The sequence below is a fragment of the Rhodococcus sp. NPDC055024 genome (genome assembly GCF_053608585.1).
This window is the reverse complement of sequence record NZ_JBSGVT010000008.1, coordinates 1-55,498: the sequence shown is the minus strand read 5'-3', so window position 1 is coordinate 55,498 and position 55,498 is coordinate 1. Positions and strand designations below refer to the sequence as shown.

Annotated in this window: 60 protein-coding genes (1 of these 60 cut by a window edge); 26 read left to right on the top strand and 34 right to left on the bottom strand. The window is 62.5% G+C overall.

Annotated elements, in window-relative coordinates; all coding sequences use genetic code 11:
- From ACWF6P_RS17820 to ACWF6P_RS17810, 3 genes are all read left to right on the top strand, one after another.
- On the top strand, positions 1-178 hold the end of the coding sequence (locus ACWF6P_RS17820) for a mycofactocin-coupled SDR family oxidoreductase (protein ID WP_452621871.1). 653 nt of this gene lie to the left of the window's left edge; 178 of the gene's 831 nt are visible here — the last part of the coding sequence; the start codon falls outside the window, past its left edge; the stop codon is at positions 176-178.
- Between the two features lie 67 nt (positions 179-245).
- A complete protein-coding gene (locus ACWF6P_RS17815) occupies positions 246-548 on the top strand; it encodes a hypothetical protein (RefSeq protein WP_452621870.1) in 303 nt (100 codons plus the stop codon).
- Between the two features lie 53 nt (positions 549-601).
- On the top strand, positions 602-829 hold the full coding sequence (locus ACWF6P_RS17810; RefSeq protein ID WP_452621869.1) for a hypothetical protein: 228 nt from the start codon (positions 602-604) through the stop codon (positions 827-829).
- On the opposite strand, the gene ACWF6P_RS17805 is transcribed toward ACWF6P_RS17810, so the two are convergent.
- Positions 809-2,065 carry a COG4705 family protein gene (locus ACWF6P_RS17805; RefSeq protein ID WP_452621868.1) on the bottom strand — a complete coding sequence of 419 codons (1,257 nt, stop codon included), beginning with the start codon at positions 2,063-2,065 and terminating at the stop codon, positions 809-811. The two genes, ACWF6P_RS17810 and ACWF6P_RS17805, sit on opposite strands and share 21 nt — an antisense overlap.
- 439 nt (positions 2,066-2,504) lie before the next feature.
- Between ACWF6P_RS17805 and ACWF6P_RS17800 the strand changes: the two genes are divergently transcribed.
- Together ACWF6P_RS17800 and ACWF6P_RS17795 are read left to right on the top strand one after the other, a co-directional pair.
- Positions 2,505-3,230, top strand: a complete 726-nt coding sequence (locus ACWF6P_RS17800; protein WP_378548467.1) for an anti-sigma factor — start codon at positions 2,505-2,507, stop codon at positions 3,228-3,230.
- Positions 3,230-3,703: a GtrA family protein gene (locus ACWF6P_RS17795; RefSeq protein ID WP_452621867.1), complete on the top strand. Its 474-nt coding sequence runs from the start codon at positions 3,230-3,232 to the stop codon at positions 3,701-3,703. Before ACWF6P_RS17800 ends, ACWF6P_RS17795 begins: the two co-directional genes overlap by 1 nt.
- Positions 3,704-3,706: 3 nt before the next feature.
- Here ACWF6P_RS17795 and ACWF6P_RS17790 read toward each other — a convergent pair whose 3' ends face one another.
- The 13 genes from ACWF6P_RS17790 to ACWF6P_RS17730 all read right to left on the bottom strand — a co-directional run bounded on the left by ACWF6P_RS17790 (position 3,707) and on the right by ACWF6P_RS17730 (position 15,378).
- On the bottom strand, positions 3,707-4,219 hold the full coding sequence (locus ACWF6P_RS17790; RefSeq protein ID WP_378548473.1) for an SRPBCC family protein: 513 nt from the start codon (positions 4,217-4,219) through the stop codon (positions 3,707-3,709).
- Between the two features lie 24 nt (positions 4,220-4,243).
- Positions 4,244-4,942: a TIGR04282 family arsenosugar biosynthesis glycosyltransferase gene (locus ACWF6P_RS17785; RefSeq protein ID WP_378548476.1), complete on the bottom strand. Its 699-nt coding sequence runs from the start codon at positions 4,940-4,942 to the stop codon at positions 4,244-4,246.
- On the bottom strand, positions 4,939-5,610 hold the full coding sequence (locus tag ACWF6P_RS17780; protein WP_452621866.1) for a glycosyltransferase family 2 protein: 672 nt from the start codon (positions 5,608-5,610) through the stop codon (positions 4,939-4,941). Before ACWF6P_RS17780 ends, ACWF6P_RS17785 begins: the two co-directional genes overlap by 4 nt.
- Entirely contained in the window at positions 5,603-6,661 is a 1,059-nt protein-coding gene (locus ACWF6P_RS17775) for an NAD-dependent epimerase/dehydratase family protein (protein ID WP_452621865.1), read from the bottom strand. Before ACWF6P_RS17775 ends, ACWF6P_RS17780 begins: the two co-directional genes overlap by 8 nt.
- Positions 6,658-7,470: an S-methyl-5'-thioadenosine phosphorylase gene (locus tag ACWF6P_RS17770; RefSeq protein ID WP_452621864.1), complete on the bottom strand. Its 813-nt coding sequence runs from the start codon at positions 7,468-7,470 to the stop codon at positions 6,658-6,660. Before ACWF6P_RS17770 ends, ACWF6P_RS17775 begins: the two co-directional genes overlap by 4 nt.
- Before the next feature lie 50 nt (positions 7,471-7,520).
- Entirely contained in the window at positions 7,521-8,819 is a 1,299-nt protein-coding gene (locus ACWF6P_RS17765) for a hypothetical protein (protein WP_452622083.1), read from the bottom strand.
- A gap of 62 nt (positions 8,820-8,881) precedes the next feature.
- Positions 8,882-9,487: a methyltransferase domain-containing protein gene (locus tag ACWF6P_RS17760; RefSeq protein WP_452621863.1), complete on the bottom strand. Its 606-nt coding sequence runs from the start codon at positions 9,485-9,487 to the stop codon at positions 8,882-8,884.
- Positions 9,488-9,567: 80 nt separating this feature from the next.
- Positions 9,568-10,080 carry a hypothetical protein gene (locus ACWF6P_RS17755; protein ID WP_452621862.1) on the bottom strand — a complete coding sequence of 171 codons (513 nt, stop codon included), beginning with the start codon at positions 10,078-10,080 and terminating at the stop codon, positions 9,568-9,570.
- Position 10,081: 1 nt separating this feature from the next.
- Positions 10,082-11,368: a molybdopterin-dependent oxidoreductase gene (locus tag ACWF6P_RS17750; protein WP_452621861.1), complete on the bottom strand. Its 1,287-nt coding sequence runs from the start codon at positions 11,366-11,368 to the stop codon at positions 10,082-10,084.
- 4 nt (positions 11,369-11,372) lie between these two features.
- Positions 11,373-12,050, bottom strand: coding sequence for a hypothetical protein (locus ACWF6P_RS17745; RefSeq protein ID WP_452621860.1), 678 nt, complete (start codon positions 12,048-12,050; stop codon positions 11,373-11,375).
- Positions 12,051-12,775: 725 nt separating this feature from the next.
- Entirely contained in the window at positions 12,776-14,209 is a 1,434-nt protein-coding gene (locus ACWF6P_RS17740; protein ID WP_452621859.1) for an FAD-dependent oxidoreductase, read from the bottom strand.
- 99 nt (positions 14,210-14,308) lie between these two features.
- Positions 14,309-14,947 carry a uridine kinase gene (locus tag ACWF6P_RS17735; RefSeq protein ID WP_452621858.1) on the bottom strand — a complete coding sequence of 213 codons (639 nt, stop codon included), beginning with the start codon at positions 14,945-14,947 and terminating at the stop codon, positions 14,309-14,311.
- Complete coding sequence (locus ACWF6P_RS17730; RefSeq protein WP_452621857.1) at positions 14,944-15,378, bottom strand: nucleotidyltransferase domain-containing protein; 435 nt, start codon at positions 15,376-15,378, stop codon at positions 14,944-14,946. Before ACWF6P_RS17730 ends, ACWF6P_RS17735 begins: the two co-directional genes overlap by 4 nt.
- 119 nt (positions 15,379-15,497) lie before the next feature.
- Here ACWF6P_RS17730 and ACWF6P_RS17725 point away from each other — a divergent pair, with 119 nt between their 5' ends.
- Complete coding sequence (locus ACWF6P_RS17725; RefSeq protein WP_452621856.1) at positions 15,498-15,983, top strand: flavodoxin family protein; 486 nt, start codon at positions 15,498-15,500, stop codon at positions 15,981-15,983.
- On the opposite strand, the gene ACWF6P_RS17720 is transcribed toward ACWF6P_RS17725, so the two are convergent.
- From ACWF6P_RS17720 to ACWF6P_RS17710, 3 genes are all read right to left on the bottom strand, one after another.
- Positions 15,956-16,201, bottom strand: coding sequence for a hypothetical protein (locus ACWF6P_RS17720; protein WP_317552662.1), 246 nt, complete (start codon positions 16,199-16,201; stop codon positions 15,956-15,958). The two genes, ACWF6P_RS17725 and ACWF6P_RS17720, sit on opposite strands and share 28 nt — an antisense overlap.
- Positions 16,201-16,587, bottom strand: a complete 387-nt coding sequence (locus ACWF6P_RS17715; protein WP_020906616.1) for a nuclear transport factor 2 family protein — start codon at positions 16,585-16,587, stop codon at positions 16,201-16,203. Before ACWF6P_RS17715 ends, ACWF6P_RS17720 begins: the two co-directional genes overlap by 1 nt.
- A gap of 114 nt (positions 16,588-16,701) precedes the next feature.
- Positions 16,702-17,202: a flavin reductase family protein gene (locus ACWF6P_RS17710; protein WP_283305931.1), complete on the bottom strand. Its 501-nt coding sequence runs from the start codon at positions 17,200-17,202 to the stop codon at positions 16,702-16,704.
- Between the two features lie 225 nt (positions 17,203-17,427).
- On the opposite strand from ACWF6P_RS17710, the gene ACWF6P_RS17705 reads away from it, so the two are divergent.
- Positions 17,428-18,129 carry a PadR family transcriptional regulator gene (locus tag ACWF6P_RS17705; RefSeq protein ID WP_448277023.1) on the top strand — a complete coding sequence of 234 codons (702 nt, stop codon included), beginning with the start codon at positions 17,428-17,430 and terminating at the stop codon, positions 18,127-18,129.
- 1 nt (position 18,130) lies between these two features.
- Here the strand turns inward: ACWF6P_RS17705 and ACWF6P_RS17700 are convergent, their stop codons facing one another.
- The 5 genes from ACWF6P_RS17700 to ACWF6P_RS17680 all read right to left on the bottom strand — a co-directional run bounded on the left by ACWF6P_RS17700 (position 18,131) and on the right by ACWF6P_RS17680 (position 23,178).
- On the bottom strand, positions 18,131-18,913 hold the full coding sequence (locus ACWF6P_RS17700) for an IclR family transcriptional regulator (RefSeq protein WP_283305929.1): 783 nt from the start codon (positions 18,911-18,913) through the stop codon (positions 18,131-18,133).
- A 188-nt stretch (positions 18,914-19,101) separates the two neighbouring features.
- Complete coding sequence (gene bphC / locus ACWF6P_RS17695) at positions 19,102-20,013, bottom strand: biphenyl-2,3-diol 1,2-dioxygenase (protein WP_452621855.1); 912 nt, start codon at positions 20,011-20,013, stop codon at positions 19,102-19,104.
- A 39-nt stretch (positions 20,014-20,052) separates the two neighbouring features.
- Positions 20,053-21,234, bottom strand: a complete 1,182-nt coding sequence (locus ACWF6P_RS17690) for an acyl-CoA dehydrogenase family protein (protein ID WP_019749417.1) — start codon at positions 21,232-21,234, stop codon at positions 20,053-20,055.
- Between the two features lie 51 nt (positions 21,235-21,285).
- Positions 21,286-22,482: a Rieske 2Fe-2S domain-containing protein gene (locus ACWF6P_RS17685; protein ID WP_452621854.1), complete on the bottom strand. Its 1,197-nt coding sequence runs from the start codon at positions 22,480-22,482 to the stop codon at positions 21,286-21,288.
- Positions 22,483-22,608: 126 nt separating this feature from the next.
- Positions 22,609-23,178 (bottom strand): hypothetical protein, encoded by a 570-nt coding sequence (locus ACWF6P_RS17680; protein ID WP_452621853.1) that lies wholly within the window; start codon positions 23,176-23,178, stop codon positions 22,609-22,611.
- Positions 23,179-23,400: 222 nt separating this feature from the next.
- Between ACWF6P_RS17680 and ACWF6P_RS17675 the strand changes: the two genes are divergently transcribed.
- A complete protein-coding gene (locus ACWF6P_RS17675) occupies positions 23,401-24,975 on the top strand; it encodes an AMP-binding protein (RefSeq protein ID WP_452622082.1) in 1,575 nt (524 codons plus the stop codon).
- A gap of 24 nt (positions 24,976-24,999) precedes the next feature.
- On the opposite strand, the gene ACWF6P_RS17670 is transcribed toward ACWF6P_RS17675, so the two are convergent.
- Positions 25,000-25,683: a response regulator gene (locus tag ACWF6P_RS17670; protein WP_452621852.1), complete on the bottom strand. Its 684-nt coding sequence runs from the start codon at positions 25,681-25,683 to the stop codon at positions 25,000-25,002.
- The gene (locus ACWF6P_RS17665; RefSeq protein WP_452621851.1) at positions 25,680-27,332 is read right to left on the bottom strand and encodes an ATP-binding protein; all 1,653 of its coding nucleotides are present in this window, start codon (positions 27,330-27,332) and stop codon (positions 25,680-25,682) included. Before ACWF6P_RS17665 ends, ACWF6P_RS17670 begins: the two co-directional genes overlap by 4 nt.
- A gap of 112 nt (positions 27,333-27,444) precedes the next feature.
- Here ACWF6P_RS17665 and ACWF6P_RS17660 point away from each other — a divergent pair, with 112 nt between their 5' ends.
- The gene (locus tag ACWF6P_RS17660; protein WP_452621850.1) at positions 27,445-28,497 is read left to right on the top strand and encodes a Bug family tripartite tricarboxylate transporter substrate binding protein; all 1,053 of its coding nucleotides are present in this window, start codon (positions 27,445-27,447) and stop codon (positions 28,495-28,497) included.
- 93 nt (positions 28,498-28,590) lie between these two features.
- Positions 28,591-29,976 (top strand): CitMHS family transporter, encoded by a 1,386-nt coding sequence (locus ACWF6P_RS17655; protein WP_452621849.1) that lies wholly within the window; start codon positions 28,591-28,593, stop codon positions 29,974-29,976.
- A gap of 6 nt (positions 29,977-29,982) precedes the next feature.
- Here ACWF6P_RS17655 and ACWF6P_RS17650 read toward each other — a convergent pair whose 3' ends face one another.
- Positions 29,983-31,170, bottom strand: coding sequence for a nitric oxide synthase oxygenase (locus tag ACWF6P_RS17650; protein WP_378536081.1), 1,188 nt, complete (start codon positions 31,168-31,170; stop codon positions 29,983-29,985).
- Between the two features lie 235 nt (positions 31,171-31,405).
- Between ACWF6P_RS17650 and ACWF6P_RS17645 the strand changes: the two genes are divergently transcribed.
- Entirely contained in the window at positions 31,406-32,566 is a 1,161-nt protein-coding gene (locus tag ACWF6P_RS17645; RefSeq protein WP_452621848.1) for a globin domain-containing protein, read from the top strand.
- Positions 32,567-32,569: 3 nt separating this feature from the next.
- On the opposite strand, the gene ACWF6P_RS17640 is transcribed toward ACWF6P_RS17645, so the two are convergent.
- Positions 32,570-33,316, bottom strand: coding sequence for an FAD-binding oxidoreductase (locus ACWF6P_RS17640; RefSeq protein WP_452621847.1), 747 nt, complete (start codon positions 33,314-33,316; stop codon positions 32,570-32,572).
- Between the two features lie 16 nt (positions 33,317-33,332).
- The gene (locus ACWF6P_RS17635) at positions 33,333-34,529 is read right to left on the bottom strand and encodes an FAD-binding oxidoreductase (protein ID WP_452621846.1); all 1,197 of its coding nucleotides are present in this window, start codon (positions 34,527-34,529) and stop codon (positions 33,333-33,335) included.
- Between the two features lie 182 nt (positions 34,530-34,711).
- Here ACWF6P_RS17635 and clpB point away from each other — a divergent pair, with 182 nt between their 5' ends.
- From clpB to pyrE, 5 genes are all read left to right on the top strand, one after another.
- Complete coding sequence (gene clpB / locus ACWF6P_RS17630; RefSeq protein WP_230816327.1) at positions 34,712-37,264, top strand: ATP-dependent chaperone ClpB; 2,553 nt, start codon at positions 34,712-34,714, stop codon at positions 37,262-37,264.
- Between the two features lie 173 nt (positions 37,265-37,437).
- A complete protein-coding gene (locus tag ACWF6P_RS17625; RefSeq protein WP_452621845.1) occupies positions 37,438-38,394 on the top strand; it encodes a hypothetical protein in 957 nt (318 codons plus the stop codon).
- 86 nt (positions 38,395-38,480) lie between these two features.
- Positions 38,481-39,368, top strand: coding sequence for a type III secretion system chaperone family protein (locus tag ACWF6P_RS17620; RefSeq protein WP_378645802.1), 888 nt, complete (start codon positions 38,481-38,483; stop codon positions 39,366-39,368).
- 46 nt (positions 39,369-39,414) lie between these two features.
- The gene (locus tag ACWF6P_RS17615; protein ID WP_283305913.1) at positions 39,415-40,215 is read left to right on the top strand and encodes an SDR family NAD(P)-dependent oxidoreductase; all 801 of its coding nucleotides are present in this window, start codon (positions 39,415-39,417) and stop codon (positions 40,213-40,215) included.
- A gap of 50 nt (positions 40,216-40,265) precedes the next feature.
- Positions 40,266-40,799, top strand: a complete 534-nt coding sequence (gene pyrE / locus ACWF6P_RS17610; protein ID WP_003944385.1) for an orotate phosphoribosyltransferase — start codon at positions 40,266-40,268, stop codon at positions 40,797-40,799.
- A gap of 51 nt (positions 40,800-40,850) precedes the next feature.
- Here the strand turns inward: pyrE and ACWF6P_RS17605 are convergent, their stop codons facing one another.
- From ACWF6P_RS17605 to ACWF6P_RS17595, 3 genes are read right to left on the bottom strand one after another with little or no spacing between them, the layout of a single operon-like run.
- Positions 40,851-42,107: an MFS transporter gene (locus ACWF6P_RS17605; protein ID WP_050656275.1), complete on the bottom strand. Its 1,257-nt coding sequence runs from the start codon at positions 42,105-42,107 to the stop codon at positions 40,851-40,853.
- A gap of 23 nt (positions 42,108-42,130) precedes the next feature.
- On the bottom strand, positions 42,131-42,574 hold the full coding sequence (locus ACWF6P_RS17600) for a MarR family winged helix-turn-helix transcriptional regulator (RefSeq protein ID WP_378448533.1): 444 nt from the start codon (positions 42,572-42,574) through the stop codon (positions 42,131-42,133).
- Positions 42,575-42,607: 33 nt separating this feature from the next.
- A complete protein-coding gene (locus tag ACWF6P_RS17595; protein ID WP_452621844.1) occupies positions 42,608-43,171 on the bottom strand; it encodes a TetR/AcrR family transcriptional regulator in 564 nt (187 codons plus the stop codon).
- Positions 43,172-43,259: 88 nt separating this feature from the next.
- Here ACWF6P_RS17595 and ACWF6P_RS17590 point away from each other — a divergent pair, with 88 nt between their 5' ends.
- Entirely contained in the window at positions 43,260-43,940 is a 681-nt protein-coding gene (locus ACWF6P_RS17590) for a lysophospholipid acyltransferase family protein (RefSeq protein ID WP_378448531.1), read from the top strand.
- Positions 43,941-43,989: 49 nt separating this feature from the next.
- Positions 43,990-44,703, top strand: a complete 714-nt coding sequence (locus tag ACWF6P_RS17585) for a lysoplasmalogenase (RefSeq protein WP_452621843.1) — start codon at positions 43,990-43,992, stop codon at positions 44,701-44,703.
- A 4-nt stretch (positions 44,704-44,707) separates the two neighbouring features.
- Here ACWF6P_RS17585 and ACWF6P_RS17580 read toward each other — a convergent pair whose 3' ends face one another.
- A complete protein-coding gene (locus ACWF6P_RS17580) occupies positions 44,708-45,151 on the bottom strand; it encodes a hypothetical protein (protein ID WP_378448530.1) in 444 nt (147 codons plus the stop codon).
- A 34-nt stretch (positions 45,152-45,185) separates the two neighbouring features.
- Here ACWF6P_RS17580 and ACWF6P_RS17575 point away from each other — a divergent pair, with 34 nt between their 5' ends.
- The 5 genes from ACWF6P_RS17575 (at position 45,186) to ACWF6P_RS17555 (ending at position 49,262) form a co-directional block, all read left to right on the top strand.
- The gene (locus tag ACWF6P_RS17575; RefSeq protein ID WP_452621842.1) at positions 45,186-45,968 is read left to right on the top strand and encodes an SDR family oxidoreductase; all 783 of its coding nucleotides are present in this window, start codon (positions 45,186-45,188) and stop codon (positions 45,966-45,968) included.
- 68 nt (positions 45,969-46,036) lie between these two features.
- Complete coding sequence (locus ACWF6P_RS17570) at positions 46,037-46,636, top strand: DUF6636 domain-containing protein (protein WP_452621841.1); 600 nt, start codon at positions 46,037-46,039, stop codon at positions 46,634-46,636.
- A complete protein-coding gene (locus ACWF6P_RS17565) occupies positions 46,636-47,328 on the top strand; it encodes a TrmH family RNA methyltransferase (protein WP_452621840.1) in 693 nt (230 codons plus the stop codon). Before ACWF6P_RS17570 ends, ACWF6P_RS17565 begins: the two co-directional genes overlap by 1 nt.
- Before the next feature lie 57 nt (positions 47,329-47,385).
- Positions 47,386-48,507 (top strand): glycoside hydrolase family 76 protein, encoded by a 1,122-nt coding sequence (locus ACWF6P_RS17560; RefSeq protein WP_003944321.1) that lies wholly within the window; start codon positions 47,386-47,388, stop codon positions 48,505-48,507.
- 11 nt (positions 48,508-48,518) lie between these two features.
- A complete protein-coding gene (locus tag ACWF6P_RS17555) occupies positions 48,519-49,262 on the top strand; it encodes an alpha/beta fold hydrolase (protein WP_452621839.1) in 744 nt (247 codons plus the stop codon).
- Here ACWF6P_RS17555 and ACWF6P_RS17550 read toward each other — a convergent pair.
- Positions 49,189-50,256, bottom strand: coding sequence for a GNAT family N-acetyltransferase (locus ACWF6P_RS17550; RefSeq protein ID WP_452621838.1), 1,068 nt, complete (start codon positions 50,254-50,256; stop codon positions 49,189-49,191). The two genes, ACWF6P_RS17555 and ACWF6P_RS17550, sit on opposite strands and share 74 nt — an antisense overlap.
- 6 nt (positions 50,257-50,262) lie before the next feature.
- Here ACWF6P_RS17550 and ACWF6P_RS17545 point away from each other — a divergent pair, with 6 nt between their 5' ends.
- Both ACWF6P_RS17545 and ACWF6P_RS17540 read left to right on the top strand, forming a co-directional pair.
- Entirely contained in the window at positions 50,263-51,615 is a 1,353-nt protein-coding gene (locus ACWF6P_RS17545; protein WP_452621837.1) for an LLM class flavin-dependent oxidoreductase, read from the top strand.
- Between the two features lie 44 nt (positions 51,616-51,659).
- Positions 51,660-52,787 carry a GTP-binding protein gene (locus tag ACWF6P_RS17540; RefSeq protein WP_452621836.1) on the top strand — a complete coding sequence of 376 codons (1,128 nt, stop codon included), beginning with the start codon at positions 51,660-51,662 and terminating at the stop codon, positions 52,785-52,787.
- Between the two features lie 11 nt (positions 52,788-52,798).
- On the opposite strand, the gene ACWF6P_RS17535 is transcribed toward ACWF6P_RS17540, so the two are convergent.
- Both ACWF6P_RS17535 and ACWF6P_RS17530 read right to left on the bottom strand, forming a co-directional pair.
- Positions 52,799-53,461 carry a DedA family protein gene (locus tag ACWF6P_RS17535; RefSeq protein ID WP_452621835.1) on the bottom strand — a complete coding sequence of 221 codons (663 nt, stop codon included), beginning with the start codon at positions 53,459-53,461 and terminating at the stop codon, positions 52,799-52,801.
- A gap of 29 nt (positions 53,462-53,490) precedes the next feature.
- On the bottom strand, positions 53,491-54,279 hold the full coding sequence (locus ACWF6P_RS17530; RefSeq protein WP_378448709.1) for a VTT domain-containing protein: 789 nt from the start codon (positions 54,277-54,279) through the stop codon (positions 53,491-53,493).
- Positions 54,280-54,430: 151 nt separating this feature from the next.
- Here ACWF6P_RS17530 and fbaA point away from each other — a divergent pair, with 151 nt between their 5' ends.
- Positions 54,431-55,468, top strand: a complete 1,038-nt coding sequence (gene fbaA / locus ACWF6P_RS17525) for a class II fructose-bisphosphate aldolase (protein WP_021343256.1) — start codon at positions 54,431-54,433, stop codon at positions 55,466-55,468.
- The last annotated feature ends 30 nt before the right edge of the window (positions 55,469-55,498 follow it).

Below are 55,498 nucleotides of genomic sequence, written 5' to 3'. Positions count from 1 at the left end.
CCTCGAGAAGCCCACCCGCGAGGAATTTGCTGCCGCGGCGATGACGATGAACATGCTCGCCATTCCGTGGATCGAACCGGTGGACGTGGCGAACGCTGCACTGTTCCTGTCCTCCGACGAGGCCCGCTACATCACGTCTGTCGCACTGCCAGTGGATGCGGGCAGTTCGTCCCGCTGACGTTTGGACACGCTGAGTTCCGCCACGGTGTGTAGCGTCGGTTTCACCCAACCGAAAGGCACACACCGTGGCGGAACGACGCTATCTGGAAGTCACCGTCGGGACCAATATCGTGATGGTCCTCGACCACCGCACGGTGGAGGTCTTCGACCGCTCTGCCGCGAGCACGAGCGAAGTGGCTCGCTGGCACGTCGAACACATTGCAGTGAAGGCGAAATCGTCGAAGTCGGGTCTCAAACTCACTATCGGTAATCGGCTCGCTGACGACTCCATCGCGGTGGCGGGTCCACGTGCGTCGCTCACCGTTCCGCCGGAGAACGAAGCCGCCGTCGTCGCGTTCTTCGACGAGGTCAAAGCCGCTCGGGTGTGAATCGACAGACAACCTTCGGGGCAGATGATTCGGGTTCTCTCGTTGAGCACGTTGTGCGCTGTCACGAAAATCGGGTCGGACGCACTATCGTCGGGATCTCGGGAATCGAGGCTTGCGGAAAATCGACGATCGCGGACGAGTTGGCTGCCGGTATCTCGACGTCGGGCCATGACGTCATCATGATCCGTGGGGACGAGTTCTCGACTGCGAAAGCCCTACGAAACAACAATCCTGACACGGTGGGTTACGCGCGTGGTTGTCTACTGGAGTTCGGTCGATAGTGCAGTGAGAGTTCGGGTTTCGTTAGCCGGATCGGGTGTGCTGGCCCGGACCGCTTTGAGGACGCTGTCGATCCGGTCGTCGAGTGCGCCCCAAACGGTTGCGTCGAGGGGGCGCAGGGATGTTTCGTCGTCGTCCCAAGCGGTTTCGAGATCTTTGATCCGTGCAACCGCGCCGGTGTGGTCACCGGCTTGTACCTTTGTCAGCGTGTCCTGCGTGATGGTGCGAAAATTGGCGATGTCTGTGGACGGGAACACGGCGCTGGCCTGCCCTGGCGTGAGGGTCGCGCCCGCCGCCGCCGTGCCGGTTTCCTCTTCGCCCGCCAGGGCCTCGTGCGGCTGTGCGGAGGCCCAGACGAGCAGTGCGGCGGCAGCGACGGCGACTGCGGCGTAATAGCCGAGCATGATCCGCTCGCGACCTTGATGCGGTGTGCCGGCCGGAGGGCGTGGGAGTTCGGGCTCGGTGACGACGTCGCGGCGGGTCATCGTGAGGTAGACGACCGTCGCCACAATCGCGAGGAGGAAGATTGCGCTGGTGAGAGCCGTACCTGCACCGAGACCACGATCGGTGGACGAGGACGCAACCCAGTCGCCGAGGTTGGCGCCGAGCGGGCGAGTCAGCACGTACGCGAGCCAGAAGGAGAGCACCGCGTTCGCGCCCAGCCGCCAGCCGATCACGATCAAGACGATCAACCCGGCAGGTAGCAGGACCGAGATGCCTGGCCCCCATCCGGTGATCTCGAGTGTCCAATCGCCCGCGGCGGTGCCGAGGGCGAATGTGACCAGAACGGCGAGCCAGTAGAACAACTCGCGCGCCGGCGAGACGATGCTGTGAATCGACAAGGTTCCCTCACGGGCGAACCAGACACCGAAGACCACAGCCAGGGCCGCGGCGAAGACGCTCGTACTCACCGCGAGCGGCACACCCAGATCGTCGGTCAGGATGTCGGTGTAGAGGGTGCCGGCGACGCTGAGCACCACAACCGCCAGCCAGTAGACGAACGGTACGTAGCGGTTCAGACGCAACTGCCACACCAGGACAACGGCAAGTACTACCGTGAAAATGAGGGCGGTCGCGTTCAGACCTAGACCCAAGGTCATGTTGATCCAGTCGGCGAAACTCTCGCCGACAGTCGTGCACAGGATCTTGATGATCCAGAACCAGACCGTGATCTCGGGGACCTTACTCAGCATCGCTCGCCCGGTCGGGGCGGCTTCAGATCTCGTCGTCTCACTCACAGATCCGACCGTAGAGACACGATGCTGAAAACGCCCTGAGAGGAGCCGAGCCCTTGGTCGTGCGATCCGTGCTCAGAGCCTTCACAGCTGCCGACTTCGATACTGGAAGTAGAACCACATCCGGTGTCCTCGGCGTCGGCGTACGGTGCGTCGGTCCGCGTGAACCTGGTCGGGAGGGCCCACGAATTGATCGCTTCGAGACGGTTTCTTTGCGAAAAGCCTTATGTGCTTGGCCATCCACAGCGTCGTCGGCAACGAATGCCATTCAGCAGCTTTACCTGCATCCATCTCGAGTTGCTAGGAGGTGCTCTGGTGGTACTTGATCGAGGACAATGCGAGCAATACAGCGATTCGCTCAAAAATCGTCCTGATCGGCGACACGGGGCGAGTTGGTCACTCCCCGCGCTGTCGTGTACTGCGCCGCACCCGGATTCTTGCAATGGATGAGGACGCCGAATTCCTCCTCGCCACAGACGTTCTAGCCAGTCTTTATGCGCTCGACGCAGTCTCGCGCGACGAGAGACTGCAGATCGAGCGGTGGCTCGATCTGGCTGATTCAGTGCGGAGAGACGATTTCTTACGCGAGGTCGCTACGGTGAGGTCGACGATGGACGTCCTCGCAGCGATGACTTCGGTCGATCCCCCACCGCGTTTGCGTCGACGGTTGCTTGAGCGGGTGTTGCGGCTTCGGCACTCAAGTCTGTACAGCGGTGAAAGTGCCCAACCGATACACAGGGACTTCCCGACAAAAGCGGCTGCGATGGTGGCGGTGGCGATCGTCATCCTCGGCGGAGTTGGCGGGGCGGTCGCATTCGATCGTGAGGGTGAGATTCCGAGTTCGGCACAGATTGTGGCAGCTCCGGATGCGCGGAAGATAACCACTGACGTCGTCGATGGCGGAACCATCGCAGCGACTGTGTCGGATCTACTTCGATCAGTGACGGTGGAGGTACACGGACTCGAAGATGTGGTGCGTGGAGGGTCGGAATTTCAGTTGTGGCTGGTCTCGACAGCGGAACCCTCGACCGTTGATGCAGGCCGATTGGACGACCGACGAGTGATCACGGGGATCGAGGGCGTCGATGCTCTCATGGTGACCGTAGAACCTGCCGGAGGGTCGAAACAGCCGACACAGCGGCCGGTTGCCGTCATATGGTTGGCGTGATGGTCGATATCCGAAAGCGTGGGACAAGTTCTGTCGGGATGCACGAGACCTGGCATACGCGAGCACGGGACATCTTCCGTAGCCGGCTGTTTCGTTTCTATCTGGTGGGTGGCGCAAGTGCTGGTGTGTATCTGCTGCTCTTCCTGATCCTCCGTGTTTACTGCGCATCGCAACTCGCGAATGTGTTGGCGCTGTTGATCTCTGCGATAGCGAATACAGTAGTGAATCGGCGATTCACATTCGGGATTCGTGGTACCGCAGGAATCATCAGGCAGTACCTGCAAGGACTGGTCGTCTTCGCTCTGGGATTGGTGGTGACCAGCGGCGCACTGTTGGTGCTGCACTCCCGAACAGCGGAATCTTCTCGGACGCTGGAGGTGTCAGTTTTGATTGCCGCGAACATGATTGCCACGATCGTGCGGTTCCTCGGGCTACGACGAGTATTTTCGGGCGCGCATGTCCCTCGCGAGTAGTGGTCAGCGGGTGTGCGGTCCTTGTTCGATGTCGCGTTTGATGTTTTCGAGGGTTTTCTTGATGTTCCCACGCTGAAAATCGGCGAAAGTCTTGCCTCCTGTGGCGATCTTGTCGAACATGTTTGCCGCGAAATCGGGCCATGCCCGCCGGTCGTCAATCCATGTCTCCGTGACCCGCGTCCCGCCGGCGACCGGCTCGAACCGGTATCGCCACGTTGCGATGGCTGCGGGAATTCGGGGCCTGGAGATGCCGATCTTGTGTACTCGAAATTCGAACAGTCGTCCGCTTTCCGCCGCGGTCACTGTGCACTGCGTGGTCCACCGCGCGCGCCCACGTTTGTTGTGACCGTCGAATCCCATTCCTGGGTACGCTTTTGCCCGGCGTATATGCATGGATGCTCCCAGATTTTCCGGACTCCACGTGCCCATGCGCGTCGGATCACTGATGAGGTCGTACAGGGTCGAAGGCGCTTCTTCGATCACGATGTTGTCGGATATCGTGTATTCACGTGCCATGTCGTTCACCTTTGTCGTCGAGGGTTAGGCAGAGCTTCCGTGGTTGAGCGAGTGTACGGTCCTGCGGAATTGGCTTGTCGGTGAGCAGCGGGCCGCAACAGCGCGAAGATCGGCCAGGTAATCGACATCGCGCAGCGTCGCCACAGGCAATACCCGTACTCCGATGTCTCTCAGCGCTGCTCTGGTTCGCTCACCGGTGTCCGGCCGCGAAGTGGGGACGGTTGCAATGGCAGCGGCAACGACTGCGTTTTGTACGCCGAGCACCCACCAGCCGCCATCTTCGGCCATTCCGAGTACCGCTGTAGGAGAGCTGCATTGCAGCGTTCTTCCCGCGTGCAACAGCAGCTGCGGTGTCAGTTGCGGTGTGTCCATGCCGATCTGGACTATCGGTCCGCTGACGATCGCAGCGGTGTCAGAGTGCGCGTGAGCGAGACGGTGACCGAGATCGTGTCCACGTTGCTCGATGACGATGAAGTCCTTGAGTGCATCTCGAACGTCGTCGCCTCGCACCGCGTCGGCGAGGTCGCCGGTGATCGCGACGATCCGGTTTCCTGCTGGGACTGCCGCGACGACACGCAATGTGTCGAGCAGAGCGGCGGCAGCGATTTCCGCAGCAGCAAGATCACCGACGTCTGCCGCCAGTCGCGTCTTCGCCAGCCCTGGTACCGGTGCCTTCGCCACCACCAGAACGGCGAAGTCGTCGTGGTTCGGTGTTGTAATCATCCGATCACCTTCCAGAAGTCGCGAATCGCTCGGATCGTGCCCAACGGTGATCCGGACACTTTCGAGTGGCCGGCGGTGCGGTTCCGGTAGGCGATGTCCCGCTCGGTGACTGTCCAGCCGGCAACAGCGGCCCGGACGAGAAGCTCGAGAGGATATCCGGATCGACGATCGGTCACTCCGAGATCGATCAGTGATCGCGTTCGGGCCACCCGGACAGCCCCGATGTCGTGCACGGGTAGCCGATATTTCGTGCGCAGTCGCGCGGCGACGAGCGCGTTTCCCCAACGCGCGTGGAGCGGCCACCGGCAACCGCGTTGCGGGATGCGTCGTCCTACGACGAGGTCGGATCCGGCCAGGTCTGCGATCATTGCAGGCAGTTCCCGTGGATCCATCGAACCGTCGCCGTCGAGTACACACACCACAGGAGTGGTCGTGGCCAAGATTCCGGTGTGGACAGCTGAGCCGTAACCGGGCACCGGCTGGCGCATCACACTGGCACCGTGGGCACGTGCGACCTCGGCGCTTCCGTCGGTGGAGTTGTTGTCCACCACTATCACCGTGTATCCGTGAGGTATAAGGGCGAGCACGCCGGGAAGCGACCCGGCCTCGTCCAGGCACGGAATGACGACGGTGACGTCGGCCGGTTCGATTGCGGCAGCCTCAGGCATGTGGAGGCCCCGCAATCTCGCAGTCTCGTAACGCCATCGTCGCGAAATCGCGAAGTCCGTTGGCCGGCATGATGCTCGCCCGAAAACCCAGCTCACTCTCGGCGCGCACAGGGCTGGCCACCACATGCCGGACATCTCCGGCCCTGTAGTCGCCTGTGATCGCAGGGGGCGGCCCTCCGCAGGCTTCGGAGAGCACGTTAGCGACGTCACCGATGGTGATCGGCTGTCCGGAGCAGATGTTGAAGGCACCGAAGCCGGGCAGCTGTGCCTCGATGGCAGCGACATTGGCGCCCGCCACGTCACGAACCTCGACGAAGTCCCTCGTTTGCTTGCCGTCCTCGAATACTTGCGGTGCCTGACCGGATTCCAGGGACGAGCGAAACATGGCGGCGACTCCGGAGTACGGAGTGTTGCGCGGCATGAATTCTCCGTAGACATTGTGATAGCGCAGCGCCGTGACCGAGCCGCCTGTCGACAATGCCCAGGCGAGAGCGTAGTTCTCTTGGGCGAGTTTGCTTGCTGCATAGGTGCTTCGGGGCCGGAGCGGAGCCTCTTCATCGACCGCTTCCCAGGTCAATGGTTGTCCGGTGACCGGGTCGCGATTGTCGAACATGCCCGCGTCCAGATCCTGCCGTGTGCGTGCTGGCGGAATCACCGTCACACCGGCGGCGTTGCGGTAGCGGCCGTCACCGTAGACAACCATCGAGGAACCGAGAACCAATCGCGTGCAGCCTGTTCGGTGCATCGCGGCCAGGAGGACGGCGGTTCCGAAATCGTTGTGACTGGCGTAGGCCGGGGCGTCTTCGGCATCGACGCCGGCTCCCACGACCGCAGCCTGATGACAGACCACATCAATCTCCCGGAGCACGTCAGTCAAGGCATCGGCGGATCGTACGTCGACGACGTTGATCCCCCGAGGTGTTCGGGGTGCGCTGCCGTGAGCGGAGGGCAGCAGCGCGTCGACGGCAACCACCTCGTGCCCCCGCGCTGCGAGGGCGGTGCGGATATGTCCTCCGATGAAGCCGGCTGCGCCGGTCAACAGCACCCTCATCGCGTCGGCAGTTCGATGGGGAGCGTGACTCCGTCGTGAACTCGGCAGCTCTCGCACGAACCGTCTGGTGCAGCACTGATCGAGGCTCTGACCAGCTTTTTGAACGGTCCGAGGTTGCGCTCGAACTCGGCGAATACATCGATGGCACGCACCCCGTCACCGGCGTCGATGCCGGCGTCGAGATCGGTGACGAGTCCGATGGCGACGTAGCACTGCTCGAGCTCACGCGCCAGTACCGCTTCGGGGTGTCCGGTCATGTTCACCAACGTCCATCCCTGGCGGGCATACCATTGGCTTTCTGCGCGGGTGGAAAAGCGCGGGCCTTCGACGACCACCATCACGCCACCGTCGATTGTGTCGGGTTGCAGTGCTGCGCTACGCAGTTGAGGGCAGTACGGGTCGGCGAATTGGACGTGCACGCCACCGTTGTCGAAGAACGTCTGTGCGCGGCCGCTGGTCCGATCCACGAGTTGGTCGGGCACCACCACTGCGCCCGGCCCGAGGTCTGCGGTCAAGCTGCCGACGGCGCACGGCGCGAAAATCTTTCTGACTCCGAGCATTCGCAGCGCCCACATGTTCGCGCGGTACGGAACGGTGTGCGGAGAGAATTCGTGGTTGCGTCCGTGTCGCGGTAGGAAGGCGACTCTGCGTCCTTCGACGTCTCCGACCGTGATTGGGGCGCTGGGGGTTCCGTACGGCGTGGCTGGTGTGACGTCGATCGAGTCTGTGTCGAAGAAGGAATAGAAGCCGCTGCCTCCGATCACTGCGATGTCTGCAAAGGGGAGGTCGTGATCGCTGATCTTCGTCATCGTGTGTCCTTAAGTGTGTTGTTGTCCAGGGTCTCGCGGGGTTATTCGCGTCACCAGTTGGTGAGGACGAGGTGGTTGATCGCCAACGCGGTGCTTGCTTGTACGGCCAACCAGAATCGGTGTGTCTGGCGTGGCAAAAGCGCGGGCGCTGTCAGGATCCACATTTGGAAAGGCAGCCAAATGCGTTCTGTTTCGGCTTTGCTCAGTGCGCTGAGGTCGGCGACGATCACCGCAAGTAGGCCGGCGAGTGCCATCACGTTGACCGGGGAGAGGGCACGAAGTTTCGACCACGTCAGAACCCGTGGCAGCGCCGCGGCGGAGGCAAGGCCCACCGCGCAGATCAGTGAGGCGAAATTCGCCCATCCCCAGTAGGCGAACGGCCGCGAGGATGCGATGCCTTGGTAGTAGCGCTCTTGGACGAGGAAGTAGCCGTCGAACCACCAGAACCCGTAAGCGGTGAACACACCCGCCACAGCGAGGGCTCCCATCGAGGCTCCGATCAGAGGCCTGGCCGTGCGACTGACCACAAGTACGGCGACGGCAGGAACCGCCATCAGGGCGAGCCCGTAGTTCAGGTAGACACCCGACCCGAGCAGGACGCCTGCCGCAACCGACGACAGGAACCAGCGCCGGCCGCTTCCGCGTGCGGCGACGGCCAACAAAGCGATACCCCACGCGGCCACTCCGGCGAACAGTGCATCTGCCGAGACCGCCAACCAGATCGCCGCGGGCGACAAAGCCAGAAAAGGCGCCGCGCGGCGTGCCATGGTCTCGTCCCCGAGCGCGCGCACGGCGACGATCACCGCCGCCGCCGCACTCGAGCCCACTGCCACGCACAGCGCGGATGCCCACACCCCTCCGCCGAGCCCGATCCGGTCGAGCCACACGAAAGTCAGCACCGCGGCCGGGGGGTGGCCGGAGACGTGTGTCGTCCACGAGTCGGGCTGGAAATCAAGTATCCGATCGCTGAATCCGGCGAGGGTGGAAGGGATATCCGTGATCCCGGGCACCTCGTACAGATACTCATCGCGTGAGGTCAGCCGGCCGGCGAATCCGCGCTGCCACCCGTCGATCATCGCCAATGACATCGCCCAGATCGCGGAGGTTGCCCAGGTGCTCAGGACGAGACGGCGCCACGTGAGCGCTGCGGCGACGCGCGGACCCCACATTACGACCGCTACCGCCACTACGAGGGCGATCGGGGTGCCCCAACCGAGGTGAGCGTCGACGAATCCGAAGAGCGGATTCGCGTCGGAAAAATCCTTGTAGGACTCGGTCGTGTTGTCGAGGATCGGGGTCACCGAGCCCAACCCGAGATGGGGCACGACAAACGCTGCCACGACGAGCATCAGCGCCAGTGCTGCAGCGATGAAATCGCGCAGGAGAAAGTTGCGTGTGCCGTCCGTCTGAATCACTGCGGACTCGATGCTGTGAGCCAGACAAAACATCGATGGCCTACCTCCACCGTGCGAGCAACTCGCAGTCCCGCGTCGGTAGCGATCGCGGGGACGGCTTCCAATCCGACGGTGGCCCAACTGAACCAATGTCCTTGTAGAACGTCGGTTTCCCACCTCATCTTTCCGACCCGGATGCCATGTGCGGCGGCCGGCGGTTCCACTTCGGCAATGACGACGCCGCCCTGTGCGAGGAGTGTCGCCGCGCGGCGCAGTACCCGTAGTGGGTCTCCGTCGATGCCGATGTTTCCGTCAGCCAACAGCACGTGCGCCCAATGCCCCACGAGCGGTAACGGATCGAAGATGTTTCGGTTGACCGCATGTGCTCCGCGGCTGATGGTCATCGCCACTGCGGTTTCGGAAGTGTCCACGCCCAGAGCGTTGACCCCTCTCGCTGTCAAAGTTGCGGTGAGTCTTCCTGGGCCGCAGCCGAGATCGAGAGTGGGGCCGGTGCAGTTTGCCAGCATGATGTCATCGGCTTGTCGGTCAGCCGGTGTTGTGCGTGTGTCGCCCATCCAGCGTTCGAGCGGTGCCTCTCGGCGGATGCCGGAGTCGCTTGTCATCCAGCACGGGAGTCCTTTGCCGGCGCGTTGAAACACGACATCTGTCGACACCGGGTCTACGGCTGATGTGATTGTCCGTGTCATGGTGCACCTGCTTTCGTGCTTCGAAGGCTTTCAATGGCAAGTCGGGCGGAATACGCAAGTGCACTTGCCGCGAACATCGCTGCTGAGAGAAGCAACCAACGCGCAAGAAACGGCTCCTGCGTCAATCCGGTGGCGGCTACGTAAGTTGCGCTGCCTTGCTTGATGATTCCGGGGAAGAACAGGACGAACGTCAAAGCCGTTCCTAGGCACGGGACCCGGATGTAGTTGATCGCAGGCACCGACGTCGGCCGCGTAACGCGGCGGCCTCGCAGTGCGTCGATCCCAGCCGAGAGTGATCTGTCTGCGAGTGCATAGAGTGGAAACAAGATGAAGTCATGAGCGATGAGTGCGCCGACGAACCACACTGCGATCGACTGCCACCACACTTCGGTGTTCCAGAACGCGTCCGGACCGGTGACCATGACCGCGTACCCGACGAGTGCGAAGCACAACAGCACTGCCAGTAGATGAAGCGGGTTCGCGCCGTAAAATCGGATGAATCTTTTCATCTCACGCCCCCCTGAACGCGATGGACTGCACCCATTTGGTGTTGTGCACCCCGGGCAGAGCCGGAACGATGATCCTGGCGGGATAGCCGTGATCGAGCGAGAGATCGACCCCGTTGACTCGAAGAGCGAGCAGCGCGTCGGGATCGGTGGCCTGGTTCCCTTGCAGCGTTGCCGTGCTGAACGGGCCATTGCGTTCGAGCGAGGACACGAGAGCCGAGTCGGGCTGCGGCACACCGGCAATCACGGCGAGATCGCGCAGGCGCACCCCACTCCAGTCCTCGGTCGTCGACCATCCCTCCACACACGCGATGGGAAGCTGCGCACTGTACTGGGACATCGCCAACAACGCGGTGCGGCTGAACTCCACGGGCGGACCGCTCCCGCTCACTGTCAATCTCCAACGATCACCGGTCTGATCGTCAGTGATCTGCGCGGCGGATGCCGTCCTGTTGATCTGAAAATCGTTCGGCCCCGTCCCGTACGAGCGTCCACGCGGTAGCAGCAGAGCTGCCGGTCGCAGAAATCCGCCCACCGTTTGTCCCATCGACAGCACCCCCACCAACAGGGCGCCACCGCCGACCAATGCGAGCACTCCACGGCGGCTGATGGTCGCCGGAGCGGGTTCCTCTGTCACCAAACCAGTTTCGTCGTCGTCTTCCGGCCGAGTGTCGGCCAGAGAGGTACGCATTTCCGTGCGGAACGAGCGCCGACGCAGGGACCGAACCATCGTCGGGATCTTGATGACGACGTGGGTGAGGAAGCCGGCGATGAACACCCACGCACCCCAATAATGTGCGGTGTAGAAGCTGAACCCGAAAATGTAGTCGTACTGGATGTTCAACACACCGGTGATGATTTCGAAGAGAATTCCACCGACCAACGCGATAAGCGACAACCGTTCGAGCGCCTGAGCCGGCGTACGAACTGGCGGGAATACGAACAGCTTCGGTATCACCGACCACAGCTTTGCCAAAACAATAGGTACGAGAATCAACCCGAGGCCCACATGCAGGCCCTGAGTGAGTCGGTAAAGCCAGGACGGCCGCGTCGGCCACTGAAAATACGGCAGGCGCAGCCAACCGACATCACTGGGCATTGCCTGCCCGAATTGGGGACCATACGCGATGAAAGACAACAACCCGGTGATGATCACGATCGGCAGACCGATCAGCAAGACGGCACCGAATACCGAGGTCAGCCACGGACCTCGGACGTAACTCCGAGGCCGCAACCGCAAAGGCGCGAAGGAATTGAAGAATCCCTTGACCTTCGCAGTTACGAAACTCATCGGATTACTTCGTTGCGATCGTGATGGTGGCGATACCGACCAGCAACCCCGGTGTCACCGCATCGGTATTGAAGGTCTTGTTCAACAAGGCCGCAGCGTCAGAGGAAATCTTCACCTCGGTACCCTGCAGGATCGCGGTATCGTTCGGACCTGTTTGCAGCGGCTTCAATGTCCGACCGTTGAGGTCGAACAGAACAGCGCCACTCGCCGCCGGAGCGCCGTTGACCAGCACATCGCCCTTGAGGATCGACGTACCCGGATCGATGTCGAAGTTGGTCAATTCGACTGTGGTGGCGCCAGCGGTCAACGAAAGACCGCTACCGTCGTGCAAAATCTCTCCCTGCACGTAGGGGTCCACGGTGCCAGGCGTCCAGTACTTCACGTTTCCGCCGGTGATGGGGAAGCTGATCGAGCCATCTGCCAGGGTGGCCGATCCCACGACACCGGGAGTCAAACCGAGGGTCGTGAGAGCTCCGGTGAAACCTGCATCGAGTTTGACGGCCGTGCTCACACCGGTCAGGTTGTCGACCTCGGCGGCCGGCGCCGGTTGCGTCGTCGTTGCAGCCGAAGAACTCGACGACGTCGATGTCCCGGAGTCGTCGTTCGATGAACACGCCGCCAAGGGAGTGAGCACCAACGCTGCGGCAGCCACCGCGACGAGTGATTTGCGGTAGTTGATCATAATATTCAACCTTCCATATCTACAATGAGTGTCGGAAGGCATTCGGCGCCGATACGGTTGCGGATTGGCCAAGCAGAAATATTTGGTTCCATCGAAATATTTCAAACCCAAAGAATTAGATAAGTCGATGCAAAGAAAATGCAATATTGAGTTTGTTATTGGGAAATTTGGGTACACCGATCGGTGAAATCCGATAAAATTTCATATTCGATTATCATCGAGTAGTGACGAGCATTAGCCGCGCCCGACGCAAACTATTAAGACGTCGCCCTGAAACAGGTGCACGCGATCTCCACGGCAAATCAGGAAATGTGGAGCGACCGCAGCGTCGACGAATAGTCGGTCGCATTCAAACCATGCTCGATGGCGACGCTGCAGCGATGTTCGGAGTCCGACCCAGACGAAGACACCGGGAATGCACGTACCTCGCAAAGGCACTCGGATCGGATGTTTTCAGACGAGTAACGATCACGGGTCCCGAGGCGTCAGTATGGGTAGGAAACAGTGTTCTGGCACGCAGCTCCGACCCACAGAAGGCTGAGAGTGGGCTCAGCCTGCATTTGTCTCAAATTGGCAAAAATGCAGGTGTTTGTCTCGAAATCTCATGATGTCCGATTTTTGTATCATCATCGAGATATGGCGGCAGAATTCATTTGCGCGACGACCGACCACAACTGACCAGCCACGTGATTGTGTGTAGCTAGTCAGCCGAAAGGCCGGCGATATCAAGCTTGGCGCGCGGCAGCATGGGCGCCGGCAACCCGGCCGAACGCCAAGGCATCGGCGATATGGAATCCACCGTCCTTCGCCGCGCTGTACGTGGAACTGACGGCGCCCGCCGCATACAGTCCTGGAATCGGATTGCCGGCAGTATCGAGTACGCGAGAATGGCCGTCGCGACGCGGCCCACCGCTACTCCATCCCAGCAGTGGCGACCCGGAGACTGCGTAGAACGGAGCGGTGGTTACCGGGGCCAACGTCTCGGGATTGCGACCGAACGAATGGTCTACGCCGTCCGCGCACGCCTCGTTGTAGCGTCGCACGCTCGTTTCCACGACAGTTGGGTCCAGTCCGAGCTTCCCGGCGAGTTCGGTGAGCGTGTCTGCCTTGACGATCCATCCCTTGTCGATCTCAGCTTGATTGTCCGCGCTCCACTCGTACCCTTCGTCGAGAACTCTGTGGCCGACGGGCAGTGCGTCGCGACCGGGGCTCAGTTGTCCAGCCAACCTCATCGTCTCGTCGAAGACGATGTTCATCGGTTGCACTGGAAAGTGTTGGTAGGAACCTTCTCTGAACACATGACCGTGCCGCATTTCGGCCGACTCGTCGGTGAAGCGTCGACCTTCCCGGCTGAGGAACACATAGTTGTGGGCATTCCACAGCGCCAGGAAGAAACCCGTCGGATTCTCGGGATCACCGGGGATTCCCGTAATGGTCATCATGTTGTTCATGTGCCACAGATCTGCGCCTACCGCTTGCGCCATGCGGTGACCGTCGCCGGTAGCTGATGGTGAGCCCCAGATCTTCGGATTCTCCAGGCGCAAGTAGTCGCGCACCATCGTCGGATTTGCTTCGAATCCTCCGGTGGCAATGATGACGCCCCGGCGCGCCTGGATCTGCGAAGTTTGTTCACCCGAACGGATCTCGACTCCGGTCACCGCTCCGGATTCATCCGTCAGGAGTCTGGTGGCTTCGGTGTCGAAAAGAGTTGTGATGCCGCTTTCGGTGAGTGCGGAGACGAGGAACCGGTAGAGAAGTTCATTGCCCATCTTCCCGTCGATGGTGTCCATCCCTGCGTAACAGGAACTTCCGTCGAGTTCGCCGTACTCTGCCGTGGAATGGAAATCGCCGGTCATCGCTACAGTTGCACCCAGACTGCGGAGCCAATCGGAGAGCCCGTGGGTGTTCTCGGCCCAGGCATCGATGACGTCGTCGGCAACGGGGAACGATCCGTTCAATGAACGCAGGAAGGTGCGGGCGGCGGCAGGGTCCTGGTTGACGAACCATCCGCTGCCGGACAACCGAGTGTTGCCACCTGCGGAATCGGGTCCGCTCTTTTCCAGAATCACGACCGATGCGCCGTCGGCGTGCGCTTGGAGCGCTGCGGCCGATCCGGCAGCGCCCGAACCGATGACAAGTACGTCGACAATGTTGTCCATGTCACAAAAGGTATTGTGGAATGGTGGTGCTCTGAACTCACCTTCCCAGTGAGCGAGAAACGCACTGTTCAGCAGCGTGATTCGGCACAGTGCGTGTCGCTATCGCAAGCGGTCTCCAGCGTGTTCGGGCGAGACGATGACCGGCACGTTCGGGTGCGAATTGTCGATGACACGGTTCGCGTGGGTCCAGGGTTTTGCAGCGGCGAAGTAAAGTCGTTGGCCGCCGACATATCTGTTCATCGACGGATGTCCCGGATCTGAGTTTGTTCCGTCGCGAAGGTTCATACGCTGCGCGGTGATCCCGAAGGGCACGTCGAGAAAGATCGAGTAGTCCCATCGGGAAGCAAGTTCGTCACGATGCAGAAACAGGCCTTCGACGAGGACGATCGCTCCATCGGCTGCAACGAGGTATGCGTCGCTGTCCCGTCGTTGTCGGTACTGGCGGCTCCCTCCCGGTGTCAGTGGGTCGAGAACATACCGCTCGAGGGCGTCGTAGTCGTAGCTGTCGAGCCAGAACCCTTCCGGTGATTGTCGCCCTCGACGATGACGAATCTCCGACGGATTGAGGAAGTCGTCGACGTGAATCACGATGACGGGGCGTGCATTCAGCTGTGCCGCGAGGTTTTTCGCGAAGGTCGTCTTCCCGCTCCCGTCGACGCCGTCGATCGCGACGAGAGGCGAGCCGCGCAACGCGGATACTTCGGCGGCCAAGGTTTCGAAGACCGACGCAGTGCTCATCGATCAATTCCTACAGCACTCGCAGCGACACGAAGTGGCCCCGTGTCGTACAAAATTCGGTGACCGTCTTCGAGAACGCGCCTCGTGCCCCCGTCTAGCGGAACGTCCGCCCAGCTTGCGGTCGCGAAATTCAGTTCGACGAGAAGACCGGACCCCAGACGGAAGCGTCGCTCTCGGACCGGTCCCCAGTTCGCTGCTCGGACGAAACGCGCGTCGGGACGGATCTGCACAAACCAGCCTTCATCGGCCAGTGCCTCCGGGTTTTCGGCCAGGATCATCAGATCGAGATCACTCGCCATACGCTCCGCACCGCGCGCGTACGACCCGACCAGCGCTACACCTTTGACGCCGTCGTGCTCACCGGCCCATCGTTCAACGTCGACGAGCAACGAGTTGACTGCGCGTTTTCGCCCCTTCAATCGTGCTGACATGACGGGTATCTTTCCTCACCAAAGGGAAGTCGAGCGCAGTCCTGCCCATATCCTTGGTGGAGTTGCGTGACAAACCTATGGGAGAAGATGCACATGTCCACGACCAATGAAGGCAGTCGATGAAGACGATCATCGTGTGTACCTCTGTCTCCCACGGCAATACGCGGCGGATCGCCGACGTCATCGGCGAAGTTCTCGATGCTCGCGTGGTCGAACCCGGCGACATCGACGCCGCGGAGCTCGCCGACTACGACCTCGTGGGCTTCGGATCCGGGATCTACCTGCGCTCGTACCACGAAAACCTACGTACGTTCATCGAGTCGCTCCCCGAAGAACGCCGATCCAAGGCATTTGTCTTCGCCACCAGTGGTTTTCCCGACAAGGGGATTCACCGCTTCTCACGCCCACTGGTTCAGTTGCTCGAGCAGAAGGGCTTCGATGTGGTCGCAGCCTTCTCGTCCCGTGCATGGGATACGTATCTTCCGTTCAAGCCGTTCGGCGGTATCCGGAAGGGGCGGCCGAACGCCGACGACTTGGAATCGGCGCGCATGTTCGCCGAAGTGCTACGCGGAAGCGTTCAGGACAGCTTGCCCGGCACCGGGTAACTGCGAAGGCTCATCTCGAGCTCTCCGGCGTCGGCAAGGTCGTTGATCGTCTGACGCAGAGCGCCACACGTCCGCTGAGCGTTGGCACGGCTGTTCGCGCGCCCCAGCTCCGGGCACACTTCCTGCGACTCTTCGAGCCATTGAACGCTGGTGTGCGCGTCGCTGTACTTCTCGACCAGGACACGATTTCCGCAGTTGCGGCAACTGACCTGCCGCATCAGCGTGCAATCAGATCGGCCGGTGACCAGAAGGCGCGCATGCTCGTGATCTTCGCGTCCGCATCGAACGTCATGACGTCGATGGGTTCGACCTCGTAGACCTGATCGCCCACCGGCGTGACGACGCGGAAGTGGAAGGCCGCGCTGGATCCGCTCACCCGCAGGGTAAGCAGTTCCGTCTCTTGCGAACCGCCCTCGAGAGCGCCGTAGAACTCGGTGATCGCAGCCTTGCCGACGCGGGGTTCGCTGCCGACCGGGTCTTCGAGCGTTGCGTTCTCGGCGTAGAGGGCGGCGATGTCCGCTGACGATCCGCGAGCCACGGCGTCGAGGTAGGTGGTTACCGTCGCCGTGATCGCGGCCGTGGTGTCTGGTTCGAGAGTGGTCATCGAGTTAGTCCGATCAGTCGAGAAGTTCAGGGTCTGACAACTACTTCGGACGCTATCGGTGCTGTCTCGAATCGGCGCCGCAATCTCCCACGCAGCGGGACGGATGCAACAAACTCAGGCGTCGAAGCGTCCGAATCCACCGCGATAGAACAGAAGCGGACCGTCGTGGCGCAGCACGTTCAGGTCGGTGATGCGTGCGACGACGATGGTGTGATCACCGGCGTCGTGCTCTTGCTCGACGGTTGCCTCGATGCGGGCCAGCGCGCCGCTGAGCGCCGGAGCACCGTTGCCGGCGGCATCCCACTCGATCCCGAGAAACTTGTCGGTTCCGCCGCGCGCGAAGGCGGAACACATGTCCTGCTGATCGTGGGCGAGAACGTTGATGCAGAGAGTTCCGGATTCACGAAGCTTCGGCCAACTCGTCGACGTCTTCGCCGGGCAGAACGAGAGCAGCGGGGGATCGAGCGATACCGAGACCAGGGACTGGCAGGTGAAGCCCAGCGGCGAATCTCCGTCGTGAGCGGTGATGACGGTGACGCCGGTGCAGAAATTGCTCATCACGTTACGAAGTGTGCGCCCGTCCAGAACTGGCGGCTCGGCGTTTTCCACGGACATGTCGTCTCCTTGTTCGAACTCTGCAAACAACTTCAGAAGCAACGATGTGTGGCGTCGCGGCCGTAATCCAGCGGCAGTCCCACTCAATGGCAGTAATGCCGCCTCTGCCCGGATTCGGGCCGCCGAGTGCCAGGTGATGGTGTCTCACACAAATTTGATCCCGCTCAGCGGTCCGTTCGGATTCTACGAAACCAGCAAATCACCAGTGATTGTTAGACTTCGGGCATGTCCGAACCTGATGACGTGTCCCGAGGACTTCCCGCTACCAGCTGGGCAGTGCTCGGAATGCTGACGTTCGGGGAGGAACTGACCGGAAACGATCTGAAGAAGTGGGCTGACTGGAGCGTCGGCTTCTTCTACTGGAGCCCGTCCATCAGCCAGGTCTACGCAGAGCTGAAGAAGCTCGAAAGCATCGGGTTCGTGGAATCCCGGGTCGTCTCCGAGCCGGGGGTGCGCGGTAAGCGCCTCTACTCGATCACCCAATCGGGAACCGACGCCGTCCGGACGTGGTCACGCGAAGCTCCAGTGGAAGTTCCGGTGCTCAAGCACGGCGTGATGCTGCGTCTGTGGATGGGACATCTCAACGAGCCCGAGCGACTGAAGGCCCTGGTGGAAGCTCACATCGCCAACGTCGAAGAGCAGATTCGACGCGCGAAACTCCACGCAGATCATGCCGAGAACGAGCCCGCCTGGTCGTTCCCGGTCATGACGTTGCGCTGGTCGGAGCGTTACTTCCGAGCAGAGATCGAACTTGCTCGCGAACTTCTCGAAGACATCGATCGTGCGTCCGCCGAGTACGCGAACGTCGCCGAGCACGACCGACTGGGATCGCCGTTGCCCTCGACGCCTGGCAGATGGAAGAACGTCGAGGAGTACGTGTTGGCGCTCGAGCAGGCCGGGCTCACCGGTAACGGCTCGAATATCTGAGTCAGGCCCCGGCCGCGGTCGGCATGTTGCGCAGCAGGTGACGACGCTGCAATGTCGGAGTGACGCTCAGCGATCCGCCGTCGATGCCTCGCCAAATGGCAGCGGCTGCCATCCGAACCGGCGCTGCGCTGACGTGGTCGAGGCGGAGAGCCTTCGACGGCGCGCAGATTGATACCGCGGCAACGGCGCGGCCGATGGGGCCGATCGGTGCCGCAAGACAGCTGAATCCCGGTAGGCCGTTTCCGGTTTCGAATGCAACCCCGGATTCGCGAATCCTGGCGAGGTGGGGCAGCGCGTAACCCGAGGACTTCGGCGAACCGAACGCGAGCAGTGCCTGACCGATCGCAGTGGTCTCGGCTCGGCGTCGACCACCCACACGCGTCGGCACCGCGGCTGCGAGGCGTCCGCCGATCTTCTCCATGTAGACCACATCGGGGCCGTCGAGGATGCCGAGGTGAACCACAAAGCCGGTGACGCGGTAGAGCTCGTGGAGAAGCGGCATGGCTGCAGCGTGGAGGCGGTCCTGATGAACCGCGAGCGATCCCAATTCGACGAGGCGCATACCGAGTTCGTAGTCGCGGCCGTCGCGACGCAGCCAACGCATCGAGACAAGACGTTCGAGCATGCGGTGGGCAGACGAGCGGGGCAGGCCCGTGCTCCGAACGACCTGAGCAAGCGTCAACCTGCCGGGACCGTCGAAGGCGTCGAGAACCAGCGAGACGCGATCGAGAATTGCCGTCGGGGCCGAATCGCCGCCTAAAGCATCCACAGCCTGCAGTGTCATCGTGTACCTCACTTCTCTTAGAGCTCCACAACCAGTGAACTGGCTATTTCAATTAGAAATAGTGTCATAGAGTTGTGGTTTTGTGAAGTGGATCACCGGTCTGTTTTCGGGCGCGTCACCTTGGAAACTAGGAAGGGGGCTTGCGCGAATACTCGCGCAAGCCCCCTTAGTTCCCGTACCGGCAGGTACTACATCGCTGCCAGCGGCTCGCTTCCGGACCAGTCGTGGCCCCAGTAGCTGTCTGCCGTGATCTCCTCGGAGGAGTACGAGTCCTGATCCACCTTCGAGCCCTCGGTGCCGAACTCGATGTCCCAGCCGCCGGGTGCGCGAACGTAGAAGGAGATCATCTTGTCGTTGGTGTGACGACCCAGGGTCGACGACACGGAGAACCCGTCCTTCATCACTCGGTCGAGTGCCTGGCCGACGGCGTCGAGGGTGTCCACCTCGACCATGATGTGAATCAGGCCGGGAGCGCCGCCGTGCGGTGCCGGGCACAGTGCCAAGCTGTGGTGACGCTCGTTGACGCCCATGAAACGGATTCGCAGCGGCCCGAATTCAGGCGGGGCCGGCAGACGGAACGCGCCGCGGGGGTAGAAGCCGAGCACCTCGGTGTAGAAGTCGAAGCTCGCAGCGCTGTCCATCACCGGAAGCACGACGTGGCCGAGACCCTGTGAGCCGGTGACGAATCGAGCGCCGAAGGGCGTCACCACCGGGCTGTGGTCGAGGATCGCTCCGTGGAAGACCTCGATGGCCGCTCCGCCGGGATCGGTGAAGGCGATGACTTCTTCGACCCGTCGAGCATCCGCCTCGGCGAGCGAAAGCTGCTCCACCTCGGTGCCGTTCTTCTCGAGCGCTTCCTGAACGCGGCGCAGTGCGGCGTGATCGGCGACCTCCCAACCGATGTTCACGATCTCGTCGCGCTCACCCTCGACGACGACGATGCGCGCAGCGCGCTCGTCGAGCCGCAGGTACAGTGCGTTCTCATCCGGCCCACTGCCCTTGGCGAAGCCGAGAACGTCGAAAGCGAAAGTGCGCCAACGTGCGATGTCGTTGGTCGAGATCTTGACGTAGCCAAGTCCCTTGATGTCAGTGTGTGTCATCGTGTCTGGTTCCTGTCGATTTCTTGTGTCGAAGTCTGATCAGATCATCGCCCGCAGCGGACCCTGCGGGTCGGCGCCGAGGCGGCTCAGTGAGGCGGCGTGGAATACGGTGCCCGGTACGTGAATTGCGTGATGTTGCCCAGCGTGAGCGTCGCGCCAGAATCGCTGGAGCGGCTTGTCCATCCGTAGTGCGTTGCCGCCGCAGCGTGGGTAAACCTGATCGATTGCGTTGATCGCGCGCCAGGCGGCCTGTACCTGGGTCTGTCGTCCCTCGGCGCGCTGCTCGAAGGTCACTTCCTTGCCGGCGTCCACTCGATCCCACATGCGGTCGACGTTGGCAAGCAGGGTGTCGCGCGCGGCGCGGATGTCCGCAGTGGCCTGACCGATGGCGAACAAGGTGTACGGGTCGTCCTTGACCGCCGTGCCTTGCGCGTTGATGCGATCGGCCTGGTACTCGTTGGCGTGGAAGAGCATTCCCTCGCAGATGCCGATCGTAGCGGCGGTGATGCCGAGGGGGAACATGTTCGACCATGGCATCAGGTACAGCGTCTCGGTGCGTCCGTACTTGCGCACTGCCGTGCCGTCGATGACCTCGTCGCAGTCCATGACGCGGTAATCGGGGACGTAGGCGTCCTTGACCACGAGGTCTTTGGAGCCGGTGCCGCGAAGTCCCATGACATCCCACGAATCTTCGATGATCTCGTAGTCGGTACGCGGGATGATGACATGGAGCATGCGCGGCGGCATCTCCATGTTGCCGTCCTTGTCACAGGCCATCGCGCCGAGGAATGCCCAGTCGCAATGGTCTGTGCCGGAGGAGAACTGCCAGCGACCGGAGAACTTGTAGCCGCCGTCGGTCGGGATACACATACCACCGGGCATGTACGGCGAGGCCATCCAGGTATCGGGATCCGATCCCCAGATCTCCTGCTGCACCTTGGGATCCGCGAACGCAAGCTGCCACGGGTGAACTCCGACGATCCCGTGCACCCAGCCGGCCGAGGGATTGAGCGAAGCCATGCGCATGACGGTCTCGGCGAACTCGCGAGGATGCGCCTCCATGCCGCCGTGTTCCTTGGGTTGCAGCATGCGGATGGAACCGATTGCCTTCATCTTCTTGGCGGTGTCGTCGGCCACCCGGCCGATCCGCTCGGCCTCGATGCCTTCGGCGAAGATGTCGTCGGCCATCGCGTTGATCTGTTCGAGCACTTCGTACGTCATGTTGTTCCTTGCGTCCAGTCCGGTTGTTTCAGCTGTGTTTTCGACTGCGGATCAGGAGGTTGTCTCGAGCGCCTGGGCGTCGCGTGCGGCAACGTTTTCGGCGACTTCCCGCTTCCAACTCTCCACTGCGCGGGTGGTGTCGATCTCGAATTCGAAGCGCTTCGTCATGTCTTCCGTGACGTTCTCGACGTCGGTGTAGAACTGGTTGTACCAGCGCCGCAACTGGTAAACCGGGCCGTCCTCCTCGGAGAGCAGCGGGTTGTCGATGGGGGCCTTGTTCTTCCAGATCTCCACGTCCTGAAGGAATCCCATCTCGACCCCCTCGGTGAACTGCGCCGCCATCGCAGCAGTGGACTCGTCGTCCATGCCCGGAAGCTTCTTGACCATCGCGCCGTACTGCAGCACGAACGCATTGTTCGAGATCGGGTAGTGGCAGTTGATCAGGACGGTCTCGATGACCTGCCCGTTGGCTTCGCTCTTGATCCAGTCGATCATGTACGACGGACCGAAATACGATGCATCCGAACGAAGCACAGCGTTGGGATCGCCGTAGTTGGTGCCGCTGATGACGTCCTCGCGTCCCACCGATTCCATGTACTGGCTCGCGACGTGACCTTCGAAGATGTTCTTGAAGTACTTGGGGAACGAGTAGTGAACGTAGAAGAAGTGAGCCATGTCCACGACGTTGTCCACGATCTCGCGGCAATGCGAGCCCTCGATCGTGAGGGTGTTCCAACTCCAGTCGCTCCACTCATCGCTTCCGAAACCCTCGATGTCGGGAATCGTGACGTCGGCAGGCGGGGGATTTCCCTGAGGATCGTGCCAGACGAAGAGCTGGCCGTTCTTCTCGAGTGTGGTCCATGCCCGCGTCTTGGCCAGCGGCGGAACCCGTCGTGCGTAAGGAATCGCCGTACATTTTCCGTTACCGCCCCAACGCCAATCGTGGAACGGGCAGGCGATCGAATCGCCCTTGACCGTGCCCTGCGCCAAGTTGCCACCCATGTGGCGGCAGTAGGCGTCGAGAATCTTGATGTCGCCCTTACTGTCGGCGAAGACGACAAGGCTGGTGCCGAATGCGTCGACCTGGTGGGGCTGACCGTCGCGGTAAGTCTTGCTGAGTCCGAGGCAGTGCCATCCACGTGCGAACCGCGCGGGAGGCGCTGCCGCTTCGATTTCTCGAATTTCCTCGCCGGCGCCCGACTGCGTCGGCGCGTCCGTAGTGGTGAGTGGGCCGGTTCCGAGTGCCATGTCTTCCTCCGAGCCGCGTCTTGCGACGCTCCAGTGATGTGATCCGCCTCATACAACGACGTAGCGCCCGCTGGAGATACGGCAGTTCCCGCTGGATGGAACGCCTACTCGGTGACCTGCAGAGATTCAGCTCGCGAGAGTCGCCGCATTGTCGATCGCGTAAGTCGCCCAGGCCCGGGCAGTGACGACCCCGGCGGGATCGGTGGCGACCAGAGCTACGTCGGTGACGCTCTCGTGGTCCTTCTCGTACGTGGCGAGCACCGTCACGGAGCAGTTCAGATCTGTTCCTACCGAGGTCGCGGTGCAGCGTCCGCGGAAGCGGCGAAGCGACGCGGAGCCGTAACGCCGAGCGGCAAAATCGGCAAGCGCAGCAACGGAATCGGTTCCCGCGCCCTCTGTCGGGGCTTCCCGGACGAAAACCGCCGGGGCTTCCCGGACGAAGACCTCGGCCACCAGATGACCGGTCTGATCGTGGTATTCGGTGATCCGCTCGAGCGTCGAACCCAGCGATCTCACGGATCCGGTGAGCAGCGCGCCGGGATCGGGGCGTCCGAAGAACACGACGTCCTGCTCGACGACGGACCCGTCGGGTGCGGAGCGCACGGTTCCGTACAACGAGTCGAAATCGGACAGGAGCGTGGTGGCAGCACGGGGAGCAGTTGCCGTGAAGTGGGCGGTACCGAGGTTGGTAGTCATGACACTCTCCGTTGGACGCGACCGAGACGCGGTCGTCTCGGTGGGTACATCGACGCTAACCACCGCTCTGGCGGGTGACGACGGGCTTCCCGCTGATCGGGAGCATTCTCGGATTCGATCGAAGAGGTGGAACCTGTTCCAGTTTTGTGCAATTCTGGATATCGTATCCGTGACCGGGAGCACATCTCGATGACTGCACGCGCCGAGCAGAAGGAAGACCAGATGACAGACGAGTTCGCTGACCTGCACCGACCGGTTTACGGTCCGGACCTGCTCATCACCGCTCTGGAACGCAATCACGACAAGCCCGCGCTGTACCTCGGCGACGTGATCCTCACCGGCGGTCAGATGCGCGATCAGATCAGCTGCTTCGCCCAGGCGCTCGCGTCATTGGGAATCACTCAGGGCACCAGCACCGCAATGCTGTCAAAGAACCGCCCCGAGGTCCTGATCAGCATGGGCGCGACCATGATCACCGGGTGCCGGGCAAGTGCCCTGAACCCGATGGGATCGCTCGACGATCACAAGTACATCGTCGACGACGCCGAGATCGAGACCCTCATCTTCGATCCCAACGCCTTCGAGGAGCGTGCCGCCGAGTTGAAGGCGTCGTCACCCTCATTGACCAACGTGCTCTCGATGGGGCCGTCCGAGGTGGGAATCGACATCCTCGCGCTGGCTGCCACGTTCGAGCCCGCGCCGCTGAAGGCAGCGCACGTCGACGCCGAAGACGCCAGCAGCATGGTCTACACCGGTGGAACGACCGGCAAGCCCAAAGGTGTTGTGGGATCCTTCCGTTCGGGTGCGGCGCTCAATCAGATCCAGATGTCGGAGTGGCAGTGGCCCGAGGACAACCGCTTCCTCATCTGCACGCCCCTCTCGCACGCGGGTGCGGCGTTCTTCATCCCGACTTTGCTGCGCGGCGGCGCGTTGATCGTCCTGCCCGCCTTCGAACCAGGTGCGGTGCTCGAGGCGATCGAGAAGCACAAGATCACGGCAACCATGCTGGTGCCCACCATGATCTACATGCTCATGGATCACCCGGATCTGCCCAAGCGTGACGTCTCGAGTTTGCAGACGCTGTTCTACGGAGCCTCCGCGATGTCTCCGGCCAGGTTGCAGGAGGGCATCAAGAAGTTCGGTCAGATCTTCTTCCAGTTCTACGGTCAGACCGAGTGCGGCATGACAATCTCGGTGCTGCGCAAGGAAGAACACCTCGCCGACGATCCGGCTCGCCTCGCCACTTGTGGACGGCCGGTGCCGTGGCTCGACGTCCGGTTGCTCGACGACGACCTGAACGAGGTGCTGCAGGGAGAACTCGGTGAGATTTGTGTCCGTGGTCCGCTGATCATGAAGGGGTACTGGAAGAAGCCGGCCGAGACCGCCGAGGCGTTCCGTGGTGGTTGGCTGCACACCGGCGACATCGCCCGTAGGGACAAGGACGGGTTCATGTCCATCGTCGATCGCAAGAAGGACATGATCGTGACCGGTGGTTTCAACGTGTTCCCGCGCGAAATCGAGGACGTGATCTCGGCGCACCCGTCCGTCGCTTCGGTTGCGGTAGTCGGTGTGCCCGACGACAAGTGGGGCGAAGCCGTCAAGGCCTGCGTGGTGCTTCGTGCCGGACTGACCGTCGACACCGAGGAACTGGTCGAGAAGGTGAAGGCGGCCAAGGGTTCAGTTCACGCACCCAAGAGCATCGACTTCGTGGATTCCCTTCCGCTGACGCCGCTGGGCAAGTTGGACAAGAAGGCACTGCGCGCGAGGTACTGGGAGACCAGCGCCCGCGCGGTCTAGCAACCAGCGTCGTGTAGCGCAGGTTCAGCGTTTCCAGACGTATCGACGCTCCGGGCGGCCCACCACTCCGTATTTCAGCGAGGTGGTGGATCGCCCGGTTTCGTACAGGTACTCGAGGTAGCGCCTCGCGCTCGCCCGCGAGATGCCGACCCTCTCGGAAATATCTGTAGCCGAGGCGGGTTCGGTTCCGTCACGCAGTGCTGTCTCGACCAGCTGAAGGGTCTCAGGACTGAGTCCCTTCGGTAGACCCTTGAGGGACGATGCCGCGCTCGCGCCACCGGCCACGCCGAAAGCCTCGTCCACCGCTCCCTGTTCTGCTTCGCCGATGCTGTCGAGATTCGCATACGTCGATCGGTACCGCTCGAGACGCTCACGTAGAACCTCGAACGTGAATGGCTTCATCAGGTAATGCACGACGCCGCTGCGCAGTGCCTTCTTGACCGAGCCCGCCTCGCGTTCACTCGTGATGACAAGAACATCCAGCTCCGGGGCCAGCTCGCGAAACGGGGCGATCAGATCGAGTCCGGTGGTGCCGGGGAGGTGGACGTCGAGAAGAACCAGGTCGGGTTGCAATTCACCGACTGCGGTCAGGGCGGCCTCGGCCGAATGGGCAACGCCGCACACTTCGAAACCGTCTATCCGCGAGACGAATCCGCTGTGCACCTTCGCCACCATGAAGTCGTCGTCGACCACCAGTACCCGGATCATGCGCCCTCTCCGTCGTGCAGGACTGCCGTGAAGACAGTCCACTCGATGCCTTCTGCCGAACGAGTGCTCACGGTGACATCGCCGCCTCGCCGACGACACGTCAGGCGTACCAACGCCAAGCCGAAACCGTGTCCGTCACTCGACTGTCCCTTGGTGCTCCAGCCCTGGCCGAAAACCCTGTCGCGATTCTCCGGCGCGATACCGGGGCCGGCGTCCTCGACACGCACTTCGACGGCGGTGCCACGGTCGCGAATCGACAATCGAACCTTGCGGCGCGAGGCTTCCGGCATCTCACCGACGGCGTCGACGGCATTGTCGACGAGGTTTCCGACCACCGTCACGAGATCTCGTCCGAGTCTGCGGTCCACCGTCTCCAGATGCGTGTCCGACGCCAGCTCGACCGTGACCAACCCCTGTGCAGCGGCGCCTATCTTGGCGATCACGAGTGCGGCGGTGCCGACGTCGGCGATCTTCTCGGTCACGGTCGCACTGACCTGCGCGCGCTCCATGGTCAGACCCTCGACGTAGCCGACCACCTCGTCGTATTCGCCGAGCTGGATGAGGCCGGAGATGGTGTGCAGTTGATTGTCGAACTCGTGGATGTGAGCGCGTAGTGCGTCGGTGCTGGTTTTGGTCACGTCGAGTTCTTCTTCCACGGAACGCAATTCGGTGCGGTCGCGGAAAGTGGTGACCGAACCGATGGTGCGGCCCTTCGATTCGATCAAGACGGTGTTGAGGACGAGCAGTCGATCGCCGACAAGAACCAACTGATCGGATTCGGTTGTGCCGGAAGTCAGTACACTCTGGAGGCGGTCGTCGAGACCGAGGTCCCGCACCGATCTACCGGCGCTGCCGCGTGGGATGTCGAGGAGTTGGTGGGCACTGTCGCTCATCAGCACCACTTTTCCCTGTGCGTCGAATGCGATGACGCCTTCCTTGAGACCGCGCAGCATTGCTTCACGTTGGCGAACCAGGTCCAGGATCTCGCCGGCTTCCATGCCGAGGGTCTGCCGTTTGACCCTGCGGGCCAACAGGATCGACCCGACGCCGCCGAGAAGTGAGGCCACCGCGAGGTACACCAGGAGATTCGGCGCGGACTGCCCTAGCCGCGTCCAGATCGAGGGGTACTCGATGCCGACGATCGCGGTTCCGGTAATCGCTCCTTCGCTGCCGAGAATCGGAACGTGCGCCTCCACGGCCTTGCCGGAGGGGGCGTCGACCAAACCCGTCCATGACCGATCCTGGGTCTGACGTGCGTGGATGCCGACGTCGCCGGGACGCGTCGAAATCACGACACCGCCGTCGGCGTCGGCAAGCGAGACATAGGTGACGCCCGAGATGGCGCGCACCGAGTCGACCGAACCTTGTAGTCCGGAGCGGAGGCGGGTCTGAGCCTGGGGGAGCAGTTCGCGCACTGCCGGATTGGCTGCGAGCGATTCCGCTGCCGAGAGTGCGCGGCGTCCTTCCTCGCGTTGGAAACTCGCAGACGACTGCGCGAGGGAGAGGGCAGTGACGCACACGAGAACCGCGACGACGATCAGAAGTTGCAGTTCGAGAAGTTGTGTCGCCAGAGTGTGCCGGCGCCGACGCAGTCGCGCACGCAGAGGCAACTTGCGCTCTCGCTCCGCCTGCTCGTTTCCTGAGGACACCAGCCAGACCCTAGCCTTCAGTTCGATGCCGGGGAAGCGGCCGTTCGTGAGCACAATGAGCACAAATCAATTTGCTTCCCCAATGGTGACCTCAGTCACAAAATGCGTCAGTATGAAACCTGTTCACACATCGGTACCGGCAGACAAGGACAAGGCCATGAGCGCATCGAAGCGGCTGAGCAGGCATATCGCCCTGCTCGGTGCCTGCGCGATGACTCTGGTGCTGTCGACCGGATGTACTCCGCTCGAGTCCTTTTTTGCCGGTGGCCGAGCGGGTGAGAGTTCCGAGGAACTGCGCGTACTGGTGCCCTCGGTGGCCGGTGGTGGTTACGACCTGACTGCCCGGACCATGGTGCAAGCACTTGCCGACGAAGGAACCGTCGACGCCGACGTCGTTGTGCTGCCCGGATCGGGCGGCATCGTCGGACTCAACCGGTTGGCTCTAGAACGCGGAAACCCCGACTTACTCATGGTCATGGGACTCGGAGTTCTCGGTTCGCTCGAGATACTGCCGTCCGAGCACACACTTGCCGACGTGACGCCCATCGCAAGACTGGTCGAAGAACCGGAAGCGCTACTGGTTCCAGCAGATTCACCGTACAAAACTCTCGCCGATCTGACGCAGGCCTGGGTGGCGGATCCGTCGTCGATCTCGATCGGCGGCGGTTCGAGTGAAGGTGGACCGGACGGGTTGTTCCGCCTTCTGTTCGCCCGGGCGGTCGGTGTCGATCCGTCGCGCTCCCCGTACCGCATCTACGACGGCGGCGGAGAACTGCTTCCCGCACTGCTCACGAGGCAGGTCGACGTCGCTGCAACCGGTATCGGTGAGTACCTCGATCAGATTGCGGCAGGCACGGTTCGGGTCCTTGCGGTCAGCTCGCCTGCCCGCACCCCGGCGGTGGATGCGCCCACGATGGCGGAGTCGGGCGTCGACGTCACGTTCACCAATTGGCGCGGGCTCATGGCGCCGCCCGGCCTGACGGACGATCAGCGTCAGCACTTGCAGAATTTGGTGCGGGATCTGGCGGCAAGCCCGCGGTGGAACGAGCTGTCTCGCCGAAACGGTTGGAACAGTGCAGTTCTCACCGAACCCGAGTTCTCCGCATTCCTCACCGATCAATCCCGGTTCGTCGACGCAACACTCGATCCGCCCGGCATCAACTAAGCACAACCGAAGTTTCGTTTCACCTCCACGAAGGTCACCGGCTCGATTTGCCGTGCCGTTTTTCTCGGCAATTCAGCACAAAAGGAGTTCATCATGCTCGTCACACTCGGCTTCCTCATGGTTGCGGTGTTCATGTTCCTGATCCTCACCAAACGCGCGACCCCGGTGGTGGGACTGACTCTGGTCCCGGTGGCCTTCGGACTACTTGCCGGGGCCGGCCTCGGAATCGGCGAAATGATCACCGACGGCATCAAGTCGCTCGCACCCACTGCGGCGCTGTTGTTCTTCGCGATCATCTTCTTCGGAATCATGATCGACGTCGGACTCTTCGATCCGCTGGTCAAGCTCATCCTGCGGATGGTGCGTGACGATCCGATGCGGCTCGTGGTCGGAACCGCAGTGCTCGCGATGGTTGTCTCCCTGGACGGCGACGGTTCGACGACCTTCATCATCGTGACCTCCGCGATGCTCCCGCTCTACCTCAAACTCGGCGTCAGTCCCGTCGTCCTGACGGTGATCGCCGGCCTGTCGAACGCGACGATGAACATCATTCCGTGGGGTGGCCCGACCGTCCGGGCCGCGAGCGCGCTGGGACTCTCACCTTCCGACGTCTTCGTCCCGATGGTGCCGTCGTTGATCGTCGGACTGATCATGGTGCTCGGGTTCGCCATTCACCTCGGGATCATGGAGCGCCGAAGGATCGGGACTTTGGTCCTGACTTCTGAGCGCATCCTCGAAAAGGTCGGAAACGGTGGAAGTTCCAGCACCGGAAGCGCCGGCACCGGCGGCTCGAACGAGCCGGAAGACGACGGCGGCGACACCGGACGCTTCATCGACGGACTTGCCCCCGGGCGTGACACCTTGCGGCCGAAGCTGCTCTGGTTCAACGCAGCGCTGACGACGATCCTTCTCGTTGTGCTCGTGATGGACATCCTGCCCATTCCGGTCCTCTTCATGATCGCGTCGTCGATCGCCCTCGCGGTCAACTTCCCGGCGGTCAAGGATCAGGGTGAAGCAATCGCACGCCATTCGTCGAGCATCGTCTCGGTGGTCGCGATGGTGCTGGCAGCAGCCGTGCTGACCGGCGTTTTCCAGGGAACCGGCATGGTCGAGGCAATGGCCGAGTGGCTGCTGCAGGTCATTCCCGACGCGATGGGCCCGCACCTCGCCGTCATCACGGGCGTCCTGAGCATTCCGCTCACGTTCTTCATGACCAACGACGCGTTCTACTTCGGTGTACTCCCGGTGCTGTCCGAGACGGCAGCGCAGTACGGAATCGAGCCGGTGGAAATGGCCCGTGCGTCGATCACCGGGCAGGCAGTGCACATGCAGAGCCCGCTGGTCCCGGCGATCCTGCTCCTGGTCACACTCGCCGGTGTGTCACTCGCGGATCACCACAAGAAGGTTCTGTGGCGAGCCGGGCTGATCTCGATCACGATGCTCGTGGTCGGCGTCGGATTGGGGCAGATCCCCTTCTGAGTGCGATCAGTTGTGGAAGGGGCACCGGCCTTGGTCGGTGCCCTTCTTCTTTTTTGTCACGAAGTTGGGCCGGATATCGAGATCGGGCTCGTCGTACAGGCGGTGGAACGTCGGCGTGAGCGAGCTGGACATGGGCGGGTTCACCCATGACCAGTCGGTGGGGCACTTGCGCCCGGCCTTGTCCTCGCGCGCGATGTGATCGATGAATTGCTTTGCGACAGTGTGGTGGTCGACCATGATGACGCCGGCCTTGCGGTAGCTGTGAATAACTGCGCGGTTCAATTCGACCAGTGCGCGGTCCTTCCAGAGCGTGCGGTCGTGGCTCATGTCGAGCTCCATCATCGCTCCGATGGTGGGCAACATGTTGTAGCGATCGCCGTCGCTGAAGTTACGGGCGCCGACCTCGGTGCTGACGTACCAACCGCTGAACGGCGTGCAGGGATACACGATTCCCCCGATGTCGAGGTTCATGTCCGAGACCGCGGGAACGGCATGCCATTTAAGCCCCAGATCAGCGAACCAGCTGTATTCGGGATGCTCGATCTCGACCTCGAGAACGAGGTCGGCCGGGACGTCGAAGTACTGCAGGGGTTCGTCGGGAACCGAAATCAGTACGGGGAGAACATCGAACGGCGTACCCGCACCCTTCCATCCCATCGCGGTGACCTGAGCGGTCAGATCGACGTGCCACGGGTCGCCCAGGATGGTGCCGTCAGGCTGCCGGTAGCCGGCGTAGCGGATCAGTTGCGGGCTGAGGATGCGGTACTCCTGACCGTCCTCTCGGGGGAGTGGCCCGACCGTCACGACCGACTGCAGAGCGCCGCCGTTGGTCGACATACGCAGGTGCTCCCAGCATGCTTCTGCGAGAGCGGAAGCCGTGACGGCATCGCGCGCGTCGATGAGTTTGAGGGTCCGCCAATGCGCGCGACCGACACACCTGGCGTGGTTTCGCCAGGCGAGTTTGGCGCCGACGAGCAATTCCTCCGCTGTGTGCGTGTAGGTACCGGTCCGATGGAGCTCACGCAAGGCCTCGCGCCGCCGAGACGTCGGGAGGTGACCCAGTTCCGGAGAGTCGAAAAATTCGACGCACTCGAGTTCCCGACGTTGAAGCTCGGTCAGCGTCGGGGTAGTGGAGGCGATCTGGGACGTAAGCCCGCTATCGGTGGGCAATTCGTCCTGTCGAACAAAATCCACGGCACGACTCCTGTTTGGCTGGTTGAGATTTCGCTGAACGTTAGCTCGGCGATCGAGAGTGTCGAAGCTCTTGTTTATCTTGCACGCAAGAATAAGAAAGGGACGGTCACACCACGAAATGGGGTCGCATTGTGACACTTGTCCAGAATGATTTACGAGTCAGACATTTGTGACATAGGCTGCAAACGAAATTTCGCGGCGGGTCTTGCCGCGTCTAGTCGGGACGAGGATGAGCGTGGATTCGCAAGCAATTTCTCTGGTCCGGTCGAGCTTCAAATCCGTCGCTGCGGTAGAAGATGGTCCGGAACGGCTCGCCCGTACCTTTTATTCGATTCTGTTCGCTCGATCGCCCGAAACCCGTGAGTTTTTTCCGGCAGCGATGGATGTGCAGCGGGATCGGCTCGTCAGCGCTATCGCTCACGTCGTCGAACGTCTCGACGAGTCCGACGCGATACTCGAGTACCTTGCGCAGCTCGGCCGCGATCACCGTAAGTACGGCGTCACCGACGAGCACTACACGGCAGTCGGCAATGCCTTGATCGAAGCGCTCGAGACGTTCGGCGGTGCCGAACTGTGGACGGACGAGGTCGACAGCGCGTGGCGTAACGCGCTCGCGATCATCTCGGCAGCGATGATGGATGCCGCCAACGCGGAAGACGGTCCGCCCGCCTGGAGTGCCACCGTCATCGAATGCCGCCCGGTGATCAAGGGCGTCGCCGTCGTGCGGCTGCAACTCGACCAGACGATGGAGTACCGCGCCGGTCAGTACGTCAGCGTGCAGGTCGCCGCGAGGCCACGGATGTGGCGCTACCTGTCACCGGCCACGCCGTATGACGGAACCGGAATCCTCGAGTTCCACATCCGTCAGGTCACCGGCGGTTGGGTCAGCCCGGCGATGGTCAACCAGACCGCTGTCGGCGACACGTGGGTGGTCGGCTCGCCGATCGGTGCTCTCGGGATTCCGGAGAACTCCAAGGACCTGCTGATGATCGCGTCGGGAACCGGTGTCGCGCCACTTCGCGCGCAGATACTCGAGCTGATCCGACGCGGAAACACCCGCAAGGTTCATCTCTTCTATTCCGGCCAGAATCCGTGCGATCTGTACGACCTTCCGCATCTGTGGAAGTTGGCCGAGAAGCACCCGTGGCTCACGATCGTCCCAGTGTCCGAAGAGGACGAGAATCCGTGGTGGCACACCGAAGCGGAACCGCTGCCGCCGATCGGCATGAAGCGGCGCATCACCGGCAAGGTCGGCAAGGTCGTGACCTCGTTCGGGGGCTGGGCAGGCTACGACATCCAGGTCGTCGGCAGCGAATCCATGGTCAACAGCACCAAATTCAGGCTTCGTGCAGTGGGGATCGACGTCGACACCGTCCGCAACGACCCGCCGTACTGATCGTCAGTACGGATCGAACTGAATGACGTCGGCCGGGGTGCCGGCCTCGATCAACCGATCACGCGTCGATCGAACCATGGCCGCGGATCCGCACACCAAGACCTGATGTTCGGTGAAGGCACCGTACGACGCGACGACGTCGGCGAGCGTGCCTTCGATGAGGTGGTCGTCGCCGAATCCGATGTCGACGTTCAAACGGTCGAACCATCCGTCGGGAGGGCCGCCGTCGGACAGATCTTCGACGACGGGAATCGGCTGCAGCCACGGAAACTGGTCGGCGAGTAGCCACAGCATGTCCGCTGCGTAGAGATTACGAAGCGTTCGGCCGCCGAAGAAGAGGTACACCTGCGGCGGGTTCGGGGTCTGAGCCAGATCGAGAATGATCGAGCGCAGTGGGGCCAAACCGGTTCCGCCCGCGACCATGATGACGGTGGGGCCGTTCTCGTCGACCGACAGATTGCCGCGCGGGTCGAGTATCTGCCAAACGTCACCAGGTTGGGTGTCCTTGACTATCGAACCGCTGACCCAACCTCCGGGAACCGTCTTGACGTGAAACTCCAACTTTCCGTCGTGTGAGGGAGGCAGGGCGGGGGAGAGTCGGCGTAGCAACCGCGAATTCTGCGGAACGCTGACGTCGACGTACTGGCCGGGGCGGAACGGGACGACGTCGCCGACCAGGCGGACAACCGCCAGATCCTCACGGAGACGGTGATGTTCGACGACTGTGCTCGACCAGGTTCGCTGGGCCATGAAAGTTCTCCTGTAGTCAGTAGAGCGGGTCGTGCCGGATCTGGTCGAGCGGAGTTCCGCCGGCACGCAAGGCGTAGACGGTCGTCTTGATCATCGACGGTGACCCCGAGATCTGCACCTGGCGGTCGGCCCACGAGCCGAACTGCGAGACTACTTTTCCGATCGGACCGATTAGCCGGCTGTGCATTCCGAAGGGTGGTTCGAGCACCGGTCCGTTGTGCCACCAAGGGTTTTCGGGCTCTTCGGATACAGGTACAACGGTCAACCACGGGTTGCTGAGCGAGATGTGCCAGAGCGTTTCGAGGTCGTAGAGGTCGCACGGATAGCGTCCGCCGACGAACAGGTGCACGCGCGGATTGTGCGCGCGCTGAGACATCTCCATCACCTGAGCTCGCAGTGGGGCGATGCCGGTGCCGGAGCCGATCATGAGAACGTCGCGGTCGCTGGTGAAGTCGACCTCCAAGCCGCCGAGGGGAGTGGACATGACCCAGCGGTCACCGACATTGGTTTCACCGACGATCGCCGGGCTGACCCATCCTCCCGACACCTTGCGGATGTGGAACTCGAGCTGGCCGAAAGGGTTTGTCGGAATCGCCGGCGAATAGTACCGCCACATTTTCGGGCGCTGGGGAATCTGAACGCCGAGGTATTGCCCCGCCCCGTACGGAATGGGTGGGTCGGCTTCGAGGCGCACTATCGCCAGATCGTCGAGCACTCGTTCGTGGCTGACCACGGTTCCACCCCAGAGCGCCGGGGACGTATCGGATTCGGCGCCGTCGGCCATCGTGCTGACGACGAGGTCGGTGAACTGAGACCAGGCGTCCTCCAGTTCCGGCGTCCACTTGTAGCGACTGTGCGCGCTGGTGCCGTACATCGACCGAACCGCGCGCTCGAGTGCAATACCAGCAGCCTCGTAGTGCTCACGCTCGACGCCGTAGCGACGATGATCGCGGCCGAGTTGGGTGAGGAACTTCCGGATCCGACGATGCTGGGGGAGGTTCTTGACGACGAACTCGATCGCTCTGAAGAAACGGTGCCCCTGCGATTCCATCCCGGCCGGGAACAATGAGCGGTACAGAGGATGTTCCGCAAAGAGGCCGGTATAGAACACGGCTGAGAAATGCGCACGGCTCTCTTCGTCGTCGGTCAGAGAATCGAGGCTGGATTGCAGACGGGCAATCACTGTCGGATCCAATCCATCCCCCTTTCGCACCAGCTGCAACTCTCGCCACAATTCTAGTACGGCTGAAAATGTGACCTACGAAACCAACTCGGTCTGGCGAAAACAAACTTGAGCGGAATAGACTCAAGTTTGTCCGCGTTGAGCATATTGACACAGTCGCAATACCAACCGGTCGCGGCTCTTCCCGTTCGACTTCGCCAGAAAGGTGACAAGTGGACTCGTTCACACCAACAACCAAGACCCAGGCTGCGATGACGGCTGCACTGCAGTCGGCGTCGTCGGCGGGTAACCCCGATATCCGGCCTGCCCATCTGCTGGTCGCATTGCTCGACCAGACCGACGGCATCGCTGCCCCACTACTCAAAGCTGTAGGCGTCGACCCCACCGTCGTACACCGAGAAGCGCAGGCAATCGTCGATCGCCTGCCCAAGACAACCGGCGCAAGCTCCACTCCGCAACTCGGGCGTGAGGCACTCGCGGCACTGACTGCTGCTCAGCACCTCGCCACCGAGATGGACGACGAGTACGTCTCCACCGAGCACGTCCTCTACGGACTGGCGGGCGGCGACTCCGACGTCGCACAGTTGCTCGTGCGCCACGGCGCCACCCAGGACGCACTGCGTGAAGCCTTCACCACCGTCCGCGGTAGCGCTCGCGTCACCAGCCCGGAGCCCGAAGGCACCTACCAAGCGCTGGAAAAGTACTCGACCGACCTCACCGAAGCCGCACGAAGCGGCAAGCTCGACCCGGTGATCGGTCGCGACACCGAGATTCGTCGTGTCGTGCAGGTGCTCTCGCGTCGTACCAAGAACAACCCGGTACTCATCGGTGAGCCCGGCGTCGGCAAGACCGCGATCGTGGAGGGCCTGGCCCAACGCATCGTCGCGGGTGACGTCCCGGAATCGCTGCGAGGTAAGACCGTCGTGTCCCTGGACCTCGGGTCCATGGTCGCCGGCGCCAAGTTCCGCGGTGAATTCGAGGAGCGCCTCAAGGCTGTCCTCGACGACATCAAGAACAGTGCCGGACAGGTCATCACCTTCATCGACGAGTTGCACACCATCGTCGGCGCCGGTGCCACCGGTGAATCCGCGATGGACGCAGGCAACATGATCAAGCCGATGCTCGCCCGCGGTGAGCTGCGGCTGGTCGGTGCCACCACGCTCGAGGAGTACCGCAAGTACATCGAGAAGGACGCAGCACTCGAGCGTCGTTTCCAGCAGGTGCTCGTCGGTGAGCCCTCGGTCGAGGACACCATCGGCATCCTGCGCGGCCTCAAGGAGCGCTACGAAGTGCACCACGGCGTGCGCATCACCGACTCCGCGTTGGTGGCTGCTGCCGCTCTGTCGGACCGCTACATCACGTCGCGGTTCCTGCCGGACAAGGCCATCGACCTCGTGGACGAAGCCGCTTCGCGACTTCGCATGGAGATCGACTCGCGACCCGTCGAGATCGACGAGGTGGAACGCACTGTTCGCCGACTCGAAATCGAAGAAGTGGCACTCGAGAAGGAAACCGACGACGCGTCCAAGGCACGGCTCGAGAAGCTGCGTCAGGAACTCGCCGACGACCGCGAAAAGCTCAATCAGCTCAGCACCCGCTGGCAGAACGAAAAGCAGGCCATCGACTCGGTGCGCGTGCTGAAGGAACAGCTCGAAACCCTGCGAGGAGAGTCTGAACGCGCTGAGCGTGACGGCGATCTGGGCAAGGCAGCCGAGTTGCGCTACGGCCGCATCCCGGCGCTCGAGAAGGAACTGGAAGAGGCAGCAGCCGCTTCCGGAGCTGCCTCCGACGGTGACGTGATGCTCAAGGAAGAGGTCGGGCCCGACGACGTCGCAGACGTGGTCGCAGCCTGGACCGGAATCCCCGCCGGCCGGATGATGGAAGGCGAAACCGAGAAGCTACTCCGCATGGAGTCCGAACTCGGCAAGCGGGTAGTCGGGCAGACCGACGCCGTCGTCGCCGTCTCGGATGCGGTCCGCCGCGCCCGAGCAGGTGTCGCCGACCCCAACCGGCCCACCGGTTCCTTCCTGTTCCTCGGCCCGACCGGCGTCGGTAAGACGGAGCTCGCCAAAGCCTTGGCGGACTTCCTCTTCGACGACGAGCGCGCGATGATTCGCATCGACATGAGCGAATACGGTGAGAAGCACTCGGTGGCCCGACTCGTCGGTGCCCCTCCGGGATACGTCGGCTACGAAGCCGGCGGCCAGCTCACCGAAGCAGTTCGGCGACGCCCGTACTCGGTGGTCCTCTTCGACGAGGTCGAGAAGGCACACCCCGACGTGTTCGACGTCCTGCTCGCAGTGCTCGACGAAGGCCGACTCACCGACGGTCAAGGCCGCACGGTGGACTTCCGCAACACCATCCTGATCCTGACCTCCAACCTGGGATCCGGTGGAACACGTGAGCAGGTCATGGACGCGGTACGCCACGCGTTCAAGCCGGAGTTCATCAACCGTCTCGACGACGTCGTTGTCTTCGACTCGCTCTCCGAAGAGCAGTTGGAGCACATCGTCGACATCCAGCTCGAGCAGTTGCAGAAGCGTCTGGCTGCGCGTCGTCTCACCCTCGAGGTGAACGGTGCGGCTCGGATGTGGCTCGCAGTGCGCGGCTACGACCCGCTGTACGGCGCCCGGCCTCTGCGTCGACTCGTTCAGCAGTCGATCGGCGACCAGCTCGCCAAGCTGCTCCTGGCCGGCAAGGTCCAGGACGGCGACACCGTGCATGTCGGTGTCAGCGAGGACGCGGATCAGTTGGTTCTCTCCTGATCGGTTCTGCCTCGATTCGGTAAGCGGAATGCCCCGTCGATCCAAGTGGATCGGCGGGGCATTCGCTTTTTGTTCTACCCTGGATGGCTGGATGCTCGAACTGGGGAAGTCTGCACCCGCGCCTCTCCGAACGACTTCGACGCTCTTTCGTCCTAACCGAAGGTGAGCCAGGCATGACCGATCAGAACGATCCGCGTAATTCGGGTGGGCCGCGCCGTGAGGATCCCGAGGCGACCGAGGTGTGGGGGCGTACGCCCGACCAGCCGACGGAGCAATACGGGACGGTGTCCGGCCAGTCGAATCCGAACCAGCCGACGGAGTATTTCGGTCAACAGCCGGGGGCAGAGCAGTATCCGGGGGCACAGCAGTATCCCTACGGTGGTCCGGATCAGAACACGGAGTACTTGGGTCAGCAGGGGCAGCAGCCGAATCCCACTCAGGCCTTTCCCGCCTACAACCCGCAGTTCGATCCGCAGGCACCGCCGCCCGGTGCGACGCAGGCTTATCCGCCTTACACGGCCCAGCAGTACGGGAACACGCAGCAGTACGGAAATACACAGCAGTACCCGGTTGCCGGTGGTGGCGGCGGGGTTCCGCCGGAACAGCCGTTCATCGAAGACGGGTCGCCTGGAGGCGGTAAGAAGCGCAAGCTCGGGACGTGGGTGGCCGCCGGCGTGGTCGGGATCCTGGTCGCCGTGATCGCGATCATCGCGTTCTCGGCGTTCGGCTCGAACGACAAGGGCACCCAGACCGCTTTCGTCCCCCCGACCACCACGACGCAGGCACCGACCACCACACCGCCGAAGGCGAGCACAACTGCACCGACTCCGACGACGGATTCCCCGCTCAGCCAGCTTCCGGGCGGGCTCGGCGAAGTGATCGGTGACGCCGGGGGAGCCGTCGGCACCGTGAAGTCGAACGACGGCGGCACGTTGATCATCGATTCGATCGGCGGCTCGCAGGTGACGGTCCTGACCACCTCGGACACCACGCTCATCGCGCTCAACCGCGCGACCATCGCCGATCTGCAACCGGGAGACAACATCGTCGTCGACGGAACTCCGGTGGAGAACGGCACGATGACCGCGAACACGATTCTGAGTACGTCGTTGCCGAAGTTCGGCAACTGAGTCGTTCACGACACATCGGGCGAGTCCACCAGGGTGTCGCGGGAGGTTGAGGCCGTGAGTCGCTACCCTGGAGGGTGATGACTGGAATGTGGTTCGGACTGGCAGTAATTGCACTCGCAGGCGCGGGTGCGCTTCTGTACGTCGACAGGACGAGGCGAGATCAATCGGGGCGAGTGCGCCAGATCTGGGCAAAGGCGCAGGGCTACACGTACACGGCCACTGATGATCAGCTGGCAGGCGAATGGCACCGCGCGGTCATGGCCAAGCAGGACTACCTGACTGCCACCGACGTCGTCCGCGGCCGCCGTCGCGGCGAGCAGTTCGTGCTGTTCGACCTGGAAGAGACCGCAACCATCGTGGCCGTTCGCCGCGAGATCGGGTCGGACGTCGACATCGATCTTCGGTTGAAGTCGACGGCTCCGCCCAAGGACGGCGACCTGAACTTGCTGGGTGCGATCGGTTCCCGGGTGGTTTTTGCAACCGACCTCGAGATTGCTCGTCGCGTCTGTGATCAGCGCATGGTGGCGTTCACCGAATCCGTTCCGCCGTCGATCAGCATGCTGTGGAGCGAAGGGCAGTGGACGCTCGGTTCGCTCCCGGTGACCAGCAACGGCCGGGATTGGGACGCTGCAATCGAGTCGGTTGCGCGCCTGTCCGGCATTTTGCATGTACTGCCCCCGGTCACGGATCCCAACGAACTCGAGGTCGATCACGATCCGAGCCGCCCGCGGCCGGGCGCCGAGAAGTCTCGCCCCACTCCGGATCCGGTAGAGCAGCCCCGTACGCGTCAGGAGCAGCCGCCTCGTGAAGCTGCGCCGCGTGAATTTTCGCCGCGTGAGTCTGCATCGCGTGAGTCCGGACCGCGTGAAACTGCGCCACGTCAGGACCAATCGCTGCGCAAGCCCGAGGCGGCTGACAAACCGGCTCAGCGTCCGGCGTCGCAGCGCTCGGGCACAATTCGTCCGGTCGACTGACCTTTAAGGTTCCCGTCCAGTAGCAATAACCACTAGCGTGGCCGGTATGTCGACTTCCCACTCGGATCGCCCTGTGCGTCCCGTTGCCCTGGTGACCGGACCTACTTCTGGTCTCGGCGCCGGTTTCGCCAAGAAATACGCTTCCCTCGGATACGACCTGGTTCTCGTCGCGCGTGACGAAGTCAGATTGCACGACCTCGCGTCCGAGTTGAAGACGATGTTCGGCACCGAGTCGGAGATTCTGGTTGCCGATCTCGCATCGGAGGCCGGACGCGATTCGGTCGCGCTGCGCCTTGAGAAGGGCGTCGAGGTGTTGGTGAACAACGCCGGATTCGGTACCTCCGGCGAGTTCTGGACCGCAGATCCGGCTCTTCTGCAGTCGCAACTCGACGTCAACGTCACCGCCGTGATGCGGCTGACTCGCGCGGCGCTGCCCAGCATGATCGCGTCGGCGCACGGAACGATTGTCAACGTTGCAAGCGTCGCGGGCCTGCTCTCCGGCCGCGGTTCGACGTATTCGGCAAGCAAGGCATATGTCATTTCGTTCACCGAGGGGCTGTCCGGCGGGTTGGCCGGAACGGGAGTGCGTGTGCAGGCGCTGTGCCCCGGCTTCATCCGCACCGAGTTCCACGAGCGTGCGGGTATCGAGATGTCCACGATCCCCAAGCCGATGTGGCTGAGCGTCGACCAGGTGGTTGCGGCGTCGATGAAGGATCTCGGCGATGACAAGGTCATCAGCATTCCGGGAATCCAGTACAAGGTCCTCACGACGGCCGGGCGTCTGGTTCCCAAGGGCCTGGTTCGCCGGATGACCAACATCGTCGGCAGAGGCCGCGGGCGAACGTAGCCCAGAGGCAGAAGCCGAATGTAAGGCAGTGGTCGGTAGGCTGAGCACTCATGAGCGATCGTGAGGATTTGGCTGCGCTGGTGCGCGAATTGGCTGTTGTACACGGGAAGGTGACGTTGTCCTCGGGCAAGGAAGCCGATTACTACGTCGACCTTCGCCGCGCGACACTTCACCACAAGGCAGCGCCGCTGATCGGCTCACTGCTGCGTGAACTGGTCGCGGACTGGGATTTCGACGCCGTCGGCGGTTTGACGATGGGCGCCGATCCGGTTGCGATGGCGGTGATGCATGCTCCCGGACGCCCGATCGACGCGTTTGTCGTCCGCAAGGCTGCCAAGGCACACGGGATGCAGCGTCAGATCGAGGGCCCGGACATCGTGGGCAAGCGCGTCCTGGTGGTCGAGGACACGACAACGACGGGCAACTCGCCGTTGACGGCAGTGAAGGCACTGCGCGAAGCAGGGGCCACCGTGGTCGGAGTCGCGACGGTCGTCGATCGTGCGACGGGTGCGGACGCGGTGATCGGTGCCGAGGGCGTCGAGTACCGCTCGCTGTTGGGCCTGGAAGATCTGAACCTGAGCTGACGCCCGTGAGTGGTTGAGGAGTCTGGGGGCTCCTCAACCACTCACAGGGGGTTAGTCGCCGACGGTTACAGCGAGTGCTTCGTCGACGCTGTGCGGTGCGGGATCGTGGTCGTCGACGTGAGCGAGGACCTTGCGTCCGCTCGACAGGACGAACACGGCGGCGAGGGTGAGAACCGCGCCGACCCAGAACGGCATGTGGACGTTGGATTCGCCGAGCTTGCCGGCTACCCACGGGGCTGCGGCGCCACCGACGAATCGAACGAAACTGTAAGCGGCCGAGGCAGTCGACCGTTCCACGGGAGCCGAGATCATGACGGTCTCGGTGATGAGTGTGTTGTTCACGCCGAGGAACAATCCGGCGAGGACGACGCCCACGATCAGAACGATCTTGTTCTCGGTGAAGAGAGCCATCATGCCCAGGTCGAGTGCGAACAGTGTCAGTGCCAGCATCATCATCGGCAGTGTGCCGAAGCGACGTTGCAGGCGTGGGGCGAGGAAAACCGACGAGATCGCCAGCATCAGTCCCCAGCCGAAGAAGATGAATCCGATCGCGTACGCCCCCATGTCGAGGGGGAACGGTGTGTACGCGAGCAGGGTGAAGAATCCGTAGTTGTAGAGCAGCGCGGTGATGGCGACGGTGAGTAGTCCGCGGTGCCGCAGAGCCTGGAACGGCGCGGCGATGGATGTGTGGTGTTCAGGCTTGGGTGCGCTGGGAAGCATCACGACGATGAGGATGAAGGCAACCGCCATCAGGGCTGCGACGCCGAAGAACGGTGCGCGCCAGCTGATGTCACCGAGAACCCCGCCGACCAACGGTCCGACCGCGATGCCGATGCCCAATGCAGCCTCGTAGAGAATGATCGCGCGTGCGACACCGCCACTGGCCGCGCCGACGATGGCCGCGAGTGCCGTTGCGATGAAGAGCGCATTGCCGAGTCCCCAGCCTGCACGGAATCCGACGATCTGTCCGATGGTGCTGGAAGCGCCTGCAAGAGAAGCGAACACGATGATGATCGCGAGCCCGGCGAGGAGCGTCTTCTTGGCGCCGATGCGGCTCGAGACCACACCGGTGATTAGCATTGCGACGCCGGTGACGAGCATGTAGCTGGTGAACAGGAGTGAAACCTGGGACGGTGTGGCGTCGAGTTGTTCACCGATCGGCTTGAGGATCGGGTCGACCAAACCGATGCCCATGAAGGCGATGACGCTGGCAAAGGCTACCGCCCACACCGCTTTCGGTTGCTTCAGGAGGCTCGGCGGAGCCTCGTTCTGGTGCGTTGATGTCGCGGTCGTGTTGCTCACGGCCACCTCCTTTTTCAGTGGTGGGTACTTCAGCTGGGATCGGAAGTTTTGATGATGGAACGTAATTCGGCCAATCCGTCAGCCAGCTTCTTGATCTGTTCGGGCTCGAGCTCGACGAAGTGGGGGACGAGGGCGTCGGCGATCTCGTTTCGGCCTTCGTTCAGGATCTTTCGCCCCTTGTCGGTCATGGCGACTCGCACTGCCCGGGCGTCCTCCGGGTCGGCGCGGCGTTCGACGTAATCGTGTTCACCGAGTTTGCGCAGTAGCGCGGTGGCGGAGGGTTGCGAGCATCTGTCGAGGCGGGCGAAGTCGCTGATCCGCATTTCGCCGTACTCCTCGAGGAGTGAGAGTGCGCGCAGCCAGGCGCGTGGGTACTGATCGGACGCGAACGAGCCTGCCAGTTTCGCGAAGCGGTGCGTGTTGCTCACGAGGTCGACGAGTAGTTCATGCAGTTGCTGCTGGTCATCTGCCACGAGAAATATTATTGCATAGGGTAACTATGTAAATCAACGAGTGCGGGGCAGGTGATCCGTCACAGTCGCGGTGACCAGTGCCGCGACGTCGAGGTCTCGAGCGACCAGTGCGAGGCTTCGATTTGCCGCCAGCACCGCGACGCCGTGAGTTCCCGTCCAGATGCTCAGTGCAGAAGTGGTGGGATCGGACGCTTTTGCCGCTTCGGTCAGCCTCTGTAAAGCTGCAAAGAGGGGGAGTGAGGACTCTCGAAGGTTGCTGCCCGCGCCCTGGAGGAGGTCGTGGCGAAACATCAACTCGAACATCGCCGGCCGATCCTGGGCGAATGACACGTATTCGATTGCGGCCGAGATCAATCGGTCGCGTGCCGATTGTTTGCCGGTGAGGATGGGATCAAGCCTGTTGGTGAGGTCGACAAGCCCGCGGAAGGCGATCGCGGCGAGCAGGCTGTTGTGCGTCGGAAAGTATCTCCGCGGGGCACCGTGCGACACGCCCGCCCGGCGCGCTATCTCCCGTAGCGTCAATTCTGTGGGGCCGTCGGCATCGAGAATCTCGACGCCGGTGGCGACGAGCGTTTCGCGAAGGCTGATGGCGGTCATAGAAGTCAGTGTCTACTATTGCGGACGTAGACAGTGTCTACCCGCGTGTGGAGACGGTTCTCGGTGATGTGCAGAGAGGTGATGCCCAGTGCTCTATTGGTTGTTCAAATTCGTCCTGATCGGCCCCGTCCTGTGGGTGTTCGGGCGACCGACGATCGAGGGTCAGCACAACATCCCCAAGAAGGGACCGGTGATTCTCGCCGGAAACCATCGTGCCGTCGTGGACTCGTTCTTCCTGGTTCTCATGGTTCGCCGCCGCATCACCTTCGTCGCGAAGAGCGAATATTTCACCGGGACGGGTGTGAAGGGCGCGATGCAACGCTGGTTCTTCGGCGGCGCAGGTCAGGTGCCGATCGACCGTAGCGGCGCCGACGCCTCCCGTGCGGCGTTGGACACGGCCATCGGGATTCTCGACAAGGGTGGTGTCTGGGGGATCTACCCCGAGGGAACCCGATCACCCGACGGGTGCCTGTACAAGGGAAAGACCGGAGCGATTCGTGTCGCCCTGGAAACCGGGGCGCCGGTCATTCCCGTCGTCGTGCACGGCGGCGACGCCGTCAACCCGCCGGGTACGCGGATGTGGCGCTTCAGCAAGGTCCGGATCACGGTAGGGGAGCCGATCGACTTCTCGCGATATCGCGAACTTCGTGGCTACCAGGCCGTCGTGCGCGCGGCGACGGACGAATTGATGACGGTGCTCTGTGAGCAATCGGGGCAGGAATACGTCGACGTCTACGGCGCGGACGTCAAATCCGGCGATGCCGCTTGAGTGACCCAGTACGGTCGCTGTTGGACGTGTAACCAACAGGAGGATTGTGATGGCGGGCAAGTGGGGCATCGAGCACGCAGTTTTTGCGGCGGCGACGGCAGCGACCGTGGTCGGGGCAGTAGTCGGTAACGAGCGGGTTCAGCAGATCGCGAAGCCGTTGATCGCACCCGCGCTGGCTGCCCGAGTGCTGCGCAAGCGTTCGGAGACGGAAACCGCCGATACCGCACTGCTTCTGGCCGGCCTCGCCGCCGCAACCGTCGGCGACGTGTTCATGATCGACCCGGACGACGACGCCCGCCTGATCAAGGGTGCGTCGTCGTTCGCGGTGATGCAGGCCAGTTACTCGGCGCTCCTGCTGCGCCGCGGCGCTCGCCCGACCCGCGCTGCCCTGCGGCCCCGCATCAGCGGTTGGTCGACGGCGTCCGGTCTGCTCCGTGCCAAGGCGCCGAGCGTGTCGACGCCGCTGACCGGATACGGATTGATGTTGGGAACCACCTCGACTTTGTCGGCGGACCCCGCTCTGGCGCCGCAGTCGAAGGCCGTGCTCGACGTGGTCGTCCCCAACAAGGATCGACGCTCCTGGCTCGGTTTGGGCGGAGTGCTCTTCACCGCGTCCGACGGATTGATCGTGGTTCGTCGACTGTTCATTCGCGGGACTGCGGGCCGAGCCGCCGCCGAGGGCGTGATCCTGGCGTCGTACGCGGGCGCACAGTTGATGCTGGTGGAGGGCATGTTGGCGCTGGGACGCAAGAAGAGCGTCTAGTTTTTCACGGGCACAGCATGATTCGGTCTCGGTTCTTCGGGTCCACCAGGACGGTAACGGTGGATCCGGGAGTGATCTTGTCTTTGTACTCGGGTCGGATCTCGTATTCGATCCGGCCCGAGTACGAGTCGGAGCCCGGAACCGTGAGGTGAAGTGCGAGTTTGGCCAGTTCACCGTCGACGGTTCGGCGCAGGGGAGTGACCGTGTCTATTCGTGCCCATCCTTCGAGGCCGTGCTTTTCGAGTTTGCGTTCGGCGCGGGTCGGGCGGTTGGCCCAGGCCATTCCGAATCCGAGAACCGAGCCGAAAGCGGCGAGCAGTCCGCCGATCTGATAGGGCAGAGTGCCAGGGGGAGTGTGCTCGACCAGCCATCCGAGCCACACCGCGAGCACGATCAGATACCCCACCGCGATGAAACATACGGTGTGTACGACGCGACGGTGATTCATCAGATTTCCTCCACATCCAGGATAGCCTGACCGCATGAGCGAACCGAACGTCTTCATCACCGGTGCTGCGGCGGGAATCGGGCGGGAGACGTCGCTGTTGTTCGCGCGCAACGGATACCGCGTCGGTGCGTTCGACATCGACGACGCCGGCCTTGCCTCCTTGAAGGCCGAGATCGACGGTTTCGGTGGCAGTGTCGCGACGGGAGTCCTCGACGTCACGGATCCGCTCGGCTGGGCGCAGTGTTTGGCCGAATTTGCCGGGGAGTCAGGGCGTCTGGACATCCTGGTCAACAACGCGGGCGTGCTCTCCTCGGGACGATTCGAGGATATTTCTCTTGCGGCACATCGCCGAATGATCGACATCAATGTCACCGGCACCCTCAACGGCACGCACACGGCTTTCCCGTACCTTCGCGATACCGCCGGGGCGCAGGTGGTCAATCTGTGCTCCGCCTCGGCGATCTACGGCCAACCCGAACTCGCGACCTACGGCGCCACCAAGTTCGCGATCCGCGGCTTGACCGAGGCGCTCGATCTTGAATGGGCGCAGCACGACATCCGCGTACTCGCCCTCTGGCCCCTGTTCGTCCAGACGGCGATGGTCACGGGAATGGACACCGGTGCCACCAGATCGTTGGGCATCAAACTCACCGCCACCGACGTCGCCCAGGAGTTGTGGGCGGCCACGCGCGGCGCTGGACGCATCCACAAGGTTCACTACCCGGTCGGAACTCAGGCGAAGCTCTTCCTCAGCGCGTCGCGGTTCTCGCCCGCGTGGCTCTCACGGTTGATGAACAAGCGCGTCACCAGCACTTAGTCGACCACACGATAGAGTGCACTGTCGGCTGTTGCTGGGCCAAAGGTGACGTGTGTGGAGGTAGTCGGGTGGTTCGTGTTCGGGTGGGGTTCGTGTTGTTGGGTGTCGGGTCGGCGCTCTTGCTTGCCGGGTGCGGCGGCGAGGCGGAATCAGCGCCGACGGTAGCGGCGCAGCCCAGTTCGACCACCACGACCGCGGTGCCGACGACGACAACCACCGTCGCGCCCGTCGTCACCACGACCACCGAACCTCCGACCACGACACTGCCGCCGACGACGACGCTGACGGACGTGCAGTTCGAGCGCAACGAGTCGTACTACTTCACCACTCCGGACGGGAACTTCCAGTGCGGCATCATCAAGTTGCCCACCAGAATCGAAGCCGGGTGCGAGGGAACGACCACCCCGGTTCCACCGCGACCGGAGAGTTGCATGGTCAACTGGGGCAACGGCATTCGCGTCACCGACGAGGGTGAGGGTGCTTTCATGTGTTCGGGCGGTGAGGTGTACACGTCCGGCGGCCCCGATGCCGATCCGGTGTTGGCGGCCGGCCAACCGCTGAGCAAACTGGGTTTCACCTGCACGACCACCGCGACAGACGTCTCGTGTGTCAACGATCAGACCACGCACGGTTTCACGGTGGCTGCAAATTCCAACGAGGTGTTCTGATGACCGAAGTCGCTGCCGAAGACGTTTCCGGCGGGGCCGGCGAACCGGGACCCACCGAGTGGGGCGAGAACCCCAACGGCGTGGGGCCGTGGACCGAGGAGCACGACACGGATCCTCCTACCGACGAGCGCTACGACCCGGTACTTCTGGCCGAGGGTGATCGTCGAAACGTCTTGGACGAGTACCGGTACTGGACGCGGGAAGCGATAGTCGAGGACATCGACTCGCGTCGTCACACCATGCATGTCGCCATCGAGAACTTCGCGCACGACGCCAACATCGGCACGGTGGTCCGCACAGCCAACGCGTTCGCCGCAGCCGCTGTCCACATCGTGGGGCGTCGGCGCTGGAATCGGCGGGGCGCCATGGTGACCGATCGATACCAGCACATCGTTCACCACGCCGACATCGGCGAGCTCGTCGAGTACGCCCGTGAGAATTCACTCACGATCGTGGCTGTGGACAACACTCCCGGGTCGGTGCCGCTGGAGACTGCCAGCCTGCCGCGAGAGTGCATCCTGCTGTTCGGCCAAGAAGGGCCTGGGGTGACCGAACACGCGAAAGAGGTTGCGTCCATGACGGTCTCGATCGCACAATTCGGTTCGACTCGCAGCATCAACGCCGGAGTCGCGGCCGGCATCGCGATGCACGCGTGGGTCCGTGAGCACGCCGATCTCGCCGATTCCCGCTGATCCCGCTCACGTATTCCGGCTAGCGCGTAGCGCCTCGACCAGACAGGATAGATAGTTATGCAGGAAGTGTGGGCAGAGCGGGCCGATGCGGCTGAGGGCGCGATAGTCAGTCGTCACCTTCGGCGCCTGTGGGGGATGCCTCGGACAGCACTCGGCGTGGTTGCCTGGCCTGCAGTTCGGCGCGAGCGGATGTTCAAGCCGTGGCACTACTGGTGGCAGGCGCACCTGCTCGACACTGCAATCGACGCACTCGAACGTGACCCGACGCCCAAGCGTCGTCGCCGGGTCGCGAAGGTTGCCCGCAGTGTTCGGGTCCGCAACGTCTCGGCGTGGACCAACAATTACTACGACGACATGGCATGGCTGGGTCTATCCCTCGAACGTGCTCAACGCATGTTCTCGGTCGATCACCGGACTGCGGTCCAGGCGCTCGAATCGCAGCTCTTCGATTCGTGGTCCCCGGCCGACGGCGGCGGTATTCCGTGGTGCAAGGGCTCCGATTTCTACAACACCCCGGCAAACGGGCCCGCCGGAATCATGCTGGCGCGCACCGGAAAACTCTGGCGTGCGCAGGCAACAGCCGACTGGATCGACGAGACGCTGCGGGATCCGGACTCCGGACTGATCTTCGACGGTATCCGGCGCGACGGCACCCTCGAGCGCGCGATCTACTCGTACTGTCAGGGCGTCACGCTGGGGTTGGAAACCGAATTGTCGACGCGATTGGGCGAACCGCGTCACCGCGAGCGAGTCCACAAGCTGGTCGACGCCGTGTACGACGGCATGACCGAGTACGGAGTCATCACGGGCGGTGGCGGGGGCGACGGCGGATTGTTCAACGCCATCCTGGCTCGTTATCTCGCGTTCGTGGTGGTGAACCTGTCGTGGGAGACCCACGAGGACCTGCGAGCGCGAGAACTTGCAGCGCAGATTGTTCTGTCCTCCGCGGAAGCTGCCTGGAACAACAGGCTGCAGATCGAAGGCCTGCCGCTGTTCGGACACGACTGGACCAAGGACGCCCAGTTGCCGAGTCTGTCCGGCGACATCGCCACCTTCGCCGCCGGGACGGTGCGCTCGTCGAGTGTGCCCGAGCGAGACCTCTCGGTGCAGGTGGGCGGGTGGATGCTCATGGAAGCCGCATTTGTCGTCTCGGCGGCGGGATACCCCCGTAAGCGTTAGGCTTCTCCGTCATGGAATCCCGGCACGTGATCGACACTGACGGCGTTCGTCTTCACATCGACGTCGGTGGGTCAGGGTCGGACGTCCTGGTTCTCTCCGGCGGCCCGGGATGCGTTCACTATCTTGCCCACGACGCGCTGCTTCCTGAAGGAATGCGTGCGTGGTGCCCTGAGCCGCGTGGAGTCGGACGGTCCGGTGGCGGCGCTCATACGATGGCGCAGGCCGTTGCGGACCTCGAACTGGTCCGGCGCACCTACGAGATCGACAGCTGGGTCGTGCTGGGGCACTCATGGGGATCCGACTTGGCAGTGAGGTACGCACTCGACTGTCCGGAATCGGTGTCCGGCGTCGTCGGAATCGCGGGGCACGGCCTTCACAAGGACCGGACATGGTCGAAGCAGTACGAAGCGGGGATCGAGCCGGACCCGCAGATACCTTGGGAACCTGTTGTCTGGCAATCGCTTCAAGAATCGTTCATCGAATGGATTCATGAGCCACAGCTGTTTCGGCAGTTGGCCGACTCACCCGTGCCCATGACATTTCTCGCGGCGGCCGACGACATTCGCCCGTCGTGGCCGTTGCAGCAATTGGCTGCGCTCGTGCCGAACGGTAGTTTCGCGGTCATCGACGGTGTTGCACACAACTTCTGGCAGTCTCACCCGGACCTGTGGAGGAAGACCGTCACCGAGGCGTGTGTGATGCAATCTCCACCAGGATTCGCTCCGCAACGGTCTGGTATCCCAGTCTCCGATTGACGGTCAGCATCGGGTGGTTTTCCGCGTTCACCGTTGTGTAAATCTCTCTCAGCAAAGGAAATTCAGCTGCCAACACAGATGCTTGTTGCTCCTTGACCCACTGAGCGAGACCGTGCCCGCGGTGTCGGGGGAGTACCACGGTGTCGTGCTGCGAAGCGTGGGTGCTGTCATTTTCGTCCACCGTCACCACTGTCGCTGCGGCTACTTCGCCGACGGCGTCGGCGACCGCGCAGCACACCAGGAGCACCTGAGAGCCACCGGTCATCTTCTGTTCCCACGATCTGAGTTCGTCGACTCCCCAATTACGTTCGGGCATCTGCAGTCCGGCGCCCGGTGCGTCGAGGAGTCGGTTCAATGCCTCCGAGAAAGAGTGGACAAATTCGTCCGGGGTTCGGTTGCGCCAACTGACGATTCGATAGCCGGGGCGGGTGCTGTCTGCGGTGGGAGGGCTGAGGTGCTGAACCTGGTTGGCCAGTCGAAGCAGCACGCGATGGCTGTCGAACTGCTGCAGGAAGTGTTCGGCTGCACTTCCCGTGCGCGCAGTCACCCTGATTCGGCGCACGCCGTACCCGGCGATGTCGGCCTCGACGAGTTCGGCAAGTGCCCGTCCCGCTCCTCGTCGTTGCGCATGGGGACTCACGTACATTCGAAACTCCGCGAGATCGGCGTCCGCTGAATTTCTTCGCGCCTGGGCGATACCGAGAACCTCGTCGGTGCCGACGTCGCGTGCGATCCAACGCCACACGTCGACCGAATCGTCTTCGGTCTCGATCATTTCCGCCAGCGCAGTCGCCGTCGGCGACGCTCCGGAGAGGTGGCGGTGGCCTTCGGAGAACAGTTCGCACCATTGCCGAAGAACGGGTGATGTCCTCAGAGACGGTACGAACTCGGCTACAACTACACAGGTCACCCATGTGACGATACCGAGCGCCCACTCGGAGTTGGAATCACACGAACCGTAACCCTGTCGGAGGAAGGTGGTTGTTGCCAGCATTCAGGCATGTCTGATTCCTCGCGCCAACTGAGCCTCAACGCGTTCATTCACCCTGCCGGCCATCACGAAGCGGCGTGGCGTCATCCGTGGACGACACCGGAACGTCTGTTCGACGTCACGTACTTCCAGGAGATCGCTCGTACCGCCGAGGCTGCGAAGTTCGACGGAATCTTCTTCGCCGACGGTCCGGCATTGCGCAGCGACGTCGAGCACGGTCCCGCAGGGACTTTGGAGCCGATCACGTTGCTGACTGCCATTGCAGTGGCGACCGAGCGGATCGGTTTGATCGCGACGGCGTCGACCACGTACTACGAGCCGTACAACCTGGCTCGGCTGTTCGCCTCGCTCGACCACATCTCCAACGGACGCGCGGGGTGGAACATCGTCACCACCGGCACCGATCTGGCGGCAGCCAACTTCGGGCTGGCCAAGCATCCGGACCACGGTGACCGGTATTCGCGTGCACGGGAATTCGTCGACGCGGTGGTGCGGCTGTGGGACAGCTGGGAGGACGACGCGATCAGTCTGGACCGCGAGAGCGGAATCTACGCGGACAGAAACAAGATTCACGAGATCAACTACGTCGGGCGGCATCTGCGGGTGCGGGGACCGTTCAACGCACCGCGAACGCCGCAGGGATACCCGGTGCTGGTGCAGGCCGGTGCGTCCAACGACGGTCGCGCCTTTGCCGGTCAGTACGCAGAGGCGATTTTCACAGCGCACCAAAGACTTTCCGACGCTCAGGCGTTCTACACCGACATCAAGTCGAGGGCTGCTCAGTTCGGCCGCAACCCCGATCACGTCAAGATCCTGCCCGGAATCAGCCCGTTCATCGGTGACACCGAGGAGCAGGCGCAGGCGCTCGAACGGGAGTTCAACGAGTTGACTTCGCCGGAGTACGGGCTCGCGCAACTCGGTGCACTCACCGGGACCGATGTTCGGAATCTGGAGCTGGATGCACCGGTTCCCGTCGAATTGTTCGCGGCTGCAGGCGATGTCACCGACAACAAGCAAAGCAGATTGCAGGTGATCGCCGGCATCGTCGAGCGTGAGCGTCCGACGGTTCGTGGCCTGCTTCATCGATTGGCGGGTGCTCGCGGACATCGGGTGTTTGCCGGAACTGCCGAGCAGGTGGCCGACACTATCGAGGAGTGGTTCACCAGCGGTGCTGCCGACGGATTCAACGTCATGCCGCCGTACTACCCGGGTGGACTCGAGATCTTCGCCGAGCGCGTGGTCCCGATCCTGCAGGACCGCGGTCTGTTCCGGACCGAATACTCGGGTACGACGCTTCGCGATCATTTCGGTTTGCCGAGGCCCGAGAGCCAGTTCTCGGGTAGTGCGTCCGCAGTGCAGTAGGCCCGCTTCACGTTGTCGATAATGACAACGGTTATCATTAAGGAATGAAGCAGCTACCGGTAACCGTGCTGTCCGGATTTCTGGGCGCAGGCAAGACCACACTCCTCAACCACATCCTCGCCAACCGTGACGGCCGACGCGTCGCCGTCATCGTCAACGACATGAGCGAGATCAACATCGACGCGGCCCTCGTCGCGGGCCAGGGCCACCTCGATCGCACGGAGGAGAAGTTGGTCGAGCTGACCAACGGATGCATCTGCTGCACGCTGCGTGAGGATCTGATCGACGCCGTCGGCGCTCTGGCGCGAGAAGGACGGTTCGATCAGTTGGTGATCGAATCCACCGGCATCTCCGAACCGATGCCGGTGGCAGCCACCTTCGACTGGGAATTCGAGGACGGTTTCAGCCTCGGCTCACTCGCGAAGCTCGACACGATGGTGACCGTGGTGGATGCGTCGACCTTCCTCGGCGAACTGGCAAAGGGCGAACGACTCGACGAGCGCAACCTCGAAGCCGGGGAGGGGGACGGACGAAGCATCTCCGATCTCCTGGTCGATCAGGTGGAGTTCGCCGACGTCGTCTTGCTGAACAAAACCGACCTGGTGAGCCCGCGCGCGGCAGGAACCGTCGAGGCAACGCTCCGCAGGCTCAACCCCACCGCTCAACTGATTCGGACGGACCATGGAAAAGTCACCCTCGACCGCGTCCTCGAAACCGGTCTCTACAACCCGGAACTCGCTGCGCAGGTACCCGGTTGGGACGAGGAACTGGCCGGTGGGCACACCCCGGAAACCGAGGAATACGGAATACGCAGCGTCACATATCGCGCCGCGCGACCTTTCCATCCGGCGCGGCTCGAGGCTGCGCTCGGTCAGTTCACCGGACTCCTGCGAAGCAAGGGCTTCTGCTGGATCGCCAGCCGGCCCGAATTCGCCGCTATCTGGTCGCAGGCAGGCCCCAACCTCGTCATCGAACCGGCTCAACTGTGGGCGTCGGCGGCGGAGGTGCCAGGGCAGGAGATCGTGTTCATCGGAGTGAAACTCGACCCGGCGGCACCGTCACGAATCCTCGATCCGGCTCTGCTGACCGATGACGAACTACGCGAAGGACCGCGGGCCTGGACTCGCTACGAGGACCCGTTGCCGGCGTGGGACCAGAGCCACCTGCACTGAGCAGACGGCTTCTAGTCGACGACTTCTTCGACCTCGACGTCTTCGGCCGGACGGGCCATCTCCTTGCGGTACTGCCAGATGCCCAACGCGGTACCGATGACCAAGCTGACCATCATCACGATCAAAACGGCGGGCAGCAACCACGGGACACGATCGAGGAAGGAGCCACCGTAGAAACCGAGCAACAAAAGCACCGGCGCCCAGATGATCGCGCCGATAGTGCTCGCGATGGTGTAGCGCGTGTGGTTCATCTTGGCTGCGCCCGCGACCATCGGGCACAGGGTGCGAACCCACGGTACCCAACGGGCAATCAGGACCGCCCAGAACCCGTGTTTTTCCAACAGGATGTTGACGCGATGCAGGTTTTTCTCGGTGAAGTACTTGCCGCCCTTACGGGCTTTGATGTGGTTGCCCGTCCGGTGGCCGATGACGTACCCGACCTGGTTGCCGGCAATGGCAGCGATCATCGCGCCTACCGACAACGCCCACACGTGGCCTGCACCGGACTCGTGGCCGGCAAGAACGATTCCGGCCGTGATCAGTAGCGAATCGCCGGGGAGAAACAAGCCGAGGATGATCGCGCACTCGATGAAGACGAACGTGACGACGACTATCCAGACCAACAGAGGCCCGGCAGTCTCGAGTGGGGAGAAACTGCCGGATGCGAGCGTCATCGTCGTCAGTTCTTCGCCTCGTTCTGCAATCAGGGGGTGGGGTCTTCGGGGACTGTCACCGTCGAATTATCCGTAGTGGAAGTATTCGCCGTTTCACCACGTCTCGACGCCAGAATTCGCTTTCCGATCTCGAAGACGATCGGCAGAACCGACACCAGGACGATCAAGATGAAGATGTAGTCGACATTGTCGCGGATGAATTCGATCTGCCCCAGGAGGTAGCCGAGCAAAGTCACGCCGGCACCCCACAGGATGCCGCCGACGATGTTGTAGGTCAGGAACAGTGAGTACTTCATCTTCGAGGCGCCGGCGACAACCGGTGCAAAAGTACGCACAATCGGTACGAACCGAGCCAGGATAATGGTGATCGGGCCGTGCTTCTCGAAGAAGGCGTGGGACTCGTCGATGTACTTCTTCTTGAAGAACCGCGCGTCGTCCGTCTTGAACAGGGCAGTTCCGCCCTTGGTGCCGATGTAGAACCCGACTTGGTCACCCAGAATCGCGGCGATCGGAATTGTCACCAAGAGCACCCACAACGGTGCGAACGGTTCGATGTCAGTCGACTTGGAAGCCGCGATCAGCCCTGCGGTGAAGAGGAGAGAATCGCCGGGCAAGAGCGGAAACAGCAGGCCGGACTCGATGAAGACCACCAGAAGCAATCCCACCAGAACCCACGTTCCGAAGGAATTCAAGAGGTTCACGGGATCGAGGAAGCCGGGCAGCAAGGCCAGGTTCGTCACGGATTCAGTTGCTGCCTGCACATTCACGGAGGCCAGAGTACCGGCCGAATCTGAGTGTTTCCCACCACCGCAGGTCATCGCGTCGGTCTCGGCGACCGATGCCGGGGTTGTGCGGCGGCCGAGACCGCAAAGAGACGTGGCGAGTAGGACTTGCCATACTGCTAGGACCACACGAAGCGCTTCACATCGCCGAGCGCTCCGAACGACACGTAAATGGAGGACTCCCGCCGTGCCTATCGCAACTCCCGAGGTCTATGCCGAGATGCTTGGTCGGGCCAAGGAGCATTCCTTTGCCTTCCCCGCCATCAACTGTGTCGGCTCCGAATCCATCAACGCAGCCATCAAGGGCTTCGCGGACGCCGGCAGTGACGGCATCATCCAGTTCTCGACGGGCGGCGCCGAGTTCGGTTCCGGTTTGGGCGTCAAGGACATGGTCACCGGCGCTGTTGCGCTCGCCGAATTCGCACACGTGATCGCGGCAAAGTACGACGTCACCATCGCGCTGCACACCGACCACTGCCCGAAGGACAAGCTCGACACCTACGTGCGTCCGCTGCTCGCGATCTCGCAGGAGCGTGTCGACGCCGGCCGCAACCCGCTGTTCCAGTCGCACATGTGGGACGGCTCGGCCATCCCGATCGACGAGAACCTGGCCATCGCCAAGGAACTGCTCGCCCTCTCGAAGGCTGCACGCATCATCCTCGAGGTCGAGATCGGTGTTGTCGGCGGCGAAGAAGACGGCGTCGAGGCCGAGATCAACGACAAGCTCTACACCTCGAGCGAAGACTTCGAGAAGACGGTCGACGCTCTGGGCATCGGCGAACAGGGCAAGTACCTGCTCGCTGCCACCTTCGGCAACGTCCACGGCGTCTACAAGCCGGGCAACGTCAAGCTCAAGCCCGAGGTTCTCGAAGAGGGCCAGAAGGTTGCCGCTGCCAAGCTCGGCCTGGCCGCCGGCTCGCAGCCCTTCGACTTCGTCTTCCACGGCGGATCGGGATCGCTGAAGTCGGAGATCGAGGACTCGCTGAACTTCGGCGTCGTCAAGATGAACGTCGACACCGACACCCAGTACGCGTTCTCCCGTCCGATCGCCGGACACTTCTTCTCCAACTACGACGGCGTCCTCAAGATCGACGGCGAGGTCGGAAACAAGAAGGCGTACGACCCGCGCAGCTACCTCAAGAAGGCCGAAGCAGGCATGACGGCTCGCGTCGTCGAGGCGTGCAACGACCTGAAGTCGGCCGGACGCTCGGTGTCCGCGGGCTGATCGGTTTCACAACTGCGCTTCACAGAACAA

Coding starts and splice junctions, on each gene's coding strand:
- ACWF6P_RS17800 (WP_378548467.1), top strand. CDS start 2,505: ATGGATGAGGACGCCGAATTCCTCCTCGCCACAGACGTTCTAGCCAGT.
- ACWF6P_RS17795 (WP_452621867.1), top strand. CDS start 3,230: ATGGTCGATATCCGAAAGCGTGGGACAAGTTCTGTCGGGATGCACGAG.
- ACWF6P_RS17790 (WP_378548473.1), bottom strand. CDS start 4,219: ATGGCACGTGAATACACGATATCCGACAACATCGTGATCGAAGAAGCG.
- ACWF6P_RS17785 (WP_378548476.1), bottom strand. CDS start 4,942: ATGATTACAACACCGAACCACGACGACTTCGCCGTTCTGGTGGTGGCG.
- ACWF6P_RS17780 (WP_452621866.1), bottom strand. CDS start 5,610: ATGCCTGAGGCTGCCGCAATCGAACCGGCCGACGTCACCGTCGTCATT.
- ACWF6P_RS17775 (WP_452621865.1), bottom strand. CDS start 6,661: ATGAGGGTGCTGTTGACCGGCGCAGCCGGCTTCATCGGAGGACATATC.
- ACWF6P_RS17770 (WP_452621864.1), bottom strand. CDS start 7,470: ATGACGAAGATCAGCGATCACGACCTCCCCTTTGCAGACATCGCAGTG.
- ACWF6P_RS17765 (WP_452622083.1), bottom strand. CDS start 8,819: ATGCTCGTCGTGGCAGCGTTTGTCGTGCCCCATCTCGGGTTGGGCTCG.
- ACWF6P_RS17760 (WP_452621863.1), bottom strand. CDS start 9,487: ATGACAAGCGACTCCGGCATCCGCCGAGAGGCACCGCTCGAACGCTGG.
- ACWF6P_RS17755 (WP_452621862.1), bottom strand. CDS start 10,080: ATGAAAAGATTCATCCGATTTTACGGCGCGAACCCGCTTCATCTACTG.
- ACWF6P_RS17750 (WP_452621861.1), bottom strand. CDS start 11,368: ATGAGTTTCGTAACTGCGAAGGTCAAGGGATTCTTCAATTCCTTCGCG.
- ACWF6P_RS17745 (WP_452621860.1), bottom strand. CDS start 12,050: ATGATCAACTACCGCAAATCACTCGTCGCGGTGGCTGCCGCAGCGTTG.
- ACWF6P_RS17740 (WP_452621859.1), bottom strand. CDS start 14,209: ATGGACAACATTGTCGACGTACTTGTCATCGGTTCGGGCGCTGCCGGA.
- ACWF6P_RS17735 (WP_452621858.1), bottom strand. CDS start 14,947: ATGAGCACTGCGTCGGTCTTCGAAACCTTGGCCGCCGAAGTATCCGCG.
- ACWF6P_RS17730 (WP_452621857.1), bottom strand. CDS start 15,378: ATGTCAGCACGATTGAAGGGGCGAAAACGCGCAGTCAACTCGTTGCTC.
- ACWF6P_RS17725 (WP_452621856.1), top strand. CDS start 15,498: ATGAAGACGATCATCGTGTGTACCTCTGTCTCCCACGGCAATACGCGG.
- ACWF6P_RS17720 (WP_317552662.1), bottom strand. CDS start 16,201: ATGCGGCAGGTCAGTTGCCGCAACTGCGGAAATCGTGTCCTGGTCGAG.
- ACWF6P_RS17715 (WP_020906616.1), bottom strand. CDS start 16,587: ATGACCACTCTCGAACCAGACACCACGGCCGCGATCACGGCGACGGTA.
- ACWF6P_RS17710 (WP_283305931.1), bottom strand. CDS start 17,202: ATGTCCGTGGAAAACGCCGAGCCGCCAGTTCTGGACGGGCGCACACTT.
- ACWF6P_RS17705 (WP_448277023.1), top strand. CDS start 17,428: ATGTCCGAACCTGATGACGTGTCCCGAGGACTTCCCGCTACCAGCTGG.
- ACWF6P_RS17700 (WP_283305929.1), bottom strand. CDS start 18,913: ATGACACTGCAGGCTGTGGATGCTTTAGGCGGCGATTCGGCCCCGACG.
- bphC (WP_452621855.1), bottom strand. CDS start 20,013: ATGACACACACTGACATCAAGGGACTTGGCTACGTCAAGATCTCGACC.
- ACWF6P_RS17690 (WP_019749417.1), bottom strand. CDS start 21,234: ATGACGTACGAAGTGCTCGAACAGATCAACGCGATGGCCGACGACATC.
- ACWF6P_RS17685 (WP_452621854.1), bottom strand. CDS start 22,482: ATGGCACTCGGAACCGGCCCACTCACCACTACGGACGCGCCGACGCAG.
- ACWF6P_RS17680 (WP_452621853.1), bottom strand. CDS start 23,178: ATGACTACCAACCTCGGTACCGCCCACTTCACGGCAACTGCTCCCCGT.
- ACWF6P_RS17675 (WP_452622082.1), top strand. CDS start 23,401: ATGACAGACGAGTTCGCTGACCTGCACCGACCGGTTTACGGTCCGGAC.
- ACWF6P_RS17670 (WP_452621852.1), bottom strand. CDS start 25,683: ATGATCCGGGTACTGGTGGTCGACGACGACTTCATGGTGGCGAAGGTG.
- ACWF6P_RS17660 (WP_452621850.1), top strand. CDS start 27,445: ATGAAACCTGTTCACACATCGGTACCGGCAGACAAGGACAAGGCCATG.
- ACWF6P_RS17655 (WP_452621849.1), top strand. CDS start 28,591: ATGCTCGTCACACTCGGCTTCCTCATGGTTGCGGTGTTCATGTTCCTG.
- ACWF6P_RS17640 (WP_452621847.1), bottom strand. CDS start 33,316: ATGGCCCAGCGAACCTGGTCGAGCACAGTCGTCGAACATCACCGTCTC.
- ACWF6P_RS17625 (WP_452621845.1), top strand. CDS start 37,438: ATGACCGATCAGAACGATCCGCGTAATTCGGGTGGGCCGCGCCGTGAG.
- ACWF6P_RS17620 (WP_378645802.1), top strand. CDS start 38,481: ATGTGGTTCGGACTGGCAGTAATTGCACTCGCAGGCGCGGGTGCGCTT.
- ACWF6P_RS17615 (WP_283305913.1), top strand. CDS start 39,415: ATGTCGACTTCCCACTCGGATCGCCCTGTGCGTCCCGTTGCCCTGGTG.
- pyrE (WP_003944385.1), top strand. CDS start 40,266: ATGAGCGATCGTGAGGATTTGGCTGCGCTGGTGCGCGAATTGGCTGTT.
- ACWF6P_RS17595 (WP_452621844.1), bottom strand. CDS start 43,171: ATGACCGCCATCAGCCTTCGCGAAACGCTCGTCGCCACCGGCGTCGAG.
- ACWF6P_RS17585 (WP_452621843.1), top strand. CDS start 43,990: ATGGCGGGCAAGTGGGGCATCGAGCACGCAGTTTTTGCGGCGGCGACG.
- ACWF6P_RS17580 (WP_378448530.1), bottom strand. CDS start 45,151: ATGAATCACCGTCGCGTCGTACACACCGTATGTTTCATCGCGGTGGGG.
- ACWF6P_RS17575 (WP_452621842.1), top strand. CDS start 45,186: ATGAGCGAACCGAACGTCTTCATCACCGGTGCTGCGGCGGGAATCGGG.
- ACWF6P_RS17565 (WP_452621840.1), top strand. CDS start 46,636: ATGACCGAAGTCGCTGCCGAAGACGTTTCCGGCGGGGCCGGCGAACCG.
- ACWF6P_RS17560 (WP_003944321.1), top strand. CDS start 47,386: ATGCAGGAAGTGTGGGCAGAGCGGGCCGATGCGGCTGAGGGCGCGATA.
- ACWF6P_RS17555 (WP_452621839.1), top strand. CDS start 48,519: ATGGAATCCCGGCACGTGATCGACACTGACGGCGTTCGTCTTCACATC.
- ACWF6P_RS17550 (WP_452621838.1), bottom strand. CDS start 50,256: ATGCTGGCAACAACCACCTTCCTCCGACAGGGTTACGGTTCGTGTGAT.
- ACWF6P_RS17545 (WP_452621837.1), top strand. CDS start 50,263: ATGTCTGATTCCTCGCGCCAACTGAGCCTCAACGCGTTCATTCACCCT.
- ACWF6P_RS17540 (WP_452621836.1), top strand. CDS start 51,660: ATGAAGCAGCTACCGGTAACCGTGCTGTCCGGATTTCTGGGCGCAGGC.
- ACWF6P_RS17535 (WP_452621835.1), bottom strand. CDS start 53,461: ATGACGCTCGCATCCGGCAGTTTCTCCCCACTCGAGACTGCCGGGCCT.
- ACWF6P_RS17530 (WP_378448709.1), bottom strand. CDS start 54,279: ATGACCTGCGGTGGTGGGAAACACTCAGATTCGGCCGGTACTCTGGCC.